The organism is Microbacterium aurantiacum, assembly GCF_040532595.1.
Classification (GTDB): domain Bacteria; phylum Actinomycetota; class Actinomycetes; order Actinomycetales; family Microbacteriaceae; genus Microbacterium; species Microbacterium chocolatum_B.
This window is the reverse complement of record NZ_JBEVYX010000001.1, coordinates 1-55,564: the sequence shown is the minus strand read 5'-3', so window position 1 is coordinate 55,564 and position 55,564 is coordinate 1. Positions and strand designations below refer to the sequence as shown.

At 69.7% G+C, this 55,564-nt stretch carries 57 protein-coding genes and 2 riboswitches (1 of these 59 cut by a window edge); of the genes, 32 read left to right on the top strand and 25 right to left on the bottom strand.

All coding sequences use genetic code 11. The annotated features are described in order from the left end of the window. Together ABXJ56_RS00285 and ABXJ56_RS00280 are read right to left on the bottom strand one after the other, a co-directional pair. Window positions 1-870, bottom strand: the 5' portion of a protein-coding gene (locus ABXJ56_RS00285) for a DNA recombination protein RmuC (protein WP_353997758.1). The gene continues 426 nt to the left of window position 1, outside the view; the window shows 870 of its 1,296 coding nt (coding positions 1-870); the start codon lies at window positions 868-870; the stop codon falls past the left edge of the window. A gap of 36 nt (window positions 871-906) precedes the next feature. Beyond that, entirely contained in the window at window positions 907-1,506 is a 600-nt protein-coding gene (locus ABXJ56_RS00280; protein ID WP_353997757.1) for a 3'-5' exonuclease, read from the bottom strand. 91 nt (window positions 1,507-1,597) lie between these two features. Here ABXJ56_RS00280 and ABXJ56_RS00275 point away from each other — a divergent pair, with 91 nt between their 5' ends. From ABXJ56_RS00275 to ABXJ56_RS00265, 3 genes are read left to right on the top strand one after another with little or no spacing between them, the layout of a single operon-like run. Further along, entirely contained in the window at window positions 1,598-2,350 is a 753-nt protein-coding gene (locus ABXJ56_RS00275; RefSeq protein ID WP_353997756.1) for a class I SAM-dependent methyltransferase, read from the top strand. A gap of 43 nt (window positions 2,351-2,393) precedes the next feature. After that, window positions 2,394-3,467 carry a redox-regulated ATPase YchF gene (gene ychF, locus ABXJ56_RS00270; RefSeq protein WP_353997755.1) on the top strand — a complete coding sequence of 358 codons (1,074 nt, stop codon included), beginning with the start codon at window positions 2,394-2,396 and terminating at the stop codon, window positions 3,465-3,467. A 46-nt stretch (window positions 3,468-3,513) separates the two neighbouring features. After that, entirely contained in the window at window positions 3,514-4,068 is a 555-nt protein-coding gene (locus ABXJ56_RS00265; protein WP_353997754.1) for an alpha/beta fold hydrolase, read from the top strand. A gap of 18 nt (window positions 4,069-4,086) precedes the next feature. On the opposite strand, the gene ABXJ56_RS00260 is transcribed toward ABXJ56_RS00265, so the two are convergent. Together ABXJ56_RS00260 and ABXJ56_RS00255 are read right to left on the bottom strand one after the other, a co-directional pair. Further along, entirely contained in the window at window positions 4,087-4,608 is a 522-nt protein-coding gene (locus ABXJ56_RS00260; protein WP_353997753.1) for a DUF1697 domain-containing protein, read from the bottom strand. A 47-nt stretch (window positions 4,609-4,655) separates the two neighbouring features. Further along, window positions 4,656-5,000, bottom strand: coding sequence for a LysR family transcriptional regulator (locus tag ABXJ56_RS00255; protein WP_353997752.1), 345 nt, complete (start codon window positions 4,998-5,000; stop codon window positions 4,656-4,658). Window positions 5,001-5,098: 98 nt separating this feature from the next. Between ABXJ56_RS00255 and ABXJ56_RS00250 the strand changes: the two genes are divergently transcribed. Further along, window positions 5,099-5,515: a DUF1801 domain-containing protein gene (locus ABXJ56_RS00250; RefSeq protein WP_353997751.1), complete on the top strand. Its 417-nt coding sequence runs from the start codon at window positions 5,099-5,101 to the stop codon at window positions 5,513-5,515. 54 nt (window positions 5,516-5,569) lie between these two features. Further along, a complete protein-coding gene (locus ABXJ56_RS00245; protein ID WP_353997750.1) occupies window positions 5,570-6,286 on the top strand; it encodes an AIM24 family protein in 717 nt (238 codons plus the stop codon). Between the two features lie 4 nt (window positions 6,287-6,290). On the opposite strand, the gene ABXJ56_RS00240 is transcribed toward ABXJ56_RS00245, so the two are convergent. Together ABXJ56_RS00240 and ABXJ56_RS00235 are read right to left on the bottom strand one after the other, a co-directional pair. Next, window positions 6,291-7,109, bottom strand: coding sequence for a hypothetical protein (locus tag ABXJ56_RS00240; protein WP_353997749.1), 819 nt, complete (start codon window positions 7,107-7,109; stop codon window positions 6,291-6,293). A gap of 108 nt (window positions 7,110-7,217) precedes the next feature. Further along, window positions 7,218-8,810 (bottom strand): catalase, encoded by a 1,593-nt coding sequence (locus ABXJ56_RS00235; RefSeq protein WP_353997748.1) that lies wholly within the window; start codon window positions 8,808-8,810, stop codon window positions 7,218-7,220. Between the two features lie 130 nt (window positions 8,811-8,940). On the opposite strand from ABXJ56_RS00235, the gene ABXJ56_RS00230 reads away from it, so the two are divergent. Further along, a complete protein-coding gene (locus tag ABXJ56_RS00230) occupies window positions 8,941-9,285 on the top strand; it encodes a YchJ family protein (protein WP_353997747.1) in 345 nt (114 codons plus the stop codon). A gap of 1 nt (window position 9,286) precedes the next feature. On the opposite strand, the gene ABXJ56_RS00225 is transcribed toward ABXJ56_RS00230, so the two are convergent. Both ABXJ56_RS00225 and ABXJ56_RS00220 read right to left on the bottom strand, forming a co-directional pair. Then, window positions 9,287-9,589 (bottom strand): DUF427 domain-containing protein, encoded by a 303-nt coding sequence (locus tag ABXJ56_RS00225; RefSeq protein WP_353997746.1) that lies wholly within the window; start codon window positions 9,587-9,589, stop codon window positions 9,287-9,289. A 108-nt stretch (window positions 9,590-9,697) separates the two neighbouring features. After that, window positions 9,698-10,666 (bottom strand): GTP-binding protein, encoded by a 969-nt coding sequence (locus ABXJ56_RS00220; RefSeq protein ID WP_353997745.1) that lies wholly within the window; start codon window positions 10,664-10,666, stop codon window positions 9,698-9,700. Between the two features lie 107 nt (window positions 10,667-10,773). On the opposite strand from ABXJ56_RS00220, the gene ykgO reads away from it, so the two are divergent. After that, entirely contained in the window at window positions 10,774-10,896 is a 123-nt protein-coding gene (ykgO, locus tag ABXJ56_RS00215) for a type B 50S ribosomal protein L36 (RefSeq protein ID WP_353997744.1), read from the top strand. An 8-nt stretch (window positions 10,897-10,904) separates the two neighbouring features. Here the strand turns inward: ykgO and adhP are convergent, their stop codons facing one another. After that, complete coding sequence (gene adhP / locus ABXJ56_RS00210) at window positions 10,905-11,924, bottom strand: alcohol dehydrogenase AdhP (RefSeq protein WP_353999928.1); 1,020 nt, start codon at window positions 11,922-11,924, stop codon at window positions 10,905-10,907. A gap of 175 nt (window positions 11,925-12,099) precedes the next feature. Between adhP and ABXJ56_RS00205 the strand changes: the two genes are divergently transcribed. Then, window positions 12,100-12,231: a hypothetical protein gene (locus ABXJ56_RS00205; RefSeq protein WP_353997743.1), complete on the top strand. Its 132-nt coding sequence runs from the start codon at window positions 12,100-12,102 to the stop codon at window positions 12,229-12,231. A gap of 19 nt (window positions 12,232-12,250) precedes the next feature. Next, window positions 12,251-12,760 carry a hypothetical protein gene (locus tag ABXJ56_RS00200; protein ID WP_353997742.1) on the top strand — a complete coding sequence of 170 codons (510 nt, stop codon included), beginning with the start codon at window positions 12,251-12,253 and terminating at the stop codon, window positions 12,758-12,760. Between the two features lie 11 nt (window positions 12,761-12,771). On the opposite strand, the gene ABXJ56_RS00195 is transcribed toward ABXJ56_RS00200, so the two are convergent. Continuing rightward, a complete protein-coding gene (locus ABXJ56_RS00195; RefSeq protein WP_353997741.1) occupies window positions 12,772-14,289 on the bottom strand; it encodes a DHA2 family efflux MFS transporter permease subunit in 1,518 nt (505 codons plus the stop codon). A 103-nt stretch (window positions 14,290-14,392) separates the two neighbouring features. Between ABXJ56_RS00195 and ABXJ56_RS00190 the strand changes: the two genes are divergently transcribed. Both ABXJ56_RS00190 and ABXJ56_RS00185 read left to right on the top strand, forming a co-directional pair. Beyond that, entirely contained in the window at window positions 14,393-15,034 is a 642-nt protein-coding gene (locus tag ABXJ56_RS00190; RefSeq protein ID WP_353997740.1) for a DUF1345 domain-containing protein, read from the top strand. Between the two features lie 30 nt (window positions 15,035-15,064). After that, on the top strand, window positions 15,065-17,086 hold the full coding sequence (locus ABXJ56_RS00185; protein WP_353999927.1) for an ABC transporter ATP-binding protein: 2,022 nt from the start codon (window positions 15,065-15,067) through the stop codon (window positions 17,084-17,086). 29 nt (window positions 17,087-17,115) lie between these two features. Here the strand turns inward: ABXJ56_RS00185 and ABXJ56_RS00180 are convergent, their stop codons facing one another. From ABXJ56_RS00180 to ABXJ56_RS00155, 6 genes are read right to left on the bottom strand one after another with little or no spacing between them, the layout of a single operon-like run. After that, complete coding sequence (locus tag ABXJ56_RS00180; RefSeq protein WP_353997739.1) at window positions 17,116-18,075, bottom strand: glycosyltransferase family 2 protein; 960 nt, start codon at window positions 18,073-18,075, stop codon at window positions 17,116-17,118. Next, entirely contained in the window at window positions 18,072-19,217 is a 1,146-nt protein-coding gene (locus ABXJ56_RS00175) for a cysteine desulfurase family protein (RefSeq protein WP_353997738.1), read from the bottom strand. Before ABXJ56_RS00175 ends, ABXJ56_RS00180 begins: the two co-directional genes overlap by 4 nt. 1 nt (window position 19,218) lies before the next feature. Beyond that, entirely contained in the window at window positions 19,219-20,088 is an 870-nt protein-coding gene (gene nadC, locus ABXJ56_RS00170; protein WP_353997737.1) for a carboxylating nicotinate-nucleotide diphosphorylase, read from the bottom strand. Then, window positions 20,088-21,683, bottom strand: coding sequence for an L-aspartate oxidase (gene nadB / locus ABXJ56_RS00165; protein WP_353997736.1), 1,596 nt, complete (start codon window positions 21,681-21,683; stop codon window positions 20,088-20,090). The genes nadC and nadB overlap by 1 nt, the downstream gene beginning before the upstream one ends. Then, on the bottom strand, window positions 21,680-23,041 hold the full coding sequence (gene nadA, locus ABXJ56_RS00160) for a quinolinate synthase NadA (protein WP_353997735.1): 1,362 nt from the start codon (window positions 23,039-23,041) through the stop codon (window positions 21,680-21,682). Before nadA ends, nadB begins: the two co-directional genes overlap by 4 nt. 12 nt (window positions 23,042-23,053) lie before the next feature. After that, a complete protein-coding gene (locus ABXJ56_RS00155) occupies window positions 23,054-23,773 on the bottom strand; it encodes an NUDIX hydrolase (RefSeq protein WP_353997734.1) in 720 nt (239 codons plus the stop codon). Window positions 23,774-23,900: 127 nt separating this feature from the next. Between ABXJ56_RS00155 and ABXJ56_RS00150 the strand changes: the two genes are divergently transcribed. The 4 genes from ABXJ56_RS00150 to gcvP all read left to right on the top strand — a co-directional run bounded on the left by ABXJ56_RS00150 (window position 23,901) and on the right by gcvP (window position 29,743). Further along, a complete protein-coding gene (locus ABXJ56_RS00150) occupies window positions 23,901-25,073 on the top strand; it encodes a MarP family serine protease (RefSeq protein ID WP_353997733.1) in 1,173 nt (390 codons plus the stop codon). A gap of 35 nt (window positions 25,074-25,108) precedes the next feature. Further along, a riboswitch (glycine riboswitch) is annotated at window positions 25,109-25,200 on the top strand. After that, a riboswitch (glycine riboswitch) is annotated at window positions 25,201-25,307 on the top strand. 40 nt (window positions 25,308-25,347) lie between these two features. Beyond that, window positions 25,348-26,469, top strand: coding sequence for a glycine cleavage system aminomethyltransferase GcvT (gene gcvT, locus ABXJ56_RS00145; RefSeq protein ID WP_353999926.1), 1,122 nt, complete (start codon window positions 25,348-25,350; stop codon window positions 26,467-26,469). Continuing rightward, entirely contained in the window at window positions 26,466-26,849 is a 384-nt protein-coding gene (gcvH, locus tag ABXJ56_RS00140; RefSeq protein ID WP_353997732.1) for a glycine cleavage system protein GcvH, read from the top strand. The genes gcvT and gcvH overlap by 4 nt, the downstream gene beginning before the upstream one ends. A gap of 53 nt (window positions 26,850-26,902) precedes the next feature. Continuing rightward, a complete protein-coding gene (gene gcvP, locus ABXJ56_RS00135; protein ID WP_435404980.1) occupies window positions 26,903-29,743 on the top strand; it encodes an aminomethyl-transferring glycine dehydrogenase in 2,841 nt (946 codons plus the stop codon). A 226-nt stretch (window positions 29,744-29,969) separates the two neighbouring features. Here the strand turns inward: gcvP and ABXJ56_RS00130 are convergent, their stop codons facing one another. Further along, the gene (locus tag ABXJ56_RS00130; RefSeq protein WP_353997730.1) at window positions 29,970-30,773 is read right to left on the bottom strand and encodes a CPBP family intramembrane glutamic endopeptidase; all 804 of its coding nucleotides are present in this window, start codon (window positions 30,771-30,773) and stop codon (window positions 29,970-29,972) included. Window positions 30,774-30,944: 171 nt separating this feature from the next. On the opposite strand from ABXJ56_RS00130, the gene ABXJ56_RS00125 reads away from it, so the two are divergent. The 3 genes from ABXJ56_RS00125 (at window position 30,945) to ABXJ56_RS00115 (ending at window position 35,676) form a co-directional block, all read left to right on the top strand. Further along, on the top strand, window positions 30,945-32,771 hold the full coding sequence (locus ABXJ56_RS00125) for an ABC transporter family substrate-binding protein (RefSeq protein WP_353997729.1): 1,827 nt from the start codon (window positions 30,945-30,947) through the stop codon (window positions 32,769-32,771). A 187-nt stretch (window positions 32,772-32,958) separates the two neighbouring features. Then, complete coding sequence (locus tag ABXJ56_RS00120) at window positions 32,959-34,476, top strand: ABC transporter permease (protein ID WP_353997728.1); 1,518 nt, start codon at window positions 32,959-32,961, stop codon at window positions 34,474-34,476. Then, window positions 34,477-35,676, top strand: a complete 1,200-nt coding sequence (locus ABXJ56_RS00115) for an ABC transporter permease (protein WP_353997727.1) — start codon at window positions 34,477-34,479, stop codon at window positions 35,674-35,676. An 11-nt stretch (window positions 35,677-35,687) separates the two neighbouring features. Here the strand turns inward: ABXJ56_RS00115 and ABXJ56_RS00110 are convergent, their stop codons facing one another. Then, window positions 35,688-36,296, bottom strand: a complete 609-nt coding sequence (locus tag ABXJ56_RS00110) for a PH domain-containing protein (protein WP_353997726.1) — start codon at window positions 36,294-36,296, stop codon at window positions 35,688-35,690. Between the two features lie 32 nt (window positions 36,297-36,328). Between ABXJ56_RS00110 and ABXJ56_RS00105 the strand changes: the two genes are divergently transcribed. Continuing rightward, the gene (locus ABXJ56_RS00105; RefSeq protein WP_353997725.1) at window positions 36,329-38,125 is read left to right on the top strand and encodes an ABC transporter ATP-binding protein; all 1,797 of its coding nucleotides are present in this window, start codon (window positions 36,329-36,331) and stop codon (window positions 38,123-38,125) included. A gap of 101 nt (window positions 38,126-38,226) precedes the next feature. After that, the gene (gene typA, locus ABXJ56_RS00100; RefSeq protein ID WP_353997724.1) at window positions 38,227-40,140 is read left to right on the top strand and encodes a translational GTPase TypA; all 1,914 of its coding nucleotides are present in this window, start codon (window positions 38,227-38,229) and stop codon (window positions 40,138-40,140) included. A 46-nt stretch (window positions 40,141-40,186) separates the two neighbouring features. Here typA and ABXJ56_RS00095 read toward each other — a convergent pair whose 3' ends face one another. Continuing rightward, a complete protein-coding gene (locus tag ABXJ56_RS00095; protein WP_353997723.1) occupies window positions 40,187-40,735 on the bottom strand; it encodes a helix-turn-helix domain-containing protein in 549 nt (182 codons plus the stop codon). A gap of 111 nt (window positions 40,736-40,846) precedes the next feature. Here ABXJ56_RS00095 and ABXJ56_RS00090 point away from each other — a divergent pair, with 111 nt between their 5' ends. The 6 genes from ABXJ56_RS00090 to ABXJ56_RS00065 all read left to right on the top strand — a co-directional run bounded on the left by ABXJ56_RS00090 (window position 40,847) and on the right by ABXJ56_RS00065 (window position 45,153). Then, on the top strand, window positions 40,847-41,563 hold the full coding sequence (locus ABXJ56_RS00090) for an AzlC family ABC transporter permease (protein WP_353997722.1): 717 nt from the start codon (window positions 40,847-40,849) through the stop codon (window positions 41,561-41,563). After that, entirely contained in the window at window positions 41,560-41,874 is a 315-nt protein-coding gene (locus ABXJ56_RS00085; protein WP_353997721.1) for an AzlD domain-containing protein, read from the top strand. The genes ABXJ56_RS00090 and ABXJ56_RS00085 overlap by 4 nt, the downstream gene beginning before the upstream one ends. An 18-nt stretch (window positions 41,875-41,892) precedes the next feature. After that, window positions 41,893-42,258, top strand: coding sequence for a histidinol dehydrogenase (locus tag ABXJ56_RS00080; RefSeq protein ID WP_353997720.1), 366 nt, complete (start codon window positions 41,893-41,895; stop codon window positions 42,256-42,258). Between the two features lie 24 nt (window positions 42,259-42,282). After that, window positions 42,283-42,603 (top strand): ferredoxin, encoded by a 321-nt coding sequence (gene fdxA, locus ABXJ56_RS00075; protein WP_353997719.1) that lies wholly within the window; start codon window positions 42,283-42,285, stop codon window positions 42,601-42,603. Window positions 42,604-42,622: 19 nt separating this feature from the next. Next, window positions 42,623-43,744: a succinyldiaminopimelate transaminase gene (gene dapC / locus ABXJ56_RS00070; protein ID WP_353997718.1), complete on the top strand. Its 1,122-nt coding sequence runs from the start codon at window positions 42,623-42,625 to the stop codon at window positions 43,742-43,744. Window positions 43,745-43,854: 110 nt separating this feature from the next. Next, on the top strand, window positions 43,855-45,153 hold the full coding sequence (locus tag ABXJ56_RS00065; RefSeq protein WP_353997717.1) for a citrate synthase: 1,299 nt from the start codon (window positions 43,855-43,857) through the stop codon (window positions 45,151-45,153). 29 nt (window positions 45,154-45,182) lie between these two features. Here the strand turns inward: ABXJ56_RS00065 and ppk2 are convergent, their stop codons facing one another. Together ppk2 and dapD are read right to left on the bottom strand one after the other, a co-directional pair. Continuing rightward, complete coding sequence (ppk2, locus tag ABXJ56_RS00060) at window positions 45,183-45,977, bottom strand: polyphosphate kinase 2 (protein ID WP_353997716.1); 795 nt, start codon at window positions 45,975-45,977, stop codon at window positions 45,183-45,185. Window positions 45,978-46,001: 24 nt separating this feature from the next. Continuing rightward, a complete protein-coding gene (gene dapD, locus ABXJ56_RS00055; protein WP_353997715.1) occupies window positions 46,002-46,958 on the bottom strand; it encodes a 2,3,4,5-tetrahydropyridine-2,6-dicarboxylate N-succinyltransferase in 957 nt (318 codons plus the stop codon). A gap of 66 nt (window positions 46,959-47,024) precedes the next feature. On the opposite strand from dapD, the gene dapE reads away from it, so the two are divergent. The 3 genes from dapE (at window position 47,025) to ABXJ56_RS00040 (ending at window position 49,582) form a co-directional block, all read left to right on the top strand. Beyond that, window positions 47,025-48,101, top strand: coding sequence for a succinyl-diaminopimelate desuccinylase (dapE, locus tag ABXJ56_RS00050; protein ID WP_353997714.1), 1,077 nt, complete (start codon window positions 47,025-47,027; stop codon window positions 48,099-48,101). After that, a complete protein-coding gene (locus ABXJ56_RS00045) occupies window positions 48,083-49,312 on the top strand; it encodes a hypothetical protein (RefSeq protein WP_353997713.1) in 1,230 nt (409 codons plus the stop codon). Before dapE ends, ABXJ56_RS00045 begins: the two co-directional genes overlap by 19 nt. A 96-nt stretch (window positions 49,313-49,408) precedes the next feature. Further along, window positions 49,409-49,582, top strand: a complete 174-nt coding sequence (locus tag ABXJ56_RS00040; protein WP_064485917.1) for a DUF3117 domain-containing protein — start codon at window positions 49,409-49,411, stop codon at window positions 49,580-49,582. 53 nt (window positions 49,583-49,635) lie between these two features. On the opposite strand, the gene ABXJ56_RS00035 is transcribed toward ABXJ56_RS00040, so the two are convergent. Next, window positions 49,636-50,271 (bottom strand): O-methyltransferase, encoded by a 636-nt coding sequence (locus ABXJ56_RS00035; protein WP_353997712.1) that lies wholly within the window; start codon window positions 50,269-50,271, stop codon window positions 49,636-49,638. Window positions 50,272-50,343: 72 nt separating this feature from the next. Here ABXJ56_RS00035 and ABXJ56_RS00030 point away from each other — a divergent pair, with 72 nt between their 5' ends. Then, a complete protein-coding gene (locus tag ABXJ56_RS00030) occupies window positions 50,344-50,745 on the top strand; it encodes a Sec-independent protein translocase TatB (protein WP_353997711.1) in 402 nt (133 codons plus the stop codon). Between the two features lie 30 nt (window positions 50,746-50,775). On the opposite strand, the gene ABXJ56_RS00025 is transcribed toward ABXJ56_RS00030, so the two are convergent. The 3 genes from ABXJ56_RS00025 to ABXJ56_RS00015 are packed head-to-tail and all read right to left on the bottom strand — an operon-like array spanning window position 50,776 to window position 53,749. Beyond that, on the bottom strand, window positions 50,776-51,927 hold the full coding sequence (locus ABXJ56_RS00025; protein WP_353997710.1) for an Mrp/NBP35 family ATP-binding protein: 1,152 nt from the start codon (window positions 51,925-51,927) through the stop codon (window positions 50,776-50,778). After that, a complete protein-coding gene (locus ABXJ56_RS00020; protein ID WP_353997709.1) occupies window positions 51,924-52,457 on the bottom strand; it encodes a DUF1003 domain-containing protein in 534 nt (177 codons plus the stop codon). Before ABXJ56_RS00020 ends, ABXJ56_RS00025 begins: the two co-directional genes overlap by 4 nt. Further along, window positions 52,457-53,749 carry a magnesium transporter MgtE N-terminal domain-containing protein gene (locus tag ABXJ56_RS00015; RefSeq protein ID WP_353997708.1) on the bottom strand — a complete coding sequence of 431 codons (1,293 nt, stop codon included), beginning with the start codon at window positions 53,747-53,749 and terminating at the stop codon, window positions 52,457-52,459. The genes ABXJ56_RS00020 and ABXJ56_RS00015 overlap by 1 nt, the downstream gene beginning before the upstream one ends. A 46-nt stretch (window positions 53,750-53,795) precedes the next feature. Here ABXJ56_RS00015 and ABXJ56_RS00010 point away from each other — a divergent pair, with 46 nt between their 5' ends. Next, on the top strand, window positions 53,796-54,395 hold the full coding sequence (locus ABXJ56_RS00010) for a general stress protein (protein WP_353999925.1): 600 nt from the start codon (window positions 53,796-53,798) through the stop codon (window positions 54,393-54,395). A gap of 133 nt (window positions 54,396-54,528) precedes the next feature. Beyond that, window positions 54,529-55,140 carry an alpha/beta hydrolase family protein gene (locus ABXJ56_RS00005; RefSeq protein ID WP_353997707.1) on the top strand — a complete coding sequence of 204 codons (612 nt, stop codon included), beginning with the start codon at window positions 54,529-54,531 and terminating at the stop codon, window positions 55,138-55,140. Window positions 55,141-55,564: the final 424 nt, after the last annotated feature.

Sequence of the window (55,564 nt, the reverse complement as noted above, 5' to 3'; positions counted from 1 at the left end):
GGCCAGGGCGACCCGGCGGCCGAAGGAGTACTCCAGAAGGGTCGGGTCTTCCTCCAGGGCGGCGGCGAGAAGCGACTCGCTCGGCAGGAAGCACACGACGAACTCCGGGCTGGAGGAAACCCCCGCCCAATACTTCTTCTTCGCCAGCGCGTCCACGTGCGCGCGCACTGCGCGAACGTGCGCCGTCAGAAGCCGGCGCCGCCGGGCGGCCTGCTCCCCGGTCGCGGTGGGCGGAACGGCGCTGGCCTCCAGGAAGGCATCGAGCGGGACCTTCGCGTCGACGGTGATGGCTTTGTCACCGGGGAGCCGGATGACCATGTCGGGGCGGCCGGCTCCGGCATCCGTATCGGTCGCGGCCTGCAGATCGAAGTCGACGTGCCGGGTCAGTCCCGCAGCCTCCACGACGCGACGCAGCTGCGTCTCGCCCCAGACGCCCCGTGTGGCACCGGAACGCAGCGCTCCGGCAAGCGACTCCGTCGTGGCGCGCAGGGCCTCATCGGACTCGTGGGCGCGACGCAGCTGCTCGGCGAGGGCGCCGAACTGCTCCTGGCGGTCGCGCTCGAGCGTGTCGACCTTCGCCTGCATGCTGGTGAGGGTGTCCTGAACGGGAGCGAGGGCGCGCAGCACCGACTGCTCGCGGCGCTCGCGCTCCTCCCGGGCCGCGTGGTCCGTCCGGGCCTGAGCGAGGAGGTCCCGATAGAGCCGACCCTGATGATCCAGCTGCGCGCGCATCGCCGACTCCTCGGCCTCGGCTGTCGCGAGCCGCGAGCGGAGCGCGTCGCGGGTTCGCGCGGCGCCGGCGGCCCAGCCCACGGCGGCGCCGATGAGGACGGCGAGGAGGACCGTCGCGGAGATCAGCAGTGCGTCCATGCGTCCAGGGTGGCCGGGGGTTCCGACATCCGCGGGTCAGACCGGCGCGAGAGCGGGCGCATGCGGGGCGGGATCGATCCGACCGAAGGTGACGCCGGCGCCGGCGGCGAGTCCTTCGACGTCCACGACTCCGAGACGACGGGCGACGTCGATCATGACGTGCGCGCAGGCGAGCGCGTCCGCGGTGGCGTTGTGGTGCGCGAACTCCGCGAACCCCGCCTCCGCGGCGACGAACGGCAGGCGGTAGGAATCCAGCCGGTAGACCTTCCGGGCGACCTGGAGGCTGCAGGCGTAGCGCAGCGGCGGGCAGTCGTCGCCGGTCGCCTCGCACGCCCGCCGGAGGACCGCCATGTCGAATCCGGCGTTGTGGGCCACGACGACGTCGTCGCCGATGAACTCCGTGAGGGCGGGCATCTGCGCACTCCAGGTGGGGGCGTCGACGACGTCCTCCGGGGTGATGCCGTGGATGCGGATGTTCAGCTCGAAGAACCGCTCGTGTCCCGGAGGGGGCTGGATCAGCCATCCCGTCTGCGCCACCACCTGGCCATCCCGCACCCGCACGAGTCCCACGGCGCACGCGGAGGCGTTGGAGGAGTTCGCCGTTTCGAAGTCGATGGCGGTGAAATCCAGGGGCACGTCACCACCCTCTCCGCCGACCCCCTCCGGCCGCGACAGGCGCGCCGGTCTTGCCCGAACCGTTCCGCGCGGACTCTCGTAGGCTCGCCGCATGACCGATGACGATCTCGCCCGCTCGTTCGGGGCGGTGGCCGGTGTCTACGAGTCCGGACGACCGGGGTACCCGCTCGAGGTCGCGCAGTGGGTGCTGGAGCCGATCGCGACTCCGCTGCGCACCGCGCGCGTGGTCGATCTCGGCGCGGGCACCGGCAAGTTCACCCGCGTTCTCCGTGAGACCGGCGCCGATGTCGTCGCGGTCGATCCGGATGCCGCCATGCTCGCCGAGCTCCGCGTGCGCGTACCCGGGGTGCCCACCTTCCAGGGGACGGCCGAGCGGATGCCGCTCCCCGACGCCTCGGTCGACGCAGTGGTCATGGCCCAGGCCTGGCACTGGGTCGATCCGCCGTCGGCCGCGGCGGAGGCCGGACGCGTCCTGCGTCCGAGTGGGGCACTGGGGCTCGTCTGGAACATCCGCGAGGAGTCCGTGGAATGGGTGTCCGCGCTCACAACGGCGATGGGCGGGAGCCACGCGGAGGAGATGCTCGCGGCCGGCGAGATACGCGCCGGTGCTCCCATCGGCCCGTGGGAGCGGCGCACCTGGCGATGGGTGCGCACGCTCACCCGATCGGCCCTCCTCGACATGGCCGCTTCCCGGAGCAGGGTGATCGCGGCATCCGTCGAAGAGCGCACGGCCATCCTCGATCGGGTGAGCGACCTCTTCGATGCGCAGTGCCGGCAGGACGGCGACACCGAGGTCGTGGACCTCCCGTACCGGACCGAGGCGTTCCGCGCCGTCCGCACGTGACCGGCACGGGCGCGGGTCCCGGTCGCACGTAGACTTGACGCCCGTGGCTCTCACTATCGGCATCGTCGGCCTGCCCAACGTCGGCAAGTCCACCCTGTTCAACGCCCTGACCAAGAACGACGTGCTCGCGGCGAACTATCCGTTCGCGACGATCGAGCCGAACGTCGGGGTCGTGAGCCTGCCCGATCCGCGGCTGACGACGCTCGCGGAGATCTTCGGCAGCGAGCGCATCCTGCCGGCCACGGTCTCGTTCGTCGACATCGCCGGCATCGTCCGCGGCGCGAGCGAGGGGGAGGGGCTCGGCAACCAGTTCCTCGCGAACATCCGCGAGGCGGATGCGATCGCCCAGGTCGTGCGAGGCTTCACCGACGACGACGTCGTGCACGTCGACGGCGCGGTCAACCCGAAGAACGACCTCGAGACGATCAACGCCGAGCTGATGCTCGCGGACCTGCAGACCCTCGAGAAGGCGATTCCGCGCCTCGAGAAGGAGGTCAAGGGGAAGAAGGCGGACCCGGCGGTGCTGGAGGCGGCGAGAGAGGCGAAGGACGCGCTGGAGCGCGGCGTTCTGCTCTCGCACGCGGGTGTCGACCTCGCCCCGATCAAGGAACTCGGCCTGATGACGTCGAAGCCCTACATCTACGTCTTCAACGTCGACGAGTCCGTGCTCACGGACGCCGCACGCCTGGCCGAGCTGGAAGCCCTCGTCGCCCCGGCGCGAGCGGTGTTTCTCGACGCCAAGATCGAGTCCGAGCTGATCGGTCTGGACCCGGAGGATGCCGCCGAGCTGCTCGCGTCGACGGGGCAGGCGGAGTCGGGCATCGACCAGCTCGCCCGCATCGGCTTCGACACCCTCGGCCTCCAGACCTACCTGACGGCCGGACCGAAGGAATCCCGCGCGTGGACGATCGGCAAGGGATGGAAGGCGCCGCAGGCGGCGGGTGTCATTCACACCGATTTCGAGAAGGGCTTCATCAAGGCCGAGGTGATCTCCTTCGACGATCTCGTCGCTCTCGGATCCGTCGCCGAGGCCCGCGCGAAGGGGAAGGCGCGCCTCGAGGGCAAGGACTACGTCATGCAGGACGGCGACGTGGTCGAGTTCCGCTTCAACAACTGACGCGGCTTCCTTACAGCCCACCTGACCGAACCTGAAAGGATCACCCGTGAGCGACACCCAGATCTTCGATCCCGAGGGACGAGCGATCCCGTTCGCCGTCGAGGGGGACGGACCCGTCTCGCTCGTCCTCATCCCCGAGCGAGGGCTGGAAGGCAATCCGCTGGGGGTCGTCGCGCACTACCTCGCCGAAGAGGCGGGGTTCCACATCGTCCGGATCGGCGTGGACCCCTCTGCGCCCGACGCCGTGGACGCGACGCTCTCGGTCATCGACCACGTGGGGCTGGAGCGCACGTGGATCGGCGGTCACGGAGCGGGCGGCACTCTCGCCCGCCGGATCGCGGCGGCGCACGCCGACCGCCTCAACGGGCTCCTCCTTCTCGGCGTCGAAGACGTCGACCTCGCTCTCGCACCTGTCATCCCGGTCCTGATCATCCAGGGCGCGGACGACGAGGTGACACCGCCCGCGGCGGGGGAGGCACTGCAGGCCACGGCGCCGGAGCGCGCCAGCGTGAAGACGCTGCCGGGGACCGGGCACCTGTTCCCGATGATGGAGCCGGTCGAGACGGCGGTCATCATCGAGGAGTACCTCGACTGGGACTGACGACGCGGGCGCGCGGATTCACGGGGCGAACCGGTCGACGAGGCGCACGACCGTCGGGAGCCCGCGGGAGGACGCCCGGGCGCCGGTGAGCGCCTCGATCAGCGGTGTCGCGTTCCCCTGGTGCAGGGTGTCGTTCCGAACGATTGTCCACCCGTCGCCGGTGAAGACGACGGTGCAGCGACGACGGCGGGCCTGATCGACGACCTCGCGCGCGTGCGCCGCGATGTCTCCGCCGCTGTGGAGAGTCACCTCGCACAGTCCGGGCGCGTCGACGCCTGCGGCCGAGGCAGCGATATCGGCGAGCTGCTCGATCGTGATCCAGAAGATCTCCCGCGCGTGACCCGATCGGGCCTCGAGGGCGGCCTCGGCGGTCTGTGCCGCGCCGGCCGGGTCATCGGCGTCGAAGAGGACGGTTCCGTTGCTCTGGAAGGTTCGGATGTCGCGGCACCCGGCGTCCTCGAAGGCGCCGCGGATGTCGTCGGTGGTCGGCTGCCCGCGCTGACCCTGGTTGACGTTGCGGAGGAACGCGACGAATCGCATGGGCCTCAGCGTAGGGGGTGCGTCGCCGGAACGAGTCGGCGACCCGATCAGCGTCCCTGGCGCTTCTTGTAGGGCTTGGGCTGCCCCTTGACGATCGGCGCGCGCCCCTTGCCCTTCGATGCTTTCGCCTTGCCCCCTGCGGGTGCCGGTGCGGCCGGCGCCGAGGGCGCCGCCGCGATCCGTGCACGCGCCTGCGGAAGGAGCGCCTCACCCGCTGCCGTCATCCGAGTCGGCGTGGCGCCGCGCTCGAAGAGCGGATGCCCGATCTCCTCCTCCAGCCGGTCAACGGCGGAGTAGACCGCGGGGAGCCCGACTCCGAGCCGCTCAGCGGCGCGCGGGAAGTGCAGCGTCTCGGCCACAGTGACGAAGCGTCGAAGGTCGGTGAGCTTCACGGATGCCGTCCTGCCGTCGGTGGATGGCCCTCGGGGGCCGTCCCCAGGGTAGCCGCAATGCGTGGACGTCTCTCCCGCCCCGCCCTTACGATCGAGTCATGCCGACCCTGCCCACGGACGAGAGCGTCGAGGATTTCCTCGGCCGGGTGACGCCCGCGCATCGCCGTGAGGACGGCGCGCGCCTCGCCGCGATCATCGGCGAGGTCACAGGGGCAGCCCCCGTCATGTGGGGTCCGTCGATCATCGGCTTCGGCACCTACGAGTACCGCTCACCGACGAACCCCCGCACGCGCGGTGTCATGCCCAAAGTGGGCTTCTCTCCCCGGAAGGCGAGCCTGACGCTCTACGGCGTGAAGGATCTGCCCGAAGGCGCGGCGCTCCTGCCGAGCCTGGGGGAGCACACCGAGGGGGCGGGCTGCGTCTACGTCCGCCGTCTCGCGGATGTCGATCTCGGCATCCTGCGGCGCCTCGTGGCCATCGCATGGTCGCGTGGAGACGACCCCGATCCCGCGTGACCATCGTCGCCCGGGGCATGGACGGGAGAGCGGTCCAGCCCCTACCCTTGCCGCATGAAGTCGCGCGTCGCGGGGACGACCATGCCGGTGCTGGAGATCACACTGGAAGCGGGGGAGCGGATCATCGCCGAAGGGGGCGATGTCGCGTGGCTCTCGCCGGGTCTCGCGATCGAGACCTCGACCGGATTCGGGTCGGGCGGTCGGGGCGGCTTCATGAGCGGACTCAAGCGCATGGTCGGCGGCGGACAGCTGTTCCTCACGCAGTACACCGCCGGTGCTGCGGGCGGATTCGTCGCCTTCGCGGCACAGCTGCCCGGAACAATCCGCGAGCTCCGCGTCGACGCCGCGGACCAGTTCATGGTGCAGTCCGGCTCCTACACCGCCAGCACGCCGGAGGTCGAGGTGTCGGTCGGGTTGCAGAAGAAGCTCGGCGCGGGGATCTTCGGCGGCGCTGGGGTGGTGTTCCAGAAGCTGTCCGGAAACGGCACCGCCTGGGTGCAGCTGGCGGGCGAGATCGTCGAGTACGACCTCGCGGCCGGACAGTCCCTTCTCATCCACCCGGGCCACCTCGCCCTCTTCCGGGCCGACATGAGCCTCGAGTTCGCCTCGGTGAAGGGGATCAAGAACAAGTTCTTCGGCGACTCCCTGTTCCTCGCGCAACTGCACGGGCCAGGACACGTGTGGCTGCAGTCGATGACCCCCGCGAAGCTCGCCGCCGCGATCGAGCCGTACCTGCCCGATCGGTCCTCGGGTTCCTCGAACAGCGGATGATCGATCAGCGGGTCTCGGCGGGGTCCGGATCACCGAAATAGGACACCGGGCCCCACGCCCGCTCCACGGAGATCTCACCGTCGGCGAGGGTGAACTGCAGGGAAGTGCCGATGGGGAAGCGAGAGCGGAGCTCCTCGGGCATTCCGGCGGTGACCTTCATCGCGACCACGGCCGGGAACGCGCCGGCGCCGCAGCCCGAACCCCAGATCGAGCCGGAATAGTAGTCGGAATCGTCGATCAGATCATCGCTCAGGAGGAACAGGCATTCGTCGCTCGCTCCGGTCCGTCGCGCATCGTCGGTCGTGAGGGGACGGATGCCGTGGAACACGGCGTACGCGTCTCCCGCGCGTTCGGGACCCCCGAACGCGCGGGGCCATTCGAACTCGGGGTCGGCGCCGAGGGTGGCGACGGGGCGCGCGTCGTCCTGGAGCTGACGCGTGGCGAACACGGCCACCGCGGCGGAGACCATCGCCGCCACCACGACCGATGCCGTCCACATGAGGGCGACCCGGCGGCGCCGTGCGGGGCGGGATGCGGGCGCATCCCCTGCGCTCGGGGGCCGGTCCGTCGTGTCCTCCGCCGCGGACGCGTCCGCATCATCGGTGTCGAATGCGCCGGTTCGGGCTGGGAACGCCCCGTCGACCGGAGCCTCCGGCTCTTTTCGCTCTTCGCGCGAGGCGGGTGCGTCGTCGAGCGAGGGCGAGTGGGCGTCCTCGAGCTCCCTCAGCCGCTCAAGGGCTTGCGGATCTCCTGCGATGTCGGCGTGAGGGCCGTACGCGCGGGCGCGAAGGAGACGCAGCTCGTCGTCCGCGTCGATGCCCACAGCCCGATGGTAGGCGCGTCGGCGGGGGTGCGGTCGGGTTTTCACCGATCCCCCCGGACGTCGATCGCGGCGAGCCCGTCCGAACCCGCCGCGATCGACCCGAGGAGATCAGGAGCGGGCGTGGGTGTCGCGCTCCTGAACCGGGTTCTGCGCATCCTGCTTCGCAGAGTCATCCTGTCCGCCGGGGCCCCCGAGATCAGCGTCCGCGCGCACGAGGCGTTCGATCTCCGTGCCGGTGGCCTCATCGACGGCCTTCCAGTACGCGAACGCCCGCTCGAGCACATCGCCCGTGACTCCGCCGAGGAGGTGCCCGGCCACCGTCCGGACGAACGCCTGCCGCTGCGCGTCGTCCCACACCTCGCGGACGAGGGCGCCGGCCTGGGAGAAGTCGTCGTCGTCGCGACGAGGCGTGTAGGCCGCCCGGACCATCGGGCCGTCGGACTCCCACCCGAGGTCCACCACGCCGACGTTGTCGGCGTAGCCGCGACCGAACGAGTTCGGCGCGTACACGGGATCGTCTCCGCGGTGCTCGTACGCCATGGGACCGTCCTGCGTGTAGGAGTTCATCTCGACGCGCGGCCGGTTCACGGGCAGCTGCAGGTAGTTCGCGCCGATCCGGTGACGGTGCGTGTCGGCATAGGCGAACGCACGGCCGAGCAGCATCTTGTCCGGGGAGAAGCCGATCCCGGGGACGAGGGCGGACGGCTCGAAGGCCGCCTGTTCGATCTGGGCGAAGAAGTTCTCCGGGTTGCGGTTCAGAGTCATCGTCCCGACCGGGATGAGCGGGTAGTCCGCGTGCGGCCAGACCTTCGTGAGGTCGAACGGGTTGATCCGGTACGCGGCGGCCTCCTCGTACGGCATGACCTGCACCGAGAGCCGCCATGACGGGAAGTCGCCGCGCTCGATCGCCTCGAACAGATCACGGCGGTGGAAGTCGGCATCCTCCCCGGCGATCTTCGTGGCATCGGCGTCGGTCAGTCCCTTCACGCCTTGCGCGGTGTGGAAGTGGTACTTGACCCAGAACCGCTCGCCGGCGGCGTTGATCCACATGTAGGTGTGCGAACCGTATCCGTTCATGTGGCGGTACGAGGCCGGTATGCCTCGATCTCCCATGAGGTAGGTGACCTGGTGCGCCGACTCGGGGTTCAGGCTCCAGAAATCCCACTGCATGTTGTTGTCCCGCAGGCCGCTGCCGCCTCGCCGTTTCTGCGAGCGGATGAAGTGCGGGAACTTCATCGTGTCGCGGATGAAGAACACCGGTGTGTTGTTTCCGACGAGGTCGTAGTTTCCCTCTTCGGTATAGAACTTCAGCGCGAACCCGCGGGGATCCCGCCAGGTGTCGGGGGAGCCCTGTTCGCCGGCGACGGTCGAGAAGCGCGCGAGCATGTCCGTCGTGACCCCCCGCTGGAACAGGGCCGCCTTCGTGTACGCGCTGACGTCCTCCGTCGTCTCGAAGACTCCGAACGCACCGGATCCCTTCGCGTGGACGTTGCGCTCGGGGATTCGCTCGCGGTTGAAGTGCGCCATCTGATTGAGGAAGTGCACATCGTGCAACACGATCGGGCCGTCGGCACCGACCGTGAGGCTGTTGCGATCGCTCGGTGCGGGCGCTCCGGTGTCGGTCGTCGAGCCGAGGTGCGCCTCTGCGGACGGGGCGGTCGCCACCGTCTGATCATCGGCGGGGCGGGGCAGGTCTGGCATGAGAGCTCCTTCTCCGGTCGTCGCACGCGGCGACGCCTCTGTCCCATCCACACCATCACCCGGACCCGGCGGGGTCAACGGGGTGCGCCGGTGCGTCCGACCGTGTAAGGGATCGTGCGAAGGTGGAGGGATGGACGACAGGGAGCCCGTGACCGCGGAGGAGCTGATGCGCTCACGCTTCGCCGCCTTCCGTGCGGGCGACGCGCCCTGGCTCTTGCGGACCTGGCACCCCTCCACCCGGCCCGCCTCGCTCGACCTCGCCGACAACCCGCGCTGGCGCGGCCTGCAGATCGTGGACACGGTGGGCGGTGGGCCCGGGGACCGCGACGGCATAGTGGAGTTCCGAGCGACGTACCTCGAGGGGGGCGTCCTGGGGGTGCTCCACGAGCGATCGCGGTTCGTCCGCGAGGCCGATCGCTGGTTCTATCTCGACGGCGACGTGCGACCCGGAGTGACGGGGGAGACCCCCGCCTGAGTCACTCGGAGACGGACACGCTCCGGTCGAAGGCCACGTAGCCCGAGAAGTCGGCGCCAACCCGCTCGAACGCGGCCGGGTACGGGTGCGGGTACGCCCACGCCTTGTCGGCGAGGACCGCATCGCCGTGGACGATCGAGTAGTACTGGCACTCGCCCTTCCAGGCGCAGGTGTACGGCGTCGGGCTCTCGGCCAGTAGGGAGAAATCCACCGTGTCCGGCGGGAAGTACCAGTTGCCCTCGATCTTGAGGAGCCGATCCTGAGGAGCGTCGGCGAGGACCACCCCGTTCAACGTCGCACGCATTGCTGATCTCCCAACTTCGGAATGTGCGGAGCCCGCCTGCGCCGGCGCCGTGACCAGCCTAGGGTCCTTCCGCTGGGCGGCGGCCTGAATCAGCGAGCGGGTCGGTGATCACCGCTCGTCGATGCGGGCGGGCCAGGCCGGCAAGGGATCGTCGAACGTCGACCAGGAGGCGGGGCCTGCGGCCAGCTCGTCGTCGGTCAGTGCCGCTCCATCCAGGGCGGAGGCGATCCGAGGCTCCTGAAGGTCGATACCGATGAGGGCGAGCTCCTGTCCGATCGTGAGCCAGCTCTCATCCTGCTCGAGCGGGTCGATCCACATCGCCGACCCGACCTGCTCCCAGCGTGCGAGAACCCCCGGGCGCGTCGCGAGCCGGCACAGCCCGACGGAGCGCACGAGGACGCCGAAACGCCCGCTCTCGAGCTCGTCCAGCGCGTGCACGAGACGCTCCGGGTGGAAGGGGCGCAGCTGCTCGTAGCGCAGAGTGCGCACGCGCGGATCGGTCATGTAGGGATCGTGTTCGGCGTTCAGGGCGTGCACCCATCCGGCCCGATCCCGCCATGCGCCGACGGGCTCGTCGACGCCGCTCGCACGGAGATCCGCCCGGGCTCCGCGCGAGAGGCGTATGCGAGCGCGGGGATTGAGGTGCGAGGCCAGCGCCATCATCATCGACAGTTCCGCCGTCGAGGACCGCTGCCACTCGACCAGGACGATGAGGTGTGCGCACTCCAGTGCGCCCACCGCGCGCCGCGCCCGCGCACCGACGTCTCCGCGAGGATCGCCGCTCGGCGCACCCTCGCGGAGGGGCGCGAGATCCCGAAGATCGTCGAACATGTGACGGGCGTCGACGACGCACACCACGTGATCACCGACGAGGTCGAGGAGGGGAGCCGGTTCGACGTCGGTTTCGAGCTCGACGACCAGCGCGTCACCGCGCTCGACGGCGCGGGAGACCTCTTCTCCGTCGCCCTGCGGGTCGACGGTCACGACACGACGGACGGTCGCGGCCGCCAGCTGCCTGGCATACGCGCGTCGCTCCGCAGCGCACACTCCGAGCACCGTGATCATCTGCCGTGCCATCTCTTCCGCCTCCTGCGCCTCGCCGTCCGATTGACGCCGACCGCGATGCAGTCTAGCTTGCTAATGAGAAAGGTTCTCAATACGGAAGCCGAAGGGACACGTTGGTCGTGAAGGTCCGAGCATCGCTGAAATCATTGAAGGCTCAACCCGGGGCGCAGGTCGTGCGCCGTCGGGGTCGCGTCTTCGTCATCAACACGCTGAACCCCCGCTTCAAGGGGCGGCAAGGCTGAGAGGGTGACTATCCCGCGGCGTGTCGCATCACGATCCGCCCCTCGATCGTGCCGTGTTCCATGCGCGCGAAGATGTCGTTGATGTCGTCGAGGTGTTCTGTTCTCACGGTCGGGTGGATCTCGCCGCGGGCGAAGAAGTCGAGAGCCTCGATCAGGTCCTGGCGGGTTCCCACGATCGAGCCGCGGATCGTGATCGCGCGCAGGACCGTATCGAAGATGTCCGCGGGGAAGTCCCCCGGCGGGAGCCCGACGAAGACCACCGTTCCGCCGCGGCGCACCATCCCGGTCGCCTGAGCGAACGCGCCGGGGTGCACGGCGGTGACGAGGATGCCGTGAGCGCCGCCCGTGTGCTGCTGGATCGCGGCGACCGGATCCGTCCGCCGGGCGTCGACGGTGATCTCCGCCCCGTGGTGTCGCGCAAGAGCCAGCTTCGCTTCGTCGACGTCCACCGCGGCGACGCGCATCCCCATCGCGCGCGCGTACTGCACGGCGATGTGCCCGAGGCCCCCGACTCCGGAGACGACCATCCACTGGCCCGGCTTCGTGTCGGCCATCTTCAGGCCCTTGTAGACGGTGACCCCGGCGCAGAGGATCGGGGCGACCTCAGCGGTGTCGACGCCCTCGGGGATCCGCGCCGCGAAGCGCTCATCGACGAGCATGTATTCGCCGAAGCTTCCGTCGACCGAGTATCCGCCGTTGCGCTGTTCCGGGCACAGCGTCTCCCTGCCCGTGCGGCAGAACTCGCACGCGCCGCAGGCACTCCACAGCCATGCGTTGCCCACGCGGTCGCCGACCCGCAGGCTGTCGACGCCTTCCCCGAGCTCGACGATGATGCCGCACCCCTCGTGCCCGGGGATCAGCTCCGACTTGGGGGCGACAGGCCAGTCGCCGCGTGCCGCGTGCAGATCGGTGTGGCAGACCCCGCTCGTCAGAACTCGGACCAGCGCCTCGCCCGGCCCCGGGTGAGGGATGGGGACATCGCGGATCTCCAGCGGCGCGTCGGGCGCGACGACCACCGCCGCGCGCATCGTGCCCGCGGGGTGCTCGCCTCGCCCGAGGTGGGGCGTCGCGATCGTCATGGCAGCCATTGCACTCACATCCTCCGACGGTCGTATGCCGTCCTGTCCGCAGGCTACTCCTGTGGTCAGACCACAGCAAGGGGGTTCGGATGCGCAGGCATCGGAGCGCGGGTAGCATGGCGGCATGCGCGATGACACGACCTCCTCCGCTCCTGCTCCCACCTCCGACGCGGACGTGACGACCCCCCTCGCCGTCATCGGCGGCGGAGGCGGCGGATGCTGCGGCGGGGGTGCGTGCAGCACCAGCGGCGACTGATCCCGGCCGTCATCCGACGATGACCGACGCTCAGCTCGAGATCCCTCCGCGGCTCTCGCGCGTGCTCATGTCGGAGGAGGCGATCTACGGGCTCATCCTCGTCTCCGGGATGATCGTCGTCAGCGGTTCCGCCATCGGGACCTCTCTGAACGCCTTCCTCACCGTCGCCGTCACTGTCATCGTCTTCTACGTCGCCCACGTCTATGCGGGGGCCCTCGGGCGGCTCGCTGCCACCGACGGGCGGGCGGGTCTGCGCCGCAGCATCCGCGCGGCCGGCCGGCAGTCCTCGGGTATGCTGCTCGCCTCGACGGGGCCGCTGGTGGTGCTCCTTCTCGGCGTCACGGAGGTCATCGACGACACGTTCGCCATCTGGACGGCGCTGATCATGTGCGCCGCCATCCTCGGACTACTCGGCTGGCTCGCCGTGGCGAAGTGGACGCATCACTGGTACACGCGCCTGGTGAGCGCCACGATCACCGCGGGGTTCGGTGGGATGATCATCCTTCTCAAGGCGATCATCCATCACTGACCGCCGTCACGTCAGTGCGCCGCGACCGGCGCGTCCTCCGCGATCTCGTCGGCGGGCTTGCGGATCAGGAACGCTCCGACCAGCAGTGGCAGGGACAGCACGGCGGCGACCAGGAAGGCGGCGCGGGTTCCGGCGGCGCCGGCGGCGGCCTCCTCGAGCCCGCTGGACACGCCGGTGGCCGTCACTGCGGACATGATGCCGATCAGAAGTGCGATCCCGGCGGCCCCGGCGACCTGCTGGATGGTGCCGACGATGGCCGAGCCGTAGGAGTAGAACCGCCGGGGGAGCGAGCCGAGAGACGCGGTGAACAGCGGCGTGAACGAGAGGGCGAGCCCCAGGGAGAGGACGGTCTGGGCGACGGCGATGAACCAGACGGGCGTCGCCTCGGTGTAGGTGGTGTAGGTCCACAGCATCGCACTGGTGATGATCGCGCCCGGGACGAGCAGGACCCGGGTGCCGAAGCGGTCGTAGATCCGGCCGATGATCGGACCCGCGAGTCCCATCGCGAGAGCTCCGGGAAGAACGATGAGCCCGGTCTCCAGCGCAGAGATCCCGACGACGCGCTGGAGATACAGCGGCAGCACCGTGATCGCACCGAAGAACGCCAACGACATGATCGCCATCTGGGTGATCGACAGCGAGAAGTTCAGCGAACGGAAGACGCGGAGGTCCAGCAGCGCGTCGTCGCTGCGCTGCAGGCGGATCTGGCGCCAGGCGAAAGCCGCGAGCGAGAGGATGCCGACCCCGAGCGCGACCGCGAGGGTGACCGAAGCGCTGGAGGCATCCGAGACCGCGCCCCCCGCCGTCTCGGCGCCTCCGTGCGCACCGCCGCCGAGCAGGCTCAGCCCGTAGACGAGACCGCCGAAGCCGAATCCGGAGAGGACGATGGAAGGGATGTCGATGGCGACCCGCGTCGTCTCGCCGAGATTCCGGATCCACATCGCGCCGGCTGCGAGGGCCAGCAGCGCGATCGGCAGGACGATCCCGAAGATCCACCGCCAGCCGACGGTGTCGAGCACGAGACCCGCCATGGTCGGCCCGATCGCCGGGGCGAGCGAGATGACGATGCTCACCCGCCCCATCATCCGTCCGCGAGAGTGTGCGGGGACGACGTTCATGATCGTCGTCATGAGCAGCGGCATCATGATCGCCGTGCCCGACGCCTGCACCACGCGCGCGACGAGCAAGACGGGGAAGCCGGGAGCGACGAACGCGATGAGCGTGCCGAGGGAGAACAGGGTCATGGCCGCGATGAACATCACGCGGGTGGGGAACCGGCGCAGGAGGAACCCCGTGATGGGGATGATGACGGCCATGGTCAGCATGAAGGCGGTCGTCAGCCACTGTGCCGCGACCGCGGTGATGCCGAAATCGTCGATCAGGTGCGGAATCGCCACACCCATCGTGGTCTCGTTGAGGATCGCGACGAACGCCGCCGCCAGCAGAAGCCAGATGACGCGGGACTGTTCTCGGGTGATCGTCGCACCCGCCGCGGGCGTGACGATCGGGGCGGTCGCCGGTGCGGCCATCGCAGGACTCCTCGGTGTCGTGGGGCCACCCGGAGATGGCAAGCCCCCAGGATAACGGCGTGCTCCGACACGGCATTCCCTGATCCGTGGAACGATGCGATCCATGAGCGATCTGCGCCCGCACCACACGGTGGTGCTGCGGCTGTCGACCGCCGCGCTGATCGGGGTCGTCACCGCGGTCGTGCTGGCGCCGGTGCTGGGGATCGCCGCCGCCCTCCTGGCGGGGTGGGCGGCGTTGGCGACAACCGCCGTCGTCTGGGTCGTCCTTGTGGTGTGGCCGATGGACGCGGCTGCCACGCGCGCGCACGCGACGACCGAGGATCCGGGTCGATCGGTGGCCCGCGTCGCGGCGCTCGTCGGGAGCGTGGCCAGTCTCGGGGCGGTGGCCGTCGTGCTCGTCCAGACCGACCGGGCAGGCGAGGTGATCTCCTGGATCCTCGCCGCGATCGCGTTGCTGAGCGTGGCCGCCTCGTGGCTGCTCATCCAAGTGGACTACATGCTGCGCGTCGCGCACCTCTACTATTCCGATCCGATCGGGGGGATCGACTTCAACCAGTCCGACGACCCGGAGTACTCGGATTTCGCCTACTTCTCCCTCGGCGTCGGAATGGGATACCAGGTGGGCGACACGAGCGTCCGATCGAACGAGATCCGGCGCCTGGTGATCCCCCAGGCGCTGCTGGCCTACATGTTCGGGGCGGTGATCATCGGCACGGTGGTGAATCTCGTCCTCGACCTCGGGTGATTCCGCGATGACTAGGCTGACGCCGTGAGCATGGGCATGCGCGGCGGCGGGGCGGGTTTCCGGCCCGTCGACACCGACGCGCAACGTCGGGCCAATGCGCAGGCACCGAGGATCCCGCATCTGGGACGCCGCGTGGTCACCCTCTTCCGGCCGTATCGGTGGAGCATCCTCGCCACCGGCGTGCTGGTCGTCGTGGGGGCGGCGATCGCGGTCGTCCCCCCGCTGATCGTGCAGCGGATCTTCGATGACGCCCTCTTCCCGGTCGACGGCGGCGGCCCCGATGTGTCCCTCCTCTGGCGCCTGGTGCTCGTGATGGTCGGGATGTTCCTTCTCTCTGCGGCGCTCGGCGTGGTGCAGACCTGGTTGACCTCGACCGTCGGCAACAGGGTCACCGGAGACCTCCGGGTCCGGCTGTTCGAGCACCTCCAGGCGATGGAGCTCGGATTCTTCACGCGGACCAAGACCGGCGTCATCCAGTCGCGTCTGCAGAACGACGTGGGCGGGGTCTCGGGAGTCCTCACCAACACGGTCACCAGCATCCTCGGCAACGTCGTCACCGTCATCGCCTCGCTCGTGGCGATGATCATCATCGACTGGCGACTCACCGTCATCGCCGTCGTGCTGATGCCCTTCCTCGTGGTCGTCCAGCGCCGCGTCGGTCAGGTCCGGGCGCGCATCGCCGCGCAGACGCAGGAGTCGCTGTCGGAGCTGACCGCGATCACACAGGAGACACTGAGCGTCTCCGGCATCCTGCTGTCGAAGTCGTTCAACCGTCAGCGGACCGAGTCGGCGCGCTACGCCGAGGAGAACCGCAACCAGGTCCGCCTCCAGGTGCGCCGCGCCATGAGCGGTCAGGGGTTCTTCGCGGTGGTGCAGGTGCTCATGGCGAGTGTCCCGGCGGTGGTCTACCTCGTGGCCGGCTACCTCGTCACGGGCTCGATCGACGACACCATCACCGCCGGGACGATCGTCGCCTTCACGACCGTGCAGGCCCGTCTGCTCCAACCGCTCATGGGCCTCATGCGCGTCGCGCTGGATCTGCAGACCTCCGCGGCCCTTTTCGCGCGGATCTTCGAGTACCTCGACCTCGTCCCGGCCATTCGCGACGCCGGGGACGCCCGCGACGTCGGTGACGCGCCCGGACCGGTGGGGCGCATCGAGTTCCGTGACGTCGTCTTCCGGTATCCGGATGCCGCACCCGGCGCTCGTCCGACCCTCCAGGGCATCGACTTCGTCGCGGAGCCGGGCCAGCACGTGGCCTTCGTGGGTCCCTCGGGCGCGGGGAAGACCACGATCCTCTACCTCACGCCGCGGATGTACGAAGCATCGGAGGGCGCGGTCCTCTTCGCGGGCGCGGACGTGCGGGCGCTGCGTCAGGAATCGATCATCGACAGCGTCGGCATCGTCTCGCAGGAGACCTACCTCTTCCACGCGACGATCCGCGAGAACCTCAGATATGCCAAGCCCGATGCCACCGACGATGAGCTCGTGCGCGCGTGTCGCGCGGCCAACATCGACCATGTCATCTCGAGCTTCGCCGACGGCTACGACACGATCGTCGGTGAGCGCGGCTACCGCCTGTCGGGCGGCGAGAAGCAGCGGATCGCGATCGCACGCGTGCTGCTGAAGGATCCGCCGGTACTGCTCCTGGATGAGGCCACGTCGGCGCTCGACACCGTGAGCGAGCGGGTCGTCCAGGAGGCTCTGGATGCCGCTGCCCGGGGGCGGACGACCCTGTCGATCGCGCACCGGCTGTCCACGGTGATCGGTGCGGACGTCATCCACGTCGTGGAGGCGGGCCGGATCGTCGAGTCGGGAACGCACGCGTCGCTGATCGCGGCGGGTGGCCTCTACGCCGAGCTCGCCGCGGAGCAGCTCGCCGCCTCCCGCATCCTGCAGGCGGAAGAGGCCGAGGCGCCCGCGGACCACCCCGACCGCCGTGCCGACCGGCCGCCGACGGGTCGGCCGGACGAGACACCGGAGCCGAATCCCGCGGCCCTGATGGTCTCGTCAGAACCGGCGTGGGTGCCTCCGGCGGTCCCCGGCGGCTGAACCGCGGGGGCGCGGCCCGCGACCGCGCCTCACCACAGGCGCGCCGCGTCGAGGGCGCGCTCGCGGGCGTCATCCGTGCCGCGCGGCACCGACATCCGCTCATCGAGCGCGCGGACGAACGCGCCGAGGTGTCGGCGGTAGGCGTCGTCGGGGTGGGTGCGGGCGATCTCGATCAGCGGAGGGAGGTCGAGCTGTCGGATGAGGTCGATGCGGGAGCGGATCGCTGCCGAGTGGCCCGCGGCGTCGAGGACGTCGAGTCCGCCACCGAGGGCGTCGAGGTAGTCGCGCAGAATCGTCAGGGTGCCCTTCCGCTGTGTGATGGAGCTTCCGTCGGCGCGCTCGCGCCACTCGACGACCACGTCCGGGATCACATCGAACGACCGGGCCCGCGTGTACAGCTGCTGGGCGACGACCTGGTCCTCGTAGGCCATCCCCACGGGGAAGCGGATGCCGGTGCGCCGCCACAGCGCCGTGCGGCTCGCCTTCGACCACGCCACGATGTTGCCCGAGACATCCGGGTGCTCTCTCAGCGTGACCCTCTCGCGCGCGGGTGCGGTCGACCGGGCGACCCACGGCTGCACCGGACCCGGGGCGTACCCGCCCGCGGGGGTCGGGCGCAGGCGCACGTAGGCCCCCGCCACGAGGTCGCTGCCCGTGCGCTCGAGGGTCTCGGTCCACCGCCCGAGCGCGGACGGCGTCATCCGGTCATCGGCGTCGAGGAAGGCGAGGAAGGGCGTCTCCGCCAGCTCCAGTCCCGTGTTGCGCGCAGCTCCCAGCCCTCGCCGGGCGCGGTGGCGGACCACGGTGAAGCGGGCATCGCGCGCGACCGCTTCGTCGAAGATCGCCCCGGTCGCGTCGTGGGAGGCGTCGTCGACGAGAACCGCGCGCCACGCGGTCATCTCCTGCGCCTCGAGGGAGGCCACAGCCTCTCCGGCGAACTCGGCGACGTCGAAGCCGGGGACGACGACGGTGATGACGGGGCGGCTCACGCGCCCGATTGTACGGCCGCCACCGAGTCCGCCACCGTGTTCACGAGCGGCAGGATCTCGGCATCGAATCCGTGGGGGAGCGTGATGCGCACGGCTGTGCGCGCGACGTCCCCGTCGATGCCCATCGCCGTCAGCACGTGCGACGGCTCATCGCTGCCGGCGGCGCACGCCGACCCGCTGGAGGAGACGATCCCGCGCCGCTCCATCTCGAGCAGGATCGCCTCGCCGCTGGTGCGCGGGAAGACGAAGCTCGCCGTCCCCGGCAGGCGGTGGTGCGGGTGGCCCGTGAGGCGGGCGCCGGCGACGGCACCGCACACGCCGGCGATGAGCGCGTCGCGCGCCGCGGCGACCCGTGCGGCGTCGGCCGGCCGCTCGCGCTCCGCGAGCTCCAGTGCGGTCGCGATCGCCACCGCGCCCGCGACGTTCTCGGTGCCGCTCCGGCGCCCGCGCTCCTGGCCCCCGCCGTGCAGCACGGGCTCGAGCGGGATCCGCCCCCGAACGGCGAGGACCCCCGTCCCCTGGGGGGCGCCGAGCTTGTGACCCGACAGTGCCAGAGCGTCGGCGCCCGTGGTGGCGCGGTCGATCGGCAGCCACCCGGCCGCCTGCACGGCATCCAGATGGAGGGGGATGCCGCGCTCCGTCAACGCTGAGGCGACGGACGCGACGTCCTGGACCGTCCCGATCTCGTTGTTGGCGTACCCGAGGCTCACCAGCGCCGTCTCGGGCCGGACGGCGGCGAGGACCGCATCCGGATCGACCCGTCCGTCGGCGTCCACGGGGAGATACGTGATGTCGAACGCATGGAACCGACGCAGGTGGTCGGCGGAGGCGAGCACGGATTCGTGCTCGATCGCCGTGGTCACCAGGTGCGTGCGGCCCCGATGGGCGAGGGCGGCGAGCGAGATCCCCTTCACCGCGAGATTGTTCGCCTCCGTCCCGCCGGAGGTGAACACGACGTCGCCCGCGCGCACCCCGAGCACTCGCGCGACCCGGGCGCGGGCGTCGGCGAGGACACCGGCGGCGCGCTCTCCGACGGTGTGGTGGCTGGAGGGGTTCCCGAACGCGCGGGCGAGGTGGGGGAGCATCGCCTCGAGGACCTCGCGGCGTACCGGGCCCGTTGCGGCGTTGTCGAGGTAGAGCACGTCAGACCGGTTCAGCTGCGCGATCGACCCGGATGTCCAACCCGAGGTCGAGGGCCCGCGCCGAGTGCGTGAGCGCCCCCACCGAGATCACGTCGACCCCGGTCTCGGCGATCGCCCGCACCGATTCCAGGGTGACCCCGCCGCTCGCGTCGACGATCGCGCGTCCGGCGACGAGCTCGACGCCGCGGCGAAGGTCGTCCAGAGAGAAGTTGTCGAGCATGATCGTTCCGATCCCCGCCGCGAGCACCGCTTCGATCTGGGCGAGGTCGTCCACCTCGACCTCGACGTGCGTGGTGTGCGGCAGGCGCGCGATCATCTGCTGCAGCGCCTGCGTCACCGACAGCCCCTCCGACACGAGGACGGCGAGGTGATTGTCCTTGGCCATCACGGCGTCGGACAGGGATCGCCGGTGGTTGTGGCCGCCGCCGCATGCGACCGCATGGCGCTCGAACGCACGCAGTCCCGGCGTGGTCTTGCGTGTGTCGGCGATGCGCGCTCCGGTGAGGGCCGTCTCGGCCACGTACTGCGCGGTGAGGGTGGCGATGCCGCTCATCCGCTGCACGAAGTTGAGCGCGACCCGCTCAGCGGTCAGGATCCCGCACGCGGGTCCGGTCACCGTCGCCAGGCGCGCGCCGACGTCGAACGCTGCGCCGTCGGAGATGTGGAGGTCGACCGCCACCAGAGGATCGGTGAGGGCGAAGGCGGCGCGGAAGACCTCGCCGCCCGAGAAGACGCCCCCTTCGCGCGCGACGAGCTCGGCTACGGCGGTCGCGTCCGCCGGGATCAGGGACGCGCTGGTGATGTCGCCCCATGGGGCGTCCTCCTCCAGCGCGAGGGCGACCGTACGGTCGATGACCGACCGGGTGAGCATCAGAGCGCTCCTTCCGCGACGAGGAGAGGGGATTCGGGTCGGGCGTCACCGTCGCTGCGGTAGTGGGCGCCGACCGAGACGGTGCGCGCCCGCGCCGCAGCGACGAGGTGCGCGGCGACGAGGAGGAGGTTCTCGTCCTCGTACTCCTTCTCGCGCCGGGGGGTCCGCGGCTGCACACGCCACGCGGCGATGAGCGTCCCCGCGCGGGAGAGGCCGGACGCGTCGCGGATGAGGCCCGCATGCTGCCACATCGCGTCCTGCAATCGGCGGCGGGAGAAGGTCGGGACGGGGCCGACCGGTGTGGTCTCGGGGATGCCGGATGCCGGGACCGCGGGCGCATCCGCGTCGAGGGCCGGTCCGATCCAGGTGCCGGCGATGGCATCGGGGACGATGACGTCGCCGGCGCGCGCGCCGAAGACGGCACCTTCCAGCAGCGAATTCGACGCGAGTCGGTTGGCCCCGTGCACTCCGGTGCGCGCGGTCTCGCCGACGGCGTAGAGCCCCGGCAGACTCGTCCGTCCGAAGAGGTCGGTCACGATGCCGCCCATCAGGTAGTGCGCTGCCGGGGTCACCGGGATGGGCTCGCGCGCCCAGTCGAGGCCGCGTTCGCGGACCGCCGCGTCGATGGTCGGGAACCGCCGCGCCAGATGAGCCGCGCGTGCGGTGGGGTCGCCCGGGTGGACCGGCGTCGCATCGAGGCGAACGGGGCTTCCGCCCTGATCCGCCATCCGACGTGCGATCGCGCGGGCGACGACGTCGCGCGGGGCGAGCTCCCCGTCGGGATGCGCGTCGAAGGCGAAGCGGTGCCCGTCGTCGTCGATCAGGGTCGCCCCCTCCCCGCGCACCGCCTCCGAGACGAGGAAGGGAACACCGGTCGCGATCGTGGTGGGGTGGAACTGGACGAATTCCAGATCCGCGACGGCGGCTCCGGCCCGGAGCGCTGCGGCGATGCCGTCGGCCGTGGCGACGTCGGGATTGGTCGAGTGGGCGTACAGCTCGCCCGCCCCGCCCGTGGCGAGCACCACGGCATCGGCGTCCAGTCGTACGCGTCGTCCGTCGCGGGCCTCCGTCTCGCCGACCAGGAGATCCACGCCGACCACGCGGGCGCCGTCGCGGACGAGGTCGACGAGGAAGGCGTGCTCGAAAACGCCGATGTCGGCGGTGCGGAGGGCCGCCACCAGGGCCCGTTCGATCGCGGTGCCCGTGGCGTCCCCGCCCGCGTGCAGGATCCGTGGGTACGAGTGCGCCGCCTCGAGGCCCTTGACGAGCGTGCCGTCCGCAGCGCGATCGAAGGCCACGCCGAGCGCGATGAGCTCGCGGATGCGGGCCGGGCCCTCGTCGACCAGGACGCGGACGGCGGCCGGATCGGCGAGGCCCGCCCCGGCGGACAGGGTGTCGGCCATGTGGGCGTCGGCGCGGTCGTCGGGGAACATCACCCCCGCGATACCGCCCTGGGCGTAGCGGGTGTTGGCGTGCTCGAGCACGTCCTTCGTGGCGAGGGTCACCCGGCACCCGGCAGCCGCAGCGTGCAGCGCCACCGTCAGCCCGGCGATGCCCGACCCCACGACCACGACATGGACCGGTGGCGGCGTCATGAGGCGTTCTCCCACCCGGCGGCGACCTCCGGCGAGGCCGCCGGGGGCTTGGCCGCCAGCATCCGCTCGAGGGCGACCCGCGCCGGCGCCGCGACGTCGCCGGTCACGACGATCCGGTTGCGCACCTCCCCGGCGACGAGTCCCTCGAGCACCCACGCGAGGTACCCGGGGTGGATGCGGTACATCGTCGAGCAGGGGCACACCACCGGGTCCAGGCAGTAGATCGTGTGCTGGGGATACTCCGCCGCGAGACGCTGGACCAGGTTCACCTCGGTGCCGATGGCGAAGGTCGTCGGCTCGGTCGCGGCGGCGATGGCCCGGCGGATGTGGTCGGTGGAGCCGGATTCGTCCGCGGCGTCGACGACGTCCATCGGGCATTCCGGGTGGACGATGACGCGCACCCCCGGGTGGTCTCGTCGCGCCGCGGCGATCTGATCGACGGAGAACCGGCGGTGCACGGAGCAGAACCCGTGCCAGAGGATCACGCGCGCGGCGTCGAGGGTCTCGACGTCGGACCCGCCGAACGGGCGCCGCGGGTTCCACAGAGGCATCTGCTCGAGCGGCACGCCCATCGCCTTCGCGGTGTTGCGCCCGAGGTGCTGGTCGGGGAAGAACAGCACGCGTCGTCCGCGCGCGAACGCCCACTCCAGAACGGTCCGGGCGTTGGAGGAGGTGCATACGATGCCGCCGTGGCGGCCGACGAAGCCCTTGATGGCGGCCGAGGAGTTCATGTAGGTCACGGGGATCACGGGCACGCGCCCGGTGGCGTCGACCGCGTCGAGGTCTCCGTAGACCTCCGCGAGCTGCTCCCAGCACTCCTCGACCTGATCGATGTCGGCCATGTCCGCCATCGAGCAGCCGGCGGCGAGGTTCGGGAGGATCACCGCCTGGTCGGGTCCGGAGAGCAGGTCCGCGGTCTCGGCCATGAAATGTACGCCGCAGAAGACGATGGCCTCGGCATCCGGATGTTCGAGAGCGGCGTTGGCGAGCTGGAACGAATCGCCCACGTAGTCGGCGTGCTGGATGACCTCCTGGCGCTGATAGAAGTGTCCGAGCACGACGACGCGGTCGCCGAGAACCTCTTTCGCCGCGCGGATCCGGTCATCGAGCTCCGCATCCGACGCCTCGCGGTACGACGCGGGCAGCGTGCCCTGACGAGGCGCGTCGGTGGGGATGACGTCGCCCATCGAGGAGCCCGGACCGTAGCCCGGGCGCGTGTCGAAGTCCCAGGGAGACGCGGCCAGATCGGTGTTGCACGTCTGGTCGAGGGAGTCTCCCGACACGATCGCCTGGATCAGGTGGTCGACGGACGCGTCGCGAGCGGGCGGGGGCGTCTGGGTGATGTGGACGGCGGGCATGGCGTGCTCTCTTCAGTGCGGGGTGGACAGCGGGCCGCGGTCGGCCAGCTCGACGTCCTGGTTGTAGCGGTAGAGCCGGGCGGGTCGGTGGCTCCCCGTGCGATGGCGGTCGGTCGGGATGAGGGTGCCGGAGTTCTCGACCTGGCGTCGGAAGTTGGCCGGGTCGAGCTTGCGGTCGAGGATCGTCTGGTACACCTCGCGCAGCTCGGCGAGGGTGAACTCGTCCCCGAGCAGGCCATGGGCGATCCGGCTGTAGCCGACCTTGTTCCGCAGGCGCCAGAGGGCGTAGTCCACGATCTCGTTGTGATCGAAGGCGAGCGGCGGCAACCGCTCCACGTCGAACCATCCGACGTTCTCGATGCCGTCCTCGACGATCTCATCGGGGCGGATGAGGGCCCAGTAGACGATCGAGACCACGCGGGTGGGGGAGCGGTCGACGGCTCCGAAGGCGTACAGCTGCTCGAGATAGCTCGGCGCGATGCCGGTGGTCTCGGCGAGGGTGCGCGACGCCGCGGCGCCGAGGCTCTCGCGGATGTCGAGCCAGCCGCCCGGGAGAGCCCACTGCCCCTCGTGCGGGTCGCGGGTCCGTCGGACGAGGGGGAGGGTCACGGCGAGCGGGCCTTCCGGCTCGCGCGGGCGGAGGGCGAAGATGACCGTCGACACCGCGACGCGCGTCGCGTCCTCCGCGACGGCTTCCGGCGCGGCGGCGTTCTCCAGGCTAGTTCGTGTCATGGTGACCATATCTCCGAGATCATCTTAGTGTCGTTCTGACCAGAAGGGCAAACGCCGCCGCCGGTCGGGCAACGTCCCAGGTTCCGTGCGTAGCCTGGGCCCACCGTCGGCGTGCAGGAGGAACACCATGATCGTCGTCGACGTCGTGCTCATCGCACTGCTGATCGCTGCGCTGATCGGCGGTGCCGCGCGCGGACTCTCCGGCAGCGTCGGCGTTCTCCTGGGACTGGCGGCGGGCGGTGTCGGCGCGTACTGGCTCGTCCCGCTCATCAACGACGTCTGGCCCTGGCAGGACTGGCGGTCGCTCGTGGTCATCGTCAGCACCGTGCTGGTGCTGGTGCTCGGCGCGGGCATCGGCGGCGCGCTCGGCGCCCTCGTGCGGCGCGGCGTCGACCGAACGCCGCTGCGCGCGGTCGATCGACTGCTCGGCGCCGCCACGGGCGTCCTCGTCGGGGCACTCGCCCTCTCCCTCGCGGGCGGCACGATCGCGGCGACGGGCATGCCGGTCGTCTCGTCCGCCGTCTCGTCGTCCGCCGTCCTGCGCACGATCGATCGCCTCACCCCGCAGCCGGTGTCGGCGGCGATGGCCGAGCTTCGCGGACTCGTCGTGGACGAAGGTCTCCCGCGGCTCGGCGAGCTGCTGGAGGTCACGGCGCCCCCGAGCGTCCCCCCGGTGGACCTCGATGATCCCGAACTCGCCCGGGCGGCGGCATCCGTCGGTCGTGTGTCCGGCACCGCGTACGCCTGCGGCACCAGTTCGACCGGCACAGGATTCGTCATCGCGCCGGACCGCGTCGTCACCAACGCGCACGTCGTGGCGGGCGTGGACGCTCCGGTGGTCGAGTTCCCCGGCATCGCCGCCCGCGAGGGCCGCATCGTCTGGTTCGACCCGATCGACGACCTCGCTGTCATCGCGGTCGACGACCTGGGCGTGCCGGCCCTGCCGCTGGCGGAAACCCTGACCCCCGGGACGGCGGCGGTGGTCCAGGGCTACCCGCTCGGGGGGCCGTTCACGATGATCAGCGCGGGAGTGCTGTCTGTCGGCACGGTGCCGGTGCCCGACATCTACGGCGACGGCGCCGCCCCGCGCGACATCTACTCGCTGCAGTCAGCGGTGCGGCCGGGGAACTCCGGTGGCCCTCTTCTGGATGCCGCGGGCCAGGCCGCGGGCGTGGTGTTCGCGCGCGGCGAGGACGACGCGGAGCGGGGATACGCCGTCACGATGACGGAGCTCACCCCGGTCGTCGAGGCGGCACCCGGACTCGCGGATGCCGTTTCGTCCGGACGGTGCACCACCTGAGCGCTATGCTGGCGGCACAACTGCACATCCGGCCCACGACCCGGACGGGAGAGCCCTGGCTTCGGCCAGGCACCGAAGGAGCAAGCCTCCCCGCCAATCTCTCAGGTACGCGTACCGTCCCGGTCGGCCGACTCTGAAAAGCGACCTCGCCCGCGGGGTCCGCCGACGGTGAAAGCACGGTCCCCGCGTCCGGGGGTCGCGCGAAACTCTCAGGTTCATGACAGAGGGGGAGTTCGACGACGTCGTCCGACGTCGACCCTCCACGGGAGAACTCATGACCGATCTGCGCACCGCCCTCTACGACCGCCACGTCGCCCTCGGGGCTACCTTCACCGACTTCGGCGGGTGGTCGATGCCCGTCCGCTACAGCTCGGACCTCGCCGAACACCACGCCGTCCGCACCGCCGCGGGCCTGTTCGACATCTCGCACATGGCCCAGTTCGGCGTCGCCGGCCCTGAGCGCGAGGCGTTCCTGGCGTACGCGCTCGCGCTGGACCCCGCGAAGCTGGCGCTCTCCCGAGCCAAGTACACGATGATCCTCGCGCCCAGCGGCGGGATCATCGACGACCTCATCGTGACCCGCAACGCCGAGGACCGGTTCCTCATCGTCGCCAACGCGGGCAACCGCGCCGCGGTGCACGAAGCGCTCACCGAGCGGATCGACGGATTCGACGCGGCGCTGATCGAACTCGACGACGCGCTGATCGCCGTGCAGGGGCCGCGGGCCATGGAGATCCTGAGGGCCACGGTCGGACTCCTCCACGACGACACGCTCGCGATGGGTCACACCCTCGAGACCCTCCCGTACTACACCGCGATGGGCATGCGCTTCGGCAACGGCGCGGTCCTGGTCAGTCGCACCGGGTACACCGGCGAGGAGGGCTTCGAACTGAGCGTCGACGCGGACGACGCCGGCGCCCTGTGGGACGCGCTGCGCATCGCCGGCGGTCCCCTCGGCCTGGTGCCCGCGGGTCTCGCCTCGCGCGACACGCTTCGCCTGGAGGCGGGGATGCCGCTGTACGGCCATGAACTCTCCCTGCACGTCACGCCTGCCCAGGCGGGCCTCGGCCGGGTCGTCCCGCTGGGGACGAAGGTGGCCGATTTCGTCGGGCGCGCTGCCCTCGAGAGCAGACTCCGTTCGGACGCCCCGGTTCTGGTCGGCCTCGTCGCCGACGGCCGACGCGCCGGGCGCGCCGGCTACGCCGTGTTCGATGGCGACACGCAGGTGGGCGAGATCACCAGCGGTGCGCTGAGCCCGACGCTGGGCCATCCGATCGCGATGGCCTTCGTCGCGCCCGACCGCGGCGAGCCCGGAACCGAACTGACCATCGACGTGCGCGGAACACGCATCTCCGCGACCGTCACCGCCCTGCCCTTCTACCGGAGGAAGAAATGACCGACCTCAGCAGCCTCAAGTACACCGCCGAGCACGAGTGGGTCGCCCTCGCGGGCGATGTCGCCACCATCGGCATCACCGACTACGCCGCCGACAAGCTCGGCGACGTGGTGTTCGTCGAGCTCCCCGCGATCGGCGCCGGCCTGTCCGCGGGCGAGGTCTGCGGTGAGATCGAGTCGACCAAGTCCGTCGGCGAGCTCTACGTCCCGCTCGACGGCGAGGTCGTCGAGGTCAATGACGCGGTCGTCGACGACCCCTCGCGGGTGAACTCCGACGCCTTCGGCGACGGCTGGCTCCTCAAGCTCCGCGTCGACCCTGCGGCGGTGGACGGGCTCCTGGACCGCGAGGCCTACCTCGCCCTCACCGGCGGCGACGCGTGACGGGCGATTTCGCGCGGCGGCACATCGGCATCGACGACGCCGCCCGGCGCACCATGCTCGAAGCGCTGGGCTACGACTCGGTCGAGGCGCTCGTGCAGACGGCGGTTCCGGCATCCATCCACCTGCACCCGCGCACGACCTCCGACATCCCGCCGGCGGCCACCGAGGCCGAGGCGCTCGCGGAGCTGAGGTCGCTGGCCTCGCAGAACCGCACGGCGCGGCCGATGATCGGGCTCGGGTACCACGACACCTTCACGCCCTCGGTGATCGCGCGGAACGTGCTGGAGAACCCGTCGTGGTACACCGCCTACACGCCCTATCAGCCCGAGATCTCGCAGGGGCGTCTCGAAGCCCTCATCAACTTCCAGACGATGGTGACCGACCTGACCGGCCTCGCCACCGCCAACGCCTCGATGCTCGACGAGTCGACCGCGGTGGTGGAGGGGATGCTGGTCGCCCGCCGCGCCTCGAAGTCGCGCTCGGACGTCTTCCTCGTCGACGCCGACGCCCTGCCGCAGACCAAGGCGCTGCTCGCGCACCGGGCGACGGCGCTGGGCATCACGCTGCAGGAGACCGCGTTCGACATGTCGTCACCGCCGTCCGACATCGACGCCTTCGGCGCCTTCATCCAGTACCCCGGTGCCACCGGGCGCGTGTGGGATCCGAGCGAGGTCATCGGCGCCGTCCAGGCGCAGGGCGGTCTGGTGGTGGTCGCCGCCGACCTGCTCGCGCTCACCCTCCTGCGCTCGCCGGGGTCGCTCGGCGCCGACGTCGCCGTCGGCACGACGCAGCGCTTCGGGGTACCGCTGGGCTTCGGCGGTCCGCACGCCGGCTACATGGCGGTGCGCGCAGGTCTGGAGCGCCAGCTCCCGGGGCGCCTGGTGGGCGTCTCCGTCGACGCCGAGGGGCACCCCGCCTACCGGCTCTCGCTGCAGACGCGCGAGCAGCACATCCGCCGCGAGAAGGCGACTTCGAACATCTGCACCGCGCAGGTGCTGCTCGCGGTGATGGCCGCGATGTACGCGGTCTACCACGGGCCCGACGGGCTGCGCGGGATCGCGACCGAGGTGGCGAAGAAGACCGAGGCGCTCGCGGACCGTCTACGGGCCTACGGCCTGACGCTCGCCTCGGATGCCTTCTTCGACACCCTCCGCGTGCACGTGCCGGGATCGGCTCAGCGTGTGATCGAGCGCGCCCGGGAGCGCGGGTACCAGCTGTTCCGGGCCGACGACGCGAGCGTGGGGGTCTCGGTCGACGAGACCACCACCGCCGACGACCTCGCCGCGGTGGCGTGGGCGTTCGGGCTTCCCGAGGGCGAGTTCCTCGGGGCGGGCGCTCAGGGCGAGCGGGTCGTGCCGTTTACCGACGCCGCGCCTCTCGCGGGAGTCGCGCCGGCGCTGCTGCGGGAGGATGCCTATCTGGAGCATCCCGTCTTCAACACCCATCGCTCCGAGACGGCGATGATGCGCTACCTGAAGCAGCTCGCCGACCGGGACTACGCCCTGGACCGCGGGATGATCCCGCTCGGATCGTGCACCATGAAGCTCAACGCGGCGACCGAGATGGCGGCGGTGTCGTGGCCGGAATTCTCCCGGGTGCACCCGTTCGCCCCCGAAGCCGACGTGCGCGGCTACCTGGCGATGATCGAGCAGCTCGAGACGTGGCTCGCCGAGGTGACCGGTTACGACGCAGTATCGCTGCAGCCCAACGCCGGCTCCCAGGGCGAACTCGCCGGGCTGATGGCGATCCGCGGCTACCACCGGTCCCACGGCGACTTCGGGCGCACGGTGTGCCTCATTCCGTCGTCGGCGCACGGGACCAACGCCGCCTCCGCCGTGCTCGCGGGCATGCGGGTGGTGGTCGTCGCGTGCGACGAGGCCGGCAACGTCGACCTCGACGATCTGCGCGCGAAGATCGCCGCGCACGCCGACGAGCTCGCGGCGCTGATGATCACCTACCCCTCGACCCACGGCGTGTACGAGCACGACGTGCTCGAGATCACCCAGGCCGTGCACGATGCGGGCGGGCAGGTGTACGTCGACGGCGCGAACCTCAACGCCCTGCTCGGCTTCGCACGGTTCGGCGACCTCGGGGGCGACGTGTCGCACCTGAACCTGCACAAGACCTTCGCGATTCCGCACGGCGGTGGCGGTCCCGGGGTGGGGCCGGTCGCCGCCAAGGCGCATCTCGCACCGTTCCTGCCGTCGCATCCGCTCGCGCAGCGGGCGGACCACGCGGGCGGCTTCGTCTTCGACGGCGGCCCGATCTCCGCCGCTCCGCAGGGCTCGGCGTCGATCCTCCCGATCTCGTGGGCGTACGTGCGCATGATGGGGGCGGAGGGGCTGAAGGATGCCACGGCCGCGGCAGTCCTGTCGGCCAACTACATCGCGCTGCGCCTGCGGGATCACTTCCCCGTGCTGTACGCGGGCGAGGGCGGTCTCGTCGCGCACGAGTGCATCCTCGATCTGCGCCCGCTGCGAGAGGCGACGGGGGTGACGGTCGACGACGTCGCGAAGCGGCTCATCGACTACGGCTTCCACGCGCCGACGATGTCGTTCCCGGTGGCGGGCACGCTCATGGTCGAGCCGACCGAGTCGGAGGACCTGGGCGAGATCGAGCGCTTCATCGAGGCGATGATCGCGATCAAGGCCGAGGCCGACCGCGTCGCCGCGGGGGAGTGGGATGCGTCCGACAATCCCCTCGCCAACGCGCCGCACACGGCGGCATCGGTCATCGCGGGCGAGTGGCGGCATCCGTACTCCCGGGAGACCGCGGTCTACCCGGTGTCCTCGCTCGTGCGGACGAAGTACTGGCCTCCCGTACGCCGAATTGACCAGGCGTACGGCGACCGCAACCTGGTCTGCGCCTGCCCCCCGATCGAGGCCTTCGCCTGACCCTCCGCCTTGCCCCTGACCGTGAGTCTGCATCCTCCGGTCGAGACGGCGTGCTGCATGTGCTGTCTCGGTCGGGGGATGCAGTTTCGGCGGTAGGGGAGGACAAGCGAGCGTCAGTGCGCGGCGAGGGCGCGGCGGAGAGAGAAGGGTGGTGGTGTCCTCTCCCGCCACCAGCGGGATGCCGTGCCCGAGGAGGATCGCGCGCAGCCGATCCCCGAGCGACCCGTCAGGAGGGGCCGAAGAGTGCGGGCCAGAGGCCGATGGCGAGGGGGTAGCCGACGAAGGCGACGATATCGATGAGGGTGTGCGCGACCACGAGGGGCATCACCCGGCCCCACCGGCGATAGCACCAGCCGAAGACGAGCCCCATCACGAAGTTCCCGACGATCGCCCCGACGCCCTGGTAGGCGTGGTAAGCGGCCCGCAGGAGCGCGGTGGCCACGATGATGCTCCACCACGACCAGCCGAGACGCCGCAGGCGATCGAACAGGTACCCGAGAAGGATGACTTCTTCAAGGAGGCCGGCACGCACGGCGGCCAACAGCAGCACCGGGACCGTGAACCATGCCGCGTCCAGTGGCGAGGGCACGACCTCCACGGTGATGCCGAGCGCGCGTCCGACGAGGTACAGAGCCAGACCCGGCACGCCGATCACGACGACCAGCAGGATGCCGCGCCCCACGTCTCCGCCGAACCGGCGGAAGTCCAGGCCGATGCGGCGGAGGGCATTGGTCCCGGGCTCCCAGAGGAGGTACACGACCAGTGCGACGAGGCACAGCGAGAAGAAGATCGAGAGGACCTGGTAGGTGAGATCCCACAGGGCAGCCGTGTCCCGCGACGGATTCAGCTGCGTGCTCTGATCCCCGATCGCGGCGTTCTCCGCGAGGGCGCGCTGCACGGTGCGCACGAACGACAGCAGGCTGTATACAGCCGACTGCCCGATCGAGAGGGCGAGGACGATTCCGATCTCCCACCACAGGCGCGCCCGCGGCATCTCCGTGGGATTCCTCCCATCGAGCGGCCGTTCCATCGAGGTCACCTTGTCAGATTGTCACATCCCGGCGACGTTGAGTTAAGGCTCTGTAACGTTTTCAGTCACTGTTTTGACCATCCCAGACCCCCCGCTTAGGGTTTCGGTATCCGCGCGCCGTCCTGCTCTGCTGGGCGTGCGCGCACTACCTGCACAGGAGGAACAGTGAGAATGAAGCGCATCTCGACCGCGGTGGGACTCGCCGCTGTCGGCGCACTCGTGATTTCGGGGTGCACCCCGGCAGAGGACGGCGGCGACGACTCCGGTCTCGTCGAGGGCTCCTCGATCACGGCCGCGTGGAACCAGGCGTTCTACTCGATGAACGGCAACACGTCGTTCGGTAACGCCACCGCGAACAACAACATCAACTACTTGGTGCTCGACGGCTTCAACTACTACAACAACGTCCCGGAGCTGGTGGAGAACACCTCGTTCGGCACGTACGAGCTCGTCAACGAGGACCCGCTCACGGTGACCTACACGGTCAACGAGAACGCGGTGTGGTCCGACGGCGAGCCGATCGACGCCGCCGACCTCATGCTCAACTGGGCGGCGCTCTCTCGCGCGCTGGACACCCCGGACTTCAACCCGAGCGACTTCACCGACCCCGAGACCGGCGAGTTCACCGACGCGTTCCCGACCGACGTCGTCTACTTCGACTCCGGCGCCACGCCCGAGTCGGGCATGGGTCTCGTGTCCGAGACGCCCGAGCTCGGCGAGGACGGCCGCTCCATCACGATGACCTTCGACCAGCCCTTCGTGGACTGGGACCTCGTCTTCACCGCGCCGCTGCCCGCGCACATCGTGGCCAAGAAGGCGCTCGGCATCGAGGACAACGCCGAGGCCAAGCAGGCCGTCCTCGACGCGATCGAGAACAACGACGACGCTGCGCTCGCGCCGATGGCGTCGTTCTGGAACTCGGGGTTCAACTTCACCTCGATGCCCGATGACCTCGAGCTCGTCACCGCCAGCGGCCCGTACATGATCAGCGACTTCCAGGCTGACCAGTTCATCACCCTGACGGCCAACCCCGAGTACGCCGGTGACAACACCGCGAACATCGAGGAGATCACCATCCGCTTCATCCCGGACCCGCTCGCCGCGGTCCAGGCCCTGGAGAACGGTGAGGTCGACATCATCCAGCCGCAGGCCACCGCCGACATCACCACGGCGCTCGAGGGCATCGACGGCATCACCGTGACCACCGGTCTCGGCGGCACCTACGAGCACATCGACCTGCAGTTCGACAACGGTCGCAACCCGGAGAACATCTTCTCGAACCCGCTCGTCCGCGAGGCGTTCATGAAGACGATCCCGCGTCAGGAGATCGTCGACACCCTCATCAAGCCGATCATCGGCGACGACGCGATCCTGCGTGACTCGCAGCTGTTCGTTCCCGGTGCCGCCGGTTACGACGAGGCGGCCGCGAACAACACGTCCGCCGACTACGCGTCGGTCGACATCGAGGGCGCTGCCGCGCTCCTCGAGGAGTCGGGTGTCACCAACACCGAGGTCTGCATCCTGTACGCCTCGAACAACCCGCGCCGCGTCAACGAGTTCGCCCTCATCCAGCAGTCCGCGGGCGAAGCCGGCTTCAACGTCACCGACTGCGGCTCCGAGGACTGGGGCGGCCTGCTCGGCACCCCCGGTGCCTACGACGCCTCGCTGTTCGGCTGGCAGTCCACGAGCCTCGGCGTCACCAACTCGCTGCCGACGTTCGTCTCCAACGGAATCAACAACCTGAACTTCTACTCGAACTCCGAGGTGGACGCGCTCATCTCCGAGCTGAACACCACGTTCGACGCGGATACTCAGATCGAGCTCCAGGTGGAGATGGACCGTCTGCTGTGGGAGGACTTCTACGGCGTGACCATCTACCAGTTCCCCGAGGTCACCGCGTTCAGCGACCGTGTGACCAACATCGACCCGTCGATCCTCGCGCCGACCATCTTCTGGAACGCGTGGGACTGGGAAGTGACGGACGCCGCCGCTGAGTGATCGTCTCGACCACAGCCTGAGTCGGGTCTGACCCGACACGCGCCACGGTCAAAGGGGGTGCAGGTCCCTGACGGGGACCTGCACCCCTCGCACGTTAGACTTCACTCCGCGGCGGCCGCGCGAAGGAGCCGGAACCGAACTGCTCCCGCGCGCCCGGCCGATTCATCGATTGGCAGGCAGCCACACCATGGCTTCATTCATCATCCGGCGACTGATCGCGTCTGTGTTCGTGCTCTTCGCCGCGACCTTCTTGATGTACATCCTGGTCTCGCTCTCAGGTGACCCCCTGGAAGAGCTGGCCCAGTCCAACGCTCCGAACAAGGCGGAGCTCATGGAAGCCCGCACGCGGCTTCTGAACCTGGATGTCCCCGCACCGCTGCGGTACTTCCTCTGGCTCGGCGGGCTGTTCCGCGGAGACTTCGGCATCAGCATCCAGAACCAGCCGGTCAACGCCCTCCTCGCCAACGCACTGACGTCGACGCTGACGCTGGTGACGACGGCCACGGTCGTGGCGATCGTGCTGGGCATCTCGGTGGGTATCGTCTCCGCCCTGCGTCAGTACAGCGGCTTCGACTACACCGTCACCCTCATCTCCTTCCTGTTCTTCTCTCTCCCGATCTTCTGGGTCGCGGTGCTGCTCAAGCAGTACGGCGCCATCCAGCTCAACAGCTGGTTGGCCAATCCGACGATCGCCGTACCCGCGATCATCGCGATATCCCTTATCGCGGGAGTGCTCTGGATGTCGCTGATCGGCGGGAGATGGAAGAGGCGACTCATCGTCCTCGCGGCGGCGACGCTCGCCACCGCGGCGGTGCTGACCTACCTGTCCGTGACGCAGTGGTTCGCCGACCCGAGCATCGGGATCGTCGTCTACGCCGCTCTCGCCATGGGGATCGCCGTCGGTGTGACGGCGGTGTCGACCGGCTTGCGCAACCGCAAGTCGCTCTACGCGGCGCTCACGGTGGCGGTCCTCGGCATCGCGCTGTACTTCCCGATGATGAACGCGATCCTCAACGGCATGACGCTCGGGTTCTTCGTCCTGCTGATCGTGCTGACGATCGTGATCACGGGCGCCATCGGCTGGTTCTTCGGCAGCCCGGATCGCGGTCCGGTGATCCGCACGGCGATCCTCACCGGCATCCTGACGGCGGGCCTCATCGCCCTCGACAAGTACATGTCGTACTGGGAGGTCTACGCCAACTCCAGCCGCATCCGGGGTCGGCCGATCGCCACCGTCGGCGCTTCCACGCCGGGGCTCGGCGGGAACTTCTGGGTGCAGGGCATCGACCTGTACACGCACCTGCTTCTCCCGACGATCGCGATCATCCTGATCTCCTTCGCCTCCTACACCCGCTACTCGCGTGCGAGCCTGCTGGAGGTCATGAACCAGGACTACATCCGCACCGCGCGGGCCAAGGGCCTGACAGAGCGCACCGTGGTCGTGCGGCATGCGTTCCGCAACGCCCTCATCCCCATCACGACGATCATCGCGTTCGACGTGGGCGCGGTCGTCGGCGGGGCGGTGGTCACCGAGACGGTCTTCGGCTGGACCGGCATGGGCCGGCTCTTCGTCGATGCGCTCCGCGTGTCGGATCCGAACCCCATCATGGCGTTCTTCGTCGTCACCGGCACCCTCGCCGTCCTCTTCAACCTCATCGCGGACCTCATCTACGCCGCCCTCGACCCGAGAATCAAGGTGAGCTGAGTGAACAACGCTCCCGAAGAAACCGACAACCGCGAGGCCTCGGCGACTGCCGAGATCTCCATCGAGCAGCGCGAGACGGAGGGCCTCAGTCAGGGCCAGATCGTCCGGCGCCGGTTCTTCCGGCACCGTGGCGCTGTCCTCTCGATGATCGTGCTCGCCTTCATCGTGGTCCTGTCCTTCACATCGGTCGGCATCGACCTGTGGGGGATCCGGATCCCGGGCTGGTGGCAGTACGACTGGCGCCAGATCCCGCCGATCGAGAACCGCGGCGTACCCACGCTGTCCCTCATCCCCGAGTTCCTCGGGGGAGCGGGCATCGCCTTCGGTAACCACCCGTTCGGGCAGGACGAAGTCGGCCGTGACACGTTCGCGGTCGTCATGCGCGGTGCGCAGCAGTCGCTGATGGTCATGGTCATCGCCGGTGTCGTGGCGACGGCGATCGGCGTGGTCATCGGCGCGGTCGCCGGTTACTACCGCAAGGCCGCCGACGCGGTCCTGATGCGCTTCACCGACATCATCATCACCATCCCTCTGATCGTCATCGGCGCCGTGCTCGGAAACGCGCTCGGCAACCTCGGTGCCGCCGTCCTCGGCGTCGTGATCGGACTGTTCGCGTGGACGACCCTCGCGCGTCTCGTGCGGGGAGAGTTCCTCACGCTTCGCGAGCGGGAGTTCGTCGACGCCGCGCGCGTCTCGGGCGCCCGGGACCGGCGCATCATCTTCCGGCACATCCTGCCGAACGCCGTGGGCGTCATCGTCGTCAACGCGACGCTGCTCATGGCGGGAGCGATCCTCCTGGAGTCGGCGCTGAGCTTCCTCGGCTTCGGTGTCGTGTCACCCGACACGTCACTGGGGAAGATCGTCTCCGACAACCAGGCGGCGTTCTCGACGCGGCCCTGGCTGTTCTGGTGGCCCGGCATCTTCATCATCACGATCGCCCTGTGCGTCAACTTCATCGGCGACGGTCTGCGCGATGCGTTCGACCCGCGCCAGAAGAAGATGCCGAGCGAGCGGGCGATGGCGCGAGCGGCGCGTTCGGCCGCACCCGCGGGACCGATCCAGGACGCCGGCGCCACGGGCCCGGCATCCGTCACGGTCGCGGGTGAGGCGGTCTACACCGGGGACGTGGAGAACTACCACGACCCGCGGCCCGAAGAGCCCGGCGACGCCGGTCACGGACGGCTCGACCCGGAGCGCTGAGGATGAGTCCTTCAGAGCGCGAGGCCCAGCACCGCGGCCGCCGCGGTGAGTACGAGGGCGATGATCGTGCCGACGTGCCACGTCGTCTTCTCGCCGCCGGGTTCCTCCCCGGCGGCGAGAAGACCGGCGTCGCGGAGGTCCTCCCACTGGCCGCGGATGGTCTGGGCGAGGTTTCCGCTCGGCGTCGACACCGCATCGCTCGGCCGGAGCTCTCCCAGCGGTCCGCGGGCGGACGCGCCGACACCGTCGAAGTCCTTGCTCGCAAGGCCGAGCGCCCGGTGTCGTCCGGGCGCGGGCGTCGCCCACACGGGGACGCGCTGCGTGCGCGTCTGCAGGGTCAGCGCGAATCGCGTGTCGATCGACTGCACCGCGGGCCAGGGCAGGAAGTGCGTGCGCAGCACGTTGACGACCGTCACCCCGTGGGGCTCGACATGGAGCGCCGGACGCCAGAAGAGCGCCCAGGCGAGGATCGCGACGAACAGAAGCGGCCACGCGTATCGCAGCGCGCTGATCGGATCGTCCCAGATGAGGGCGCCGATCGCCGCGGCACACAACACCACGGTCACGACGGAGAGGACACGGCCGAAGGCCGGACGATAGTGGACCTCTTGGAACGACATGACCTCCAGCTTTCCAGATCGGATGCACACGCATGACTGACACCACGGATGCCGCGACCGGCGGCCGCTCCTCGCACGAGGCCCTCCCCGAGACGATCCTCGAGGTCGCGGGGCTGAACGTCGACTTCTGGGTGGAGGGGGAGTTCTACCCCGCCGCGGTCGACATGAATTACACCGTTCGGCGCGGGGAGGTCCTCGCGATCGTCGGCGAGTCCGGGTCCGGCAAGAGCACGAGCTCCATGTCGCTCCTCGGACTCCTGCCCGAGAACGCGCGCGTCACCGGGTCGGTGAAGCTGCTCGATCGTGAGCTGCGCGGCGCGGATCCGGCGACCATCCGAGCGCTGCGCGGCGGCGACATCGCGGTCATCTTCCAGGAGCCGATGACGGCCCTCAACCCCGTCTACACGATCGGTTTCCAGATCACCGAGGCGCTGCGCTCGCACGACCGGGCACTGGCTCCATCGGCCGCGCGCGAGCGTGCGATCGAGCTCCTGCGACTCGTGGAGATGCCGAACCCCGAACAGTCCTTCCACAAGTACCCGCACCAGCTCTCCGGTGGTCAGCGTCAGCGTGCGATGATCGCCCAGTCGATCTCGTGCGATCCGCTGCTGCTCATCGCCGACGAGCCGACGACCGCGCTCGACGTGACCGTGCAGGCGGAGATCCTCGATCTTCTGCGGAACCTCCACAAGCGGCTCGACTCGGCGATCATCCTGATCACGCACGACATGGGAGTCGTCGCCGACCTCGCCGACCGCATCATGGTGATGAAGAACGGCGTCGTGGTCGAGGCCGGCAGTGTGGAGGAGATCTTCCACGCTCCGCAGCATCCCTACACCCAGCAGCTCCTCGCCTCGGTCCCGCACCTCGGGCTCGGCGTCCTCGAGCCCGTCGACGCCGACGCGCCTGAGGCGGTCGTCACCGACACCTCCGCCGTTCCGACGATCTCGGCGATCCGCGAACGGGCCAGCGAGGCAGGGGGAGCCGCGGAGACGCGGACTCCGGTCCTGTCGTTCGAGGACGTGGCCATCGAGTACCCCAAGCGCGGCCGCATCCCCGCGTTCCGAGCGGCGGAGCACATCGACCTGCAGATCTTCCCCGGCGAGATCATGGGCCTCGTCGGCGAATCCGGATCGGGGAAGACGACCATCGGCCGCGCCGCGATCGGACTCATCCCCATCGCGGAGGGCCGTCTCACGACCGTCGGGACCGACATCTCGGACGCGTCGCAGAAGGACCTGTTCGCGATCCGTCGCCGCACGGGCATCGTGTTCCAGGACCCGGCGTCGTCGCTCAACCCGCGGATGCCGATCGGTCAGTCGATCGGCGAGCCGATCCTCCTGGCCGGGGTCGCCAAGGGCAAGGATCTCGATCGTCGCGTCGAGGAGCTCCTCAGTCAGGTGGAGCTGCCGGCCTCCTACCGCAACCGCTTCCCGCACGAGCTCTCCGGGGGTCAGCGTCAGCGCGTGGGCATCGCCCGGGCGCTCGCGCTCGCTCCCGAGCTCCTCGTCGCCGACGAGCCGACGTCTGCTCTGGACGTGTCGGTCCAGGCGAGGTTCCTCGATCTGCTGCAGGAGCTGCAGCAGCAGCTGCAGTTCGCATGCCTCTTCGTCAGCCACGACCTCGCGGTCGTGGATATCCTCGCCCACCGCATCAGCGTGATGCACCACGGCAAGATCGTCGAGACCGGTACGCGGGATCAGATCCTGCGCGGCGCGAAGGATCCGTACACCCAGCGCCTCATCTCCGCCGTCCCGGTGCCGGACCCCGAGGAGCAGCGTCTGCGCCGCGAGGCACGGGCCGCGATGGCGAGCCGCGAAGCGAGCTGATCCCGCGCCGCCGACCGGCGGAAACGCGTCCCGCGCGCCCTGCGCGTAGAATGGGGTGCACCCGGTTCCGGGTGCACCCCTCACTCATCAAGGATTCCCTCATGGCGCGCGCCCTCCGTCCCGATCTCCGAAACGTCGCGATCGTCGCGCACGTCGATCACGGGAAGACGACCCTCGTCGACGCCATGCTGCGTCAGACGGGGTCCTTCGGCGACCACGCGCACGTCGAGGAGCGTGCGATGGACTCCAACGATCTCGAGCGGGAGAAGGGGATCACGATCCTCGCGAAGAACACGGCGATCACCTACAACGGTGTGCACACCGACGTGCCCGTGACCATCAACGTCATCGACACTCCGGGTCACGCCGACTTCGGTGGAGAGGTCGAGCGCGGCCTGTCGATGGTCGACGGCGTCGTGCTCCTCGTCGACGCGAGCGAAGGTCCGCTCCCGCAGACCCGCTTCGTGCTCCGGAAGGCGCTCGAGGCCAAGCTCCCCGTCATCCTGCTCGTCAACAAGACGGACCGGCCGGACGCCCGGATCGCCGAGGTCGAGGAGGAGGCCCACGACCTGCTTCTGGGGTTGGCGTCCGATCTGGTCGACGACGTCCCGGACCTCGACGTCGACGCGCTGCTCGACGTCCCGGTCGTCTACGCGTCCGGTCGCGCGGGTGCGGCCTCGCTCACCCGCCCCGACAACGGCGCCCTCCCGGACAACGCCGACCTCGAGCCGCTCTTCGGGGCGATCCTCGAGCACGTCCCCGCGCCGGCCTACGACGACGAGGCGCCCCTGCAGGCGTGGGTCACGAACCTGGACTCCAGTCCGTTCCTCGGGCGCCTCGCCCTCCTCCGTGTCTTCAACGGCACGCTGAAGAAGGGTCAGACGGTCGCCTGGGTGCGTGCCGACGGCACCACGAGCAACGCCCGCATCACCGAACTCCTCAAGACCCGTGCGCTGGAGCGGTACCCGGCCGACGACGCCGGTCCCGGCGACATCGTCGCCATCGCCGGTTTCCCCGACATCACCATCGGCGAGACGATCGCCGATCCCGAGGACGTGCGTCCGCTGCCCGCCATCACCGTGGACGACCCCGCGATCTCGATGACGATCGGCACGAACACCTCGCCCCTCATGGGCAAGGTGAAGGGACACAAGCTGACCGCGCGCATGGTCAAGGACCGACTGGATCGCGAGCTCATCGGCAATGTCTCCCTCAAGGTCGTGGACATCGGGCGACCCGACGCATGGGAGGTGCAGGGTCGCGGTGAGCTGGCTCTGGCGATCCTCGTCGAGAACATGCGGCGCGAGGGCTTCGAGCTGACCGTCGGCAAGCCCCAGGTCGTCACCCGGCGCGGGGAGGACGGCAAGCTCAAGGAGCCCTTCGAGCACCTCACGATCGACGCCCCGGAGGAACACCTGGGAGCGATCACGCAGCTCATGGCCGCCCGCAAGGGCCGCATGGACAACATGACCAACCACGGCACCGGATGGGTGCGCATGGAGTTCGTCGTGCCGTCCCGTGGTCTCATCGGCTTCCGCAGCGAGTTCCTCACGATCACGCGCGGGACCGGAATCGCCAACGCGATCTCCCACGGCTACGACGACTGGGCCGGATCCATCACGACCCGGCAGAACGGCTCGATCGTCGCCGACCGCATGGGTGTCGTCACCCCCTTCGCGATGATCGCCCTGCAGGAGCGCATGAGCTTCTTCGTCCAGCCCACCGAAGAGGTCTACGAGGGCATGGTCATCGGAGAGAACTCCCGCGCCGATGACATGGACGTCAACATCACGAAGGAGAAGAAGCTGACGAACATGCGTTCGTCGACGTCCGACTCCTTCGAGTCGATGACGCCGCCCCGCCTGCTCACCCTCGAGGAGAGCCTCGAGTTCGCCCGCGACGACGAGTGCGTCGAGGTCACGCCCGAGAAGGTCCGCATTCGCAAGGTCGTCCTGGACGCGACCGAGCGTGGCCGGGCCGCGTCGCGCCTCAAGCGTCAGGACGCCGCGGTCTGATTCCGTGCGCGGCCTGCGCGGACACGTCTCCGGCAGGCCGCCGCCGTCAGCGCATCTCCGATACGAGGACGGCGGAGGTCTCCGGCTCCAGGGCTTCGAACACATGGGGCGCGTCGCCGGCGTAGCAGAGGTAGTCGCCGGGGCCGAGATCGAACGCCGCGTCCGGGGGACCCACGCGGGCTCGGCCGGTCATGAGCACGAGGTGCTCGGTGGTGCCGGGCGGATGAGGTGCGGAGCGTCGGGGTTCTCCCGGTTCCGCGCGGATGATGTAGAGATCCCGTCGGGTCCCGGGGTGCGCGGCCGACAGGAGCAGCGCCTCGTACGGGGCGTTCGCCGCTCGGATGCCGCCCTCCTGCCGTGCCCGGATCAGGGTCGGACCGCTCGCCGGGGCATCGACGAGTGTGGCGAAGGAGACGCCCAGAGCGGTGGCGACGGCCCACAGCGTCTCGACGTTGGGATTCGAGGTCCCGGATTCCATCTGCGACAGGGTCGCCTTGGACACGCCCGCCCGGCGCGCCACTTCGGCCGCCGACAGACCGGAGCGCGCGCGCTCCCGCCGGACGGCGTCGGCGATGCGTGCCCCCACGGTGCTCATCCGCCCATTCTGGCAAAGGCCGACGCCTTGACCCGACAGCCCAGCACGTTCAGAATAGTGAACGTGCGTTCACTGTCGCGATCGGAGCACCCAGGTCCTGACCATGGGGCCGTGCGCCGTGCGTGGCGCGACGCGCTCGGGGTGGCCGTGGCCACGAGCGCGTACGGGGTGTCGTTCGGCGCGCTGGCGGTCGCCGCAGGGCTCGATGTCTGGCAGACCTGCGTGCTGAGCCTGGTGATGTTCACCGGCGGCTCCCAGTTCGCCTTCGTGGGTGTCGTCGGGGCCGGCGGGCTGGCCGCGGCGCCCGCGGCGATCGCGTCGGCCATCCTGCTCGGGGTCCGCAACGTCGCGTACGGCGTGCGGATGGCGCCGGTCGTGGGTGGGGGGCCGCTTCGTCGGGCCGTCGCCGCGCAGTTCACGATCGACGAATCGACCGCGGTCGCCCTCGCGCAGGACGCCCCGCGGGCTCGTCGCGTGGCGTTCTGGGTGACGGGCGTCGGCATCTGGGTCGGATGGAACGTCTCGACCCTCGCCGGCGCTCTCCTGGGGGACGTCCTCGGCGATCCCCGCGCCTACGGACTGGACGCGGCGGCGGCGGCAGCATTCCTCGCACTGCTGTGGCCCCGGCTGCGCAGGCGACAGGCGATCGCCGTGGGATGCGCGGCGGCGGTCGTGGCGACCGTGCTCACTCCCGCCCTGATGCCCGGCATCCCCGTGCTCATCGCGGCCTCGGTCGCCGTTCTGGTCGGTCTCACGGATGTGTTCGGAGAGCGTCGCACAGTCGCTGCGGAGCCCGACGACGTCCCGGAGCGAGAGGGGCTTCCGTGACCCTGTGGAATGCCATCATCCTGGCCGCGCTGGGGTGCGTCGGTCTGAAGCTCCTCGGCTACCTCGTTCCCTCGTCGTGGATGGAAGGTCCCCGCGCCTCGCGCGTGGCGGATCTCCTCACGGTCGCCCTCCTCGCCGCGCTCGTCGCCGTCCAGGCGGTGGGGGCAGGTCAGGCGATCGTCGTCGATGCGCGGATCCCAGCGCTCGTGGTGGCCGCGGGGCTCTTGCTGCTGCGCGCGCCGTTCCTCGTCGTGGTCGTCGCGGCCGCGGCGACGGCGGCGCTGCTACGGGCGATCGGCCTGATGGTCTAGGCCCCGTACACTTACCCGGTGGAATTCTCCTGGTCGCGCCTCGGAAGCTGGCTCATCGCCGCGGCGGTCGGGGTGGTGTACGGATCGGCGGGCACCGTCGCCCATGCCTACATGCTCGGTCCCGTCCCCCTCGGGCTCGTCCTCGCGCTCCTGGGCTGCGCCGCCCTCCTCGCGTCGATCCGGCTGCTGACGGGGGACCGATGGTCGGCGTTGGCCGCGGGCCTCGGCATGATGGCGGCCGCCCTCGTCTTCTCGGGGGCGGGGCCCGGGGGCTCGATCATCGTGCCTCAGAGCACGCTCGGAACGGTGTGGACACTCGCGCTGCCCCTCGTCGTCGCGGTGGTCATCGCATGGCCGACGCGCTTCGCCGCGGATCCCCGCTGACGCCGCCCGGACTAGACTCGACCCGTGACGTACGTGATCGCCCTGCCCTGTGTGGATGTCAAAGACCGCGCGTGCATCGACGAATGCCCCGTCGACTGCATCTACGAGGGGGAGCGCTCGCTCTATATCCACCCCGATGAATGCGTGGACTGCGGCGCCTGCGAGCCGGTGTGCCCGGTCGAGGCGATCTACTACGAGGATGATCTGCCCGGCGAGTGGCAGGACTACTACAAGGCCAACGTCGAGTTCTTCGACGACATCGGCTCTCCGGGGGGCGCGGCGAAGGTGGGCGTCATCGCCAAGGACCACCCCGTGATCGCGGCATTGCCGCCGCAGGACCACTGATCCTCCGTTCGAGCCGCTGATGGGAGTCACCGACCTCGCGGACTACCCGTGGGACGCCGTCGCGCCGTACGCGACGCGCGCCAAGGCGCATCCCGGCGGCATCGTCGACCTCTCCATCGGGTCGCCGGTGGATCCGACGCCCGACGTGGTCGCGGCGGCGCTCAAGCGGGCGACCGACGCGCACGCCTATCCGCAGACGATCGGCACGGCGGCGCTGCGGGAAGCGATCGTCGCGTGGTACGCGCGGCGGCGCGGCGTGACCGGGCTCGCACCCGGCGACGTGCTGCCGACGATCGGATCCAAGGAGCTGGTCGCGCTCCTCCCTCTGCTCCTCGGCCTCGGCCCGGGCGATATCGTGGTGCACCCCCGCGCGGCGTACCCGACATACGACGTTGGAGCGCGGGTGTGCGGGGCGACGGCGGTGGCGGCGGACGACCCCGCGGAGTGGCCCGACGAGGCCGCGATCATCTGGATCAACTCACCGGGCAATCCCGATGGCCGTGTCTGGGATGTGGATGAGCTCCGGGCCGCGGTCGCCCGCGCGCGAGCGATCGGCGCCCTCCTGGTCGCGGACGAGTGCTACGCCGAACTCGGGTGGGACGAGCCGTGGGATCGCGCGATGATCCCGTCGGTTCTGGATGATCGTGTCCGTGACGCATCCCTCTCCGGCCTGCTGTCGGTCTACTCCCTGAGCAAGCAGTCGAATCTGGCGGGATATCGGGCGGCATTCCTCGCGGGTGATGGCACGGTGGTCTCCCGACTGACCGCGGCCCGCAAGCACCTCGGGCTCATGGTGCCGGCGCCGGTGCAGTCGGCGATGACCGCCGCTCTCGCCGATGACGCTCATGTGCGCCATCAGAAAGAGCTCTACGCGCGGAGGCGTGCCCTCCTCCTCCCGGCCATCGTGGGGGCGGGGTTCCGCGTCGACCGGAGCGAGGCTGGTCTGTACCTGTGGGCGACCGAGGGACGCGATGCGTGGGACTCTCTGGCGCGGCTGGCCGAGCTCGGCATCCTCGTCGGACCCGGGCATTTCTACGGCCCGCACTTCCCTCACCACGTGCGGCTGTCCCTCACGGCGTCCGACGAGCGAATCGCGGCGGCCGCGGAGCGCCTCCGCGATGCCGCTCCCGCGCATCTGTGAGGGTTCCTCCATCGGATCCGGCGTCGCGTTGGCGATGTCCGGAGTAGGCGCGCGCGGCGACTAGGCTGTATGCGAACCCCCGGCACGATCACCAATCGCGAGGAGGCGCCGTGAGCGAAGCGGGCACCAAACAGGACAAGGCCACTGTCACGATTGGCGACCGCACGGCGGAATTCCCCGTCCTGCACGGTACCGACGGCATCCCGAGCGTGGACATCTCCACGTTCACCCGGCAGACCGGTCACACGACGCTCGACTACGGTTTCGTGAACACCGCGGCGACGAAGTCCGCGATCACCTACATCGACGGGGACGAGGGCATCCTCCGCTACCGCGGGTACCCCATCGAGCAGTTGGCGAAGAACAGCACGTACCTCGAGGTCGCGTGGCTGCTGATCTACGGCGAGCTGCCCACCGAGGACCAGCTGGCGGAGTTCGACGGGCGCATCCGGCGTCACACGCTCCTGCATGAGGACCTGAAGCGCTTCTTCTCCGCCCTCCCGCACAACGCCCACCCGATGTCGGTCCTGTCGGCAGCGACGGCGGCGCTCTCGACGTACTACGAGGGCGAGTCCGACCCGCACAACCCCGAGCACGTGGAGCTGAACACCATCCGCATGCTCGCGAAGCTGCCGGTGATCGCCGCGTACGCGCACAAGAAGAGCATCGGCCAGGCCTTCCTCTATCCCGACAACTCCCTCGGGTTCGTCGACAACTTCCTCAAACTCAACTTCGGCGTCCTCAGCGAGATCTACGAGATCAACCCCGTCATGTCGCGCGCCCTCGAACGACTCCTCATCCTCCACGAGGACCACGAGCAGAACGCCTCGACCTCCACCGTGCGTCTCGTCGGCTCGACCGGTGCGAACCAGTTCTCCTCCATCTCCGCGGGCATCAACGCGCTGTACGGTCCGCTGCACGGCGGCGCGAACGAAGCGGTCCTCGAGATGCTCGGCCGCATCCGCGACTCCGGCGAGAGCGTGGAGCGGTTCGTCGAGCGCGTGAAGAACAAGGAAGACGGCGTGAAGCTCATGGGCTTCGGGCACCGGGTCTACAAGAACTACGATCCGCGCGCGAAGCTCGTCAAGGAGTCCGCGGACGAGGTGCTCGAGGCGCTGGGCGTGAACGACCCGCTCCTGGACCTCGCGAAGCAGCTCGAGGAGATCGCGCTGAGCGACGATTACTTCCGCGAGCGTCGCCTCTACCCGAACGTCGACTTCTACACCGGTGTCATCTACAAGGCCATGGGTTTCCCCACGCGCATGTTCACGGTGCTGTTCGCGATCGGTCGTCTGCCCGGGTGGCTGGCCCAGTGGCGCGAGGCCGTGACCGATCCCCAGACGAAGATCGGACGTCCGCAACAGCTCTACACGGGCTCACCCGCACGCAACTATCCCGGCCTCGGCTGAAAGCCGGAGCCTGAGGTTCCTCGCCGGGGTCAGCCGAGCGTCGCGGCGTAGTCGGGGACCTGCCCGGCGTCGTCTCGCGGCGGTCGCTCGTAGCCGCCGGATGCCGGGCGCGGAGGTATCTCGATCGCCGGTCTCTCGACCTCCCGATAGGGGATCCGGGACAGCAGGTGGTGGATCATGTTGATGCGACCGCGCCGCTTGTCCTCGTTGTCCACCTCGAACCAGGGGGCTTCGGGGATGTCGGTGTGGATGAACATCGTGTCCTTCGCACGGGAGTAGTCCTCCCACTTGGTGATGGACAGCACATCGTTGGGGCTGAGCTTCCAGCGGCGCATCGGGTCTTCCGATCGGGAGCGGAAGCGGGCCTCCTGCTCGACGTCGGACACGCTGAACCAGTACTTCAGCAGCAGGATGCCGTCCTCGACCAGCATCCGTTCGAAGATCGGGGCCTGGTGCAGGAAGCGGTGGTACTCGGCCTGCGTGCAGTACCCCATGACGTGTTCGACACCGGCGCGGTTGTACCAGGAACGATCCATCAGCACGATCTCCCCGGCGGCGGGAAGATGCGGCACATAGCGCTGGAAGTACCACCGCGTCCGGTCGCGCTCGCTCGGTGTCGGAAGGGCGACGACGCGCGTCACACGGGGGTTGAGGTACTCGGCGACGCGTTTGATCGTCGATCCCTTGCCCGCTGCGTCCCGGCCCTCGAAGATCACCACGATCCGTGCGCCGGTGTGCTGGACCCACGCCTGCATGTCGACCAGCCGCGCCTGCAGTCGCGCGAGCTCGGCTTCGTACGTCTTCTTCGACAATCGGGCCGACATGGGGCTCCTTCGCTCGGACGCCGATCAGGCGTGCAGGGCTTCGTTCAGTGTCACCCCGGCGCCCGCTCGGCGGACGGCTTCGACGGCGCCGGTGAGCGAGTTGCGGCGGAAGAGGATTCCGTTCCGGCCGGAGAGCGCCGCGCCCTTGACGGTCGGGCGGTGACCGTCCGCGTCGGCGGGTTCGTCCGCGAGGACGATCTTGGACCCGGCGGTGACATACAGCCCCGCTTCGACGATGCAGTCGTCGCCGAGAGAGATGCCGATTCCCGCATTGGCGCCGAGCAGTGTGCGGGCGCCCACGGACACGACGTGCGCTCCGCCACCGGAGAGGGTGCCCATGATGGACGCGCCCCCGCCGATGTCGCTGCCGTCGCCCACGACCACGCCCTGGGAGATGCGTCCCTCGACCATGCTCGCGCCGAGCGTCCCGGCGTTGAAGTTGACGAAGCCCTCGTGCATCACGGTCGTGCCGGGGGAGAGGTAGGCGCCCAGACGCACACGTGACGCGTCGGCGATGCGGACGCCGACCGGCGTGACGTAATCGAGCAGGCGGGGGAACTTGTCGAGGCTCTGCACCTGGATGCCGTCACGAAGGAGGAACGGCCGCAGCCGGGTGGCGTCATCGGGATGCATCGGGCCCGCGGTCGTCCACGCCACGATCGGCAGATGTGCGAAGATGCCGTCCAGATTCACCGCATTCGGCGCCGCGAGCCGGTGGGAGAGCGCGTGCAGGCGGAGGTAGGCGTCCGGCGTCGAGGCGGGAGGCGCATCCAGATCGATCTCGATCACGTGCACGTCCAGAGTGACGGCTCGCCGCGGGTCGGCGACGGCATGCCGGTCGAGGTCGTCGTCGACCGGCGCGGCCGCGGCGCCACGGGGCAGGCGTCCTTCCTCGGGCTGCGGGAACCACGCGTCGAGAACGGTGCCGTTCTCGGAAGTCGTGACCAGACCGCGTCCCCAGATGTACCGCTCATCGCTCATGCCTCCACGCTAGCGGTCGTCGGGCGTCCTCGGAGATCACCGCCGGGCCCTCGGTAGACTGCGACAATGCCCGCGCTCGATCTCACGCAATCCTCTGTCGACCTCACGCGCGTCATCTGCGACATCCCCAGCGTCTCCGGCGACGAGACGACGCTCGCCGATCTGATCCACGAGGCCGTTTCCGCCCTCGGACACCTGGACGTCCACCGCGACGGCGACACCATCGTCGCCCGCACGAACCTCGGGCGCGAACGACGCGTAGCCATCGCCGGGCACATCGACACCGTTCCGATCAACGGGAACGTGCCGACCCAGACCCGGGTCGTGGACGGGCAGGAGGTGCTGTGGGGGCGCGGCACGGTCGACATGAAGGCGGGGGTCGCCGTGCAACTCGTGCTGGCGGCCGAGCTGACGGATCCGACGGTCGACATCACCTGGATGTGGTACGACCACGAGGAGGTGGATGCCGAGCTCAACGGGCTCACCCGGCTCTCCCGCACGCGTCCCGACCTATTCGCCGCCGACTTCGCCATTCTCGGGGAACCGTCCAACGGTGAGGTCGAGGGAGGGTGCAACGGCAACCTCCGCGCACTCGTCACGACGACCGGCGTGCGCGCACACAGTGCCCGATCGTGGGTCGGCGAGAACGCGATCCACGCGGCCGCTCCGATCCTCGCCCGCCTCGCCGAACACCGCGCGCGAGAGGTCACCGTGGACGGGCTCGTATACCGCGAGGGCCTGAACGCCGTGCGGATCTCCGGCGGAATCGCCGGGAACGTCATCCCGGACGAGTGTCGCGTCGAGGTCAACTACCGCTTCGCGCCCAGCCGGGATGCCGCGGAGGCCGAGCGCGTGGTCCGTGACGTCTTCTCCGGCTTCGAGGTCGAGATCGTGGACCTCGCCGAGGGCGCCCGTCCGGGCCTGGACGCACCGCTTGCTCAGGACTTCGTCCGGGCGGTCGGTGCGCAGCCGCGGCCGAAGTACGGCTGGACGGACGTCGCGCGCTTCAGCGCCCTCGGCGTGCCGGCGGTCAATTACGGGCCGGGTGACCCGCACCTCGCCCACCACGACGAGGAGCGGGTTCCCGTCGCGCAGATCGCGGCGGTCGAGCGCGGCCTGCGCACGTGGCTGAGCGCCGGCTGACGGTGCGGCCGGGGGCTCTCGCCGCGCGCGTCGCGATGCAGCCGGCGCTGTGGATCGGCATCCTCTACCTCGGGGCGCGGCTGATCACGACCGCCTTCCTGCTCCTCGCGGCATCCCTGTCGACACCGTCGTCGCGCTTCGGCGACAGCCCGGCACTCGGAGACCTGATCCTCGGCTGGGATGCCCGGTGGTACTGGATCATCGCCGTCGTCGGCTATCCGACCACGCTCCCGCTGACCGAGGACGGGCTCGTGGCGGAGAACGCCTGGGCCTTCCTGCCCGTCTATCCGTTCCTCGCGCAGGGGGTGAGCCTCCCGTTCGGACACTGGGCCGCGGGTGCGCTCCTGGTCTCCCTGGTTGCCGGGTATGCGGCGTGCTACGTGCTGTACCGTCTCCTGCGCACCCGGCTGACGGTGATGGCATCCGCATGGGCCGTGGTCTTCTTCGCGTTCGGGCCGCTGGCGGCGCTCTTCCAGGTCGGCTATGCCGAAACCCTCAATCTCCTGTGGCTGTTCCTGGCGCTGTGGGCGCTGATCCGCCGGCGATGGGGCTGGCTCTACGCGCTCATCCCCCTCATGGGCTTCACCCGACCCGGCATCCTCGCGTTCTCATTGATGCTGGCCCTGTACGGGATCTGGCGCTGGGTGCAGCGGAAGCGCGACCCCCTGCCGATCCGCGAGATCCTCCACATCATCGCGACGGGTCTCCTGGCAGCCGGGGTCGGGTTCGCGTGGCAGCTCATCGCCGCCGCCGTCACGGGTCGGTCGGACGCCTATCTCGCCACGGAACTCGCCTGGCGGAGGATCTGGATGCCGGGGGAGGCGGACTTCGTCCCCCTGCACGGATTCCTGGAGGCGGTGGAGTTCTGGTTCGGTCGCATGTGGCAGGTCGACCCTCTCATCGGGTATGTGGTCCTCGCGGTGTTCATCGCGGCGATCGCCGCACTTCTCCTGTGGGCACCGCCCGTCCGGGCGCTGGGGATCGAGATCCGGCTGTGGTCGGTCGGCTACATCGTGTATCTGCTGCTCGTCTTCTTCCCGCAGTCGAGCATCTTCCGCCTCCTCGTGCCCCTCTCACCCCTCTGGGGAGCGATGGCCGTACCGCGTTCGCACACCTGGCGTCTGAGTGTCCTGGCCGCCTGCCTCCTCGGTCAGTGGTGGTGGATCTACAACATGTACGGGCTAGGGAACATGACCTGGCAGGTGCCCTGAGTGGCACGCGATGCCACGTTCTGTGGACGGCGTACGGGCACGCGCGCCGCACGGGGATAAACTTGGGTCGCAGAACATCGATGAAAAGGAGCCGCAATGGCAGCCATGAAGCCGAGAACCGGAGACGGGCCGATGGAGGCCGTGAAGGAGGGTCGCCTCATCATCGTGCGCGTGCCGCTCGAGGGGGGTGGGCGACTCGTCGTCTCCGTGAACGACGCTGAGGCCAAGGAGCTTCATGACGTCTTGGGGGGCGTCGTCAGCGCAGCCTGATCAGCAGGAAGAAGAACGGCCGGTCTCGATGACCGGCCGTTCTTCTGTTCCCCTCAGGCCGGGGGCGCCGTCGTGAGCTGAAGAAGGCCTTCTCCGACGATCGACAGCGCCCCGATCACGGCGGGGGAGGTCTGCGTCTCCTGGATCAGGGAGCGGTAGGCACTGGTGACGGGGTCTCGTCGCACCGGGTCGGCGACGGCGCCGTGACCGAGCACGCGCGGCACCAGCACCGTGCCCCCGGCTCGCACGAGACGAAGGCCGTGCTCGACGTACTCGATGACGCCGTCGGGGTCCGCGTCGACCAGGACGATGTCGTAGGACGCCTCATTCATGCGCGGCAGGACCTCGGCTGCGCGTCCGGTGATGAAGCGAGCGCGCGCTGCCGGTATCCGCGCGTCGGCGAACGCCTGACGCGCCGCGCCCAGGTGCTCCGGCTCCTTGTCGATGGTCGTCAGAGTCGCCCGCGGAGATCCGTGGAGGAGCCACAACCCCGACACCCCCGCACCGGTTCCGATCTCGACGATGTTGAGAGCCTGGGAGGCTGCGGCGATGACCGCGCATTGCGCCCCGACCGGGGCGCTGATGGGCGCGGCTCCCAGCTCGAGGGCGTGAGCCCGAGCGCGCATGATGTGATCCGGTTCGTGCGTCGACTCGTCGGCGAATCGCTGATTCGCGTCGTGACCTGCCATGGGTGTTCCTCCGGTTCAACCCTAGGGGCGCTCTCGGGCGTCGGCCCGCAGGCGCGACGGTAATGTGAAGGCATGTTCTTCGGCCTGACCATCGAGAAGCTTCTGCTGATCGGTGTCATCGCGGCCTTCGTCATCGGGCCCGAGCGGCTGCCGCGCTACGCCGAAGGTCTCGGACGCCTCACACGGCGCGCAAAGGACTGGATGAACACGGCGAAGACCCGTGTGCGCGATGAGATGGGTGAGGACTTCCAGGACGTGGATTGGCGCACTCTCGATCCGCGCCAGTACGACCCTCGACGCATCATACGCGAGGCCCTTCTGGACGACACGCCGGTGCCGACGGTCAAAGCGGCCGCCGCAGCCGGTGCGGTCGCGGCGATGGGTGCCGCAGGCGCCGCGCATAGGGAAGAGCATCCGGCGAACACGCGACTGACCGTCGGTGAGCGCGCACCGTTCGACGACGAGGCGACCTGATGTCGAGCGGGCGCCGATCTTCGACCCGCGTCATCGCGCACGCAGCGGCAGCGACCGGCCGGCGAGGCCGCGCGGATGGCGGGCGAGGGACTCGGCCAGTGCCTCGATCGCGCGCGCGGCGGGTTCGTCCGGGGCAGCGAGCACGACCGGGGAGCCCGCGTCCGATGCGGCTCGAAGCCCGGGGCTGAGCGGAACGGATCCGAGGAGGGGGACCTCGGCGCCCTCGTCCGACAGAGCCGAGGCGACGGCAGCACCGCCTCCCGAGCCGAAGACCTCCACGACGGAGCCGTCCGGGAGCGTCATCGCCGCCATGTTCTCGATGACCCCGATCACCCGCTGCCCTGTCTGTCGGGCGACCAGTCCGCTGCGGACGGCCACGTCCGACGCGCTCGTCTGCGGCGTCGTGACGACGATGACCTCGGCGTGGGGGAGCAGCTGGCCGACCGATATCGCCACGTCACCGGTCCCGGGCGGCATGTCCAACAGCAGGACGTCCAGGTCTCCGAAGTGCACGTCGGTCAGGAACTGCGACACGGTGCGATGGAGCATCGGACCCCGCCAGGCCACGGCGGGAACGGTGTCATCGCCCTCGCGGCGGAGGAACATCCCGATCGATATCACCTTCACGTCGTGGGCGACGGGCGGGAGCATCAGGTCGTCGATGCGGGTGGGTGACGGCGCGAGACCGCGCTCATCGACGAGGCCCATCAGTCCGGGGATGGAGAAGCCGTGCACGTCGGCGTCGATGAGCCCGACCGACAGACCGCGGTCGGCGAGCGCGACGGCGAGATTCGCCGTGAGGGTGGACTTGCCGACGCCGCCCTTGCCGCTGGTGACGGCGATGACACGCGTCAGGGAGTCGGGTCCGAAGGGCGTCGTGCGCGCCGCGCGGCCGCCCCGCAGTCTCTCGGTGAGGGCACGTCGCTCCTCGGGTGTCATCACCGTCAGGGACACCTGAGCGGAGGCGACGCCGGGAACGCTCGATGCCGCGCTCTCGACATCCGCGCGGATGCGGTCGGAGGCGGGGCAGCCCACGATCGTGAGGGCGATCTCGACTCGGGCGACATCGCCGTCGAGATCGATCGCACGGACCATATCGAGCTCGGAGAGCGGACGACGCAGTTCGGGGTCCATCACTGCTCCGACCGCGTCGGTGATCGCGGCGATGCCGTTCGCGGTCATCGCCGTTCGTCCTCGGAGAGCGGGGCGTCGGGCTCGGCGTCGAGTCGCTCCAGGAGGGCTCTCAGCTCCGTGCGCAGAACGTCGCGGGTCACGACATCCCCGGCGATGTCGGTCAGGGCCATACGCAGCGCGACGATCTCGCGCGCCAGATACTCGGTGTCGGCCAGGTTCCGCTCGGCCCGCTGACGGTCCTGCTCGATCTGCACCCGGTCGCGGTCGTCTTGGCGATTCTGCGCGAGGAGGATCAGAGGGGCGGCGTAGGACGCCTGCAGCGAGAGGACGAGGGTGAGCGCCGTGAAACCGAGTGCGGCGTCGTCGAAGCGGAGCGACTCCGGCATCGTCGTGTTCCACGCGATCCAGCCCACGCAGAAGAGAGTGAGCGCGAGGAGGAACACCGGTGTTCCCATGTTCCTCGCGATCCACTCGGTGAATCGGCCGAACCGGTCCCTCGAGGGCTGCGGGGAGCGAGTGAGCATGCCCCCGCGGCCGCGCGGGGCATCCAACGACGGTCGCTTCGCTGCGCGTGCCATCATCGCCGCCTCGGGGTGATCGGAACAGCCGCCGTGGCGGGCGCGCGCGGGGGCTCGGGAAGATCGCTCGAACGCCAGTCGTCCGGCAGCAGGTGGTCCAGCACGTCGTCGATGCTGACGGCGCCGACCAGGCGACGGGCCTGATCGATCACCGGAACGGAGACGAGGTTGTAGCTGGCGAGCATCCGGGCGACCTCGGCGGCGCTCGCGGTGGCCGAGATCGGCTCCAGAGTGTCGTCGATGATCGCGCCGAGCCGCTCGTGCGGGGGGTACCTCAGCATCCGCTGGAAGTGCACGGTGCCGAGCAGGCGCCCGGTGGGCGTCTCGTACGGCGGCAGGGTGACGAAGACCGCGGCCGCGAGCGCCGGGTGGAGCTCGTGCCGCCGGATGAGCGCGAGCGCTTCAGCGACGGTCGCGTCGGCGGAGAGCACGATGGGCTCGCTCGTCATCAGCCCTCCTGCGGTGTCGGGTCCGTACTGGAGGAGGGCGCGGACGTCCTCCGCCTCCTCGGGCTCCATCAGCTCGAGGAGCTCCTCGGATCGCGCTTCGGGGAGCTGCCCCAGAAGGTCGGCGGCGTCGTCGGGCTCCATCTGATCGAGGATGTCGGCTGCGCGCTCGTCGCCGAGGGCCTCCAGGATGTGCACCTGCTCGTCCTCCGGCATCTCCTCGAGCGCGTCCGCGAGGCGGTCGTCGGACAGCTCCTCGGCGACCTCGATCAGGCGTTCCTCGGGCAGGTCCAGCAGGGTGTTCGCGAGGTCGGCCGCCTTGAGATCGGAGAACGTCGCGACGAGCTGTTCCGCCGACTGCGCCCGGCCGGGGGTCTGCTCCTCACGCACCTCCGACCAGGAGGCGAAGGTCGTCGGGCCCTTTGCGAACGGGGAGGCACTCGTGCGCGGGCGGCGGAGGAAGAGCTGCCCGACGTCCCACTCGCCCAGTCGGCTCCGTTCGATTGCGACGTCCTCGATGACCGCCCGGCTCGAGCCGTCGCGCAGATAGACCGTCCGCCCGAGCATCTCCGCCATCACACGCACCTCGCCGCCGCGCTGCTGGAAGCGACGGACGTTGATGAGCCCCGTCGTGATGACCTGACCGGTCGCGATCGACGTCACACGGCCGATCGACACGAACACGTGGCGCCGACCCGGAATCTCCACGACGAGGCCGACCACGCGCGGCGGGTCGTCCTTCCGATAGATGACCACGACGTCGCGGACCCGGCCGAGGCGATCCCCGGCGGGGTCGAACACCGCACAGCCGGCGAGACGCGCGACGAAGACCCTTTGCGTGCTCACACGTCCCAGCGTAGCCCCGGGCCCATGGGAGGATGGAGTGGTGAGCATGTTCGGTGGGAGAGCGACGATGTCCGCGGGGGACCTCGGTCAGACCGTGGCGGGATACTCCACGTACGACGCTGCGCAGAAGGCGGTCTCGACGCTGATCGCCGCCGATGTCCCCGCCCGCCACGTCGCCATCGTCGGGTCGGGTCTCCGCTCGGTGGAACGGGTGACGGGCCGGCTCGGCTACGCCACGGCCGCGCGCTCCGGGGCGGTGAACGGTCTGCTGCTGGGCATGCTGTTCGCGGCGGTGCTGGTGATCGGCTCGCCCAGTCTTCCGATCCAGGCCTTCGTCGGCGTCCTGTTCGTGGGTATCGCGATCGGGATGCTCTTCAGCTTGACGACCTACTCGCTCGTTCGTAAGCGGAGGGATTACGCCTCCGTCATCCAGGTGGTCGCCGAACACTACGACGTGACGGTGCCGGCCGTCGATCTCGCACGGGCCCGCGAGGTGCTCGGGGTCGGCGCGGGTGTCGCCTCCGCCCCTCGGATCGCGGACGAGGGCGAACCACCCCGATACGGCGAGCGTGTCAGCCCGTCGACGCCCCGTTCGGAGCCCGTCGGCGAGGACGCCGGCGAGAAGAGCGGCGACCGCGCCGAATGAGCGAGGGGCCCCGGAGCGACGGGTGGCGCGGATGACGACGGCGGAGCATGTCGAGACCTGCGTGGTCGATCTGCCTTCCGGCCCGGTGCCTATCCCCCTCCGATGGAAGCGAGTGCGGTCCTCGCCGGCGACGGTGATCCTTGCGCCAGGCGCGGGCGCCGGAGCAGACCATCCATTCCTGCGGTCAGCGGCGGAGGTGCTGGCGTCGTACGGCCTGTCGACGGTGCGCTTCGATTTCGCCTACCGCGCGCAGGGGCGCCGCATGCCGGGCCCGGCCGCGCACGCCGTCCTCGCGTGGAAGACGGTGTTCGACCGTGTCCATGGCGATGACGCGGGTGCTCCCGTCGTGGCCATGGGGAAGTCGTACGGCGGCAGGATGGCGTCGATGGCCGCCGCGGCCGGGGACATCCGAGCGCACGCCCTCATCTATCTCGGGTATCCGCTTCACCCGCCCGGCCGTCCCGACCGGGAGCGCGTGGCGCATCTGACGGAGGTGTCGACACCGCAGCTCTTCCTCTCCGGTCGTCGCGACCCGTTCGTTGCGCCCACCGAACGGCTGGAGGAGATCGTGGCGGCCCTTCCGGGTGCTGCGGTGGAGTGGATCGACGATGCGGGGCACTCGTTCGAGCTTCCGCGCGACCGCCGGACCTCGCACGAGGTGGCCGCAGAGGCGCTCAGCCGCGCCCGGGAGTTCCTGCGTCCGATCCTGTTGTCGCCTCGCGACACGCCCGGCGGTCGGGTCTGATTTGCCCGACCCCCGGATCCCGCGTAAGTTATCTCTTGTTCGCCCCAAAGGGAAGCGAGCGCCGGGATCACCTGAGCGCCCCCCTCAAGCATCGAACACTTCCCCCTGACGGCAGCATCTGCTGCGTCTGGAGGAATCTGACGCCCTCGTCGGTCGGTTCGTCCGATTTGACACGGAGACGGCGTCGGGTAAGATCGAGAAATTGCCCTTCGAGCGGAGCTGAAAAGCCGAGCGGGAGGAGCATCCGATCCTTGAGAACTCAACAGCGTGCACTTGTCAAATGCCAATTTATCCTCGTCGGTCTTCGGACTGGTGAGAATTCCTTTGGATCAAAGTCCAATCCTTCTTTTTGGGGGGTTGGCATCTGGATAGTCAGTTTTGACTTCCTGTTTGGTCAGATTGAACTCGCTGACTCGGCCTTATT

Coding starts and splice junctions, on each gene's coding strand:
- ABXJ56_RS00205 (WP_353997743.1), top strand. CDS start 12,100: ATGCGCGATGACACGACCTCCTCCGCTCCTGCTCCCACCTCCGACGCG.
- ABXJ56_RS00225 (WP_353997746.1), bottom strand. CDS start 9,589: ATGCGTGCGACGTTGAACGGGGTGGTCCTCGCCGACGCTCCTCAGGAT.
- dapC (WP_353997718.1), top strand. CDS start 42,623: ATGGGAGTCACCGACCTCGCGGACTACCCGTGGGACGCCGTCGCGCCG.
- ABXJ56_RS00020 (WP_353997709.1), bottom strand. CDS start 52,457: ATGGCACGCGCAGCGAAGCGACCGTCGTTGGATGCCCCGCGCGGCCGC.
- ABXJ56_RS00025 (WP_353997710.1), bottom strand. CDS start 51,927: ATGACCGCGAACGGCATCGCCGCGATCACCGACGCGGTCGGAGCAGTG.
- gcvH (WP_353997732.1), top strand. CDS start 26,466: ATGACCGACCTCAGCAGCCTCAAGTACACCGCCGAGCACGAGTGGGTC.
- ABXJ56_RS00105 (WP_353997725.1), top strand. CDS start 36,329: ATGACTGACACCACGGATGCCGCGACCGGCGGCCGCTCCTCGCACGAG.
- ppk2 (WP_353997716.1), bottom strand. CDS start 45,977: ATGTCGGCCCGATTGTCGAAGAAGACGTACGAAGCCGAGCTCGCGCGA.
- ABXJ56_RS00095 (WP_353997723.1), bottom strand. CDS start 40,735: ATGAGCACCGTGGGGGCACGCATCGCCGACGCCGTCCGGCGGGAGCGC.
- ABXJ56_RS00130 (WP_353997730.1), bottom strand. CDS start 30,773: ATGGAACGGCCGCTCGATGGGAGGAATCCCACGGAGATGCCGCGGGCG.
- adhP (WP_353999928.1), bottom strand. CDS start 11,924: ATGCGCGCGGCGGTGGTCGTCGCGCCCGACGCGCCGCTGGAGATCCGC.
- ABXJ56_RS00245 (WP_353997750.1), top strand. CDS start 5,570: ATGAAGTCGCGCGTCGCGGGGACGACCATGCCGGTGCTGGAGATCACA.
- ABXJ56_RS00200 (WP_353997742.1), top strand. CDS start 12,251: ATGACCGACGCTCAGCTCGAGATCCCTCCGCGGCTCTCGCGCGTGCTC.
- ABXJ56_RS00110 (WP_353997726.1), bottom strand. CDS start 36,296: ATGTCGTTCCAAGAGGTCCACTATCGTCCGGCCTTCGGCCGTGTCCTC.
- dapE (WP_353997714.1), top strand. CDS start 47,025: ATGCCCGCGCTCGATCTCACGCAATCCTCTGTCGACCTCACGCGCGTC.
- ABXJ56_RS00125 (WP_353997729.1), top strand. CDS start 30,945: ATGAAGCGCATCTCGACCGCGGTGGGACTCGCCGCTGTCGGCGCACTC.
- ABXJ56_RS00275 (WP_353997756.1), top strand. CDS start 1,598: ATGACCGATGACGATCTCGCCCGCTCGTTCGGGGCGGTGGCCGGTGTC.
- gcvP (WP_435404980.1), top strand. CDS start 26,903: ATGCTCGAAGCGCTGGGCTACGACTCGGTCGAGGCGCTCGTGCAGACG.
- ABXJ56_RS00235 (WP_353997748.1), bottom strand. CDS start 8,810: ATGCCAGACCTGCCCCGCCCCGCCGATGATCAGACGGTGGCGACCGCC.
- ABXJ56_RS00040 (WP_064485917.1), top strand. CDS start 49,409: ATGGCAGCCATGAAGCCGAGAACCGGAGACGGGCCGATGGAGGCCGTG.
- nadB (WP_353997736.1), bottom strand. CDS start 21,683: ATGACGCCGCCACCGGTCCATGTCGTGGTCGTGGGGTCGGGCATCGCC.
- ABXJ56_RS00185 (WP_353999927.1), top strand. CDS start 15,065: ATGGGCATGCGCGGCGGCGGGGCGGGTTTCCGGCCCGTCGACACCGAC.
- ABXJ56_RS00150 (WP_353997733.1), top strand. CDS start 23,901: ATGATCGTCGTCGACGTCGTGCTCATCGCACTGCTGATCGCTGCGCTG.
- ABXJ56_RS00030 (WP_353997711.1), top strand. CDS start 50,344: ATGTTCTTCGGCCTGACCATCGAGAAGCTTCTGCTGATCGGTGTCATC.
- ABXJ56_RS00035 (WP_353997712.1), bottom strand. CDS start 50,271: ATGGCAGGTCACGACGCGAATCAGCGATTCGCCGACGAGTCGACGCAC.
- ABXJ56_RS00010 (WP_353999925.1), top strand. CDS start 53,796: ATGTTCGGTGGGAGAGCGACGATGTCCGCGGGGGACCTCGGTCAGACC.
- ABXJ56_RS00120 (WP_353997728.1), top strand. CDS start 32,959: ATGGCTTCATTCATCATCCGGCGACTGATCGCGTCTGTGTTCGTGCTC.
- dapD (WP_353997715.1), bottom strand. CDS start 46,958: ATGAGCGATGAGCGGTACATCTGGGGACGCGGTCTGGTCACGACTTCC.
- ABXJ56_RS00190 (WP_353997740.1), top strand. CDS start 14,393: ATGAGCGATCTGCGCCCGCACCACACGGTGGTGCTGCGGCTGTCGACC.
- nadC (WP_353997737.1), bottom strand. CDS start 20,088: ATGCTCACCCGGTCGGTCATCGACCGTACGGTCGCCCTCGCGCTGGAG.
- gcvT (WP_353999926.1), top strand. CDS start 25,348: ATGACCGATCTGCGCACCGCCCTCTACGACCGCCACGTCGCCCTCGGG.
- typA (WP_353997724.1), top strand. CDS start 38,227: ATGGCGCGCGCCCTCCGTCCCGATCTCCGAAACGTCGCGATCGTCGCG.
- nadA (WP_353997735.1), bottom strand. CDS start 23,041: ATGCCCGCCGTCCACATCACCCAGACGCCCCCGCCCGCTCGCGACGCG.
- ABXJ56_RS00220 (WP_353997745.1), bottom strand. CDS start 10,666: ATGGCACGGCAGATGATCACGGTGCTCGGAGTGTGCGCTGCGGAGCGA.
- ABXJ56_RS00250 (WP_353997751.1), top strand. CDS start 5,099: ATGCCGACCCTGCCCACGGACGAGAGCGTCGAGGATTTCCTCGGCCGG.
- ABXJ56_RS00195 (WP_353997741.1), bottom strand. CDS start 14,289: ATGGCCGCACCGGCGACCGCCCCGATCGTCACGCCCGCGGCGGGTGCG.
- ABXJ56_RS00260 (WP_353997753.1), bottom strand. CDS start 4,608: ATGCGATTCGTCGCGTTCCTCCGCAACGTCAACCAGGGTCAGCGCGGG.
- ABXJ56_RS00155 (WP_353997734.1), bottom strand. CDS start 23,773: ATGACACGAACTAGCCTGGAGAACGCCGCCGCGCCGGAAGCCGTCGCG.
- ABXJ56_RS00230 (WP_353997747.1), top strand. CDS start 8,941: ATGGACGACAGGGAGCCCGTGACCGCGGAGGAGCTGATGCGCTCACGC.